The following is a 57,671-nucleotide window of genomic DNA, read 5'->3' as shown; positions in this document are numbered from 1 at the left end:
GGGCTTCACCAGATAATTTGAGAAGGATTCTTTTATATTTCATAGTAGTTTTTGAAAGTTTAGCAAAACTACATAATTTTTTTGTTTTTTATCACAAAAAAAAGCTTCTCTGATATAGAGAAGCTTTTTATATTTAAAATAGAATAAGGTTTATCCTACAGATACTCTTTTGAAATCAGAAATAGCAACATCACCGAAAGAAGAAACGTATTTTGCAACGTTTATTTTCTCATCTTTAATGAAGTTTTGATCTAATAGACATTGTTCTTGGTCTAATGTTGTGTTATCAGAAATGTAACGCTCCATTTTTCCAGGTAAAATTCTGTCCCAGATTTGTTCTGGTTTTCCTTCTGCTTTTAATTCTGCTTTTGCAGCTTCTTCAGCCGTAGCTAAAGCTTCAGGAGTTAATTGTGCCATTGAGATAAATTGAGGTACATTTTTAAGTGTTTTACCTAAACGTCCTAATTCAATATTATCTTTTTCAATAACAGCAATTCTTGCTTCAGTTTCAGAGGCAACGAAAGCTGGATCAAAATCTTTGTAAGATAATGTTGATGCTCCCATTGATGCAACTTGCATTGCAACGTCTTTTACTAAAGTGTCTTCATTGGCAACTTTTGCAGTTAATCCTACTAAAGCAGCAATCTTGTTTATATGTACGTATGTTCCAACGTAAGGTGCTTCTAATTTTTCGAAAGCAGTGATATCAAGTTTTTCACCGATAACTCCTGTTTGTTCAATTAATTTTTCAGCAACTGTCATTCCGTCAAAATCTGCAGCTAAAAATTCTTCTTTAGTGTTACAGTTTAATGCTGTATCAGCTAAATCGCTAGCAAGTTTTAAAAAGTTTTCGTTTTTTCCAACAAAATCAGTTTCACATCCTAATACAATAGCAACACCAGAAGTGTGATCTGCATTGATTTTAGAAACAGCAGCTCCTTCAGAAGAATCTCTGTCAGCTCTTTTGTCTGCTACTTTTTGTCCTTTTTTACGTAAAACTTCAATAGATTTATCAAAATCTCCACCAGCTTCAACTAAAGCTTTCTTGCAGTCCATCATACCTGCACCAGTTGCTTGTCTAAGTTTGTTAACTTGAGCAGCTGTAATTTTTACTGTACTTTCCATGCGTATAAAATTTAAAAAAAGTCGTTCAGATAATTTTCTGTAAAGAAAAGAACTAAACGACTTATTTGTGTTGTGTAAATGTTATCTTTTATTCTATTCTTCTTCTTCAGTAGCTACTTTAGCGGTTGCTTTAGGAGCTGCTTTAGTTTCAGTTTTAGGTTCTGCTTTACTATCTTTTTCTGATTTTCTTTCAGAAAGACCATCTGCTACTGCAGAAGTTACGATAGATAAAACTTTATCTATTGATTTTGAAGCATCATCATTTGCTGGAATTAAATAATCTACCTGTCTAGGGTCAGAATTTGTATCCACCATTGCAAAGATTGGAATGTTTAATTTTTGCGCCTCTTTGATTGCAATGTGTTCACGTTTAATGTCCACTACAAATAAAGCACCAGGTAAACGTGTCATGTCGCTAATAGAACCTAAATTCTTTTCTAACTTAGCTCTTAAACGGTCTACTTGTAAACGCTCTTTCTTAGAAAGAGTCATGAATGTACCATCCTTTTTCATTCTATCAATAGTAGCCATCTTTTTGATTGCTTTTCTGATAGTGATAAAGTTTGTTAACATTCCACCAGGCCATCTTTCAGTGATGTAAGGCATGTTTACAGCGCCTGCTTTTTCAGCAACGATATCTTTAGCTTGCTTTTTTGTAGCTACAAATAATATTTTCTTTCCAGAAGCAGCAATTGTTTTAAGCGCCTGAGACGTTTCTTCAATTTTAGCTGCAGTCTTGTAAAGGTTGATGATATGGATACCGTTACGTTCCATATAGATGTAAGGAGCCATGTTTGGATCCCATTTTCTAGTCAAGTGACCAAAGTGTACACCTGCTTCTAATAATTCTTTTACTTCTACTTTTTCCATTTTGTAATAGTTTACGTTCTGTTGATTAGCAATGATTAAGTGGTGACGCTATGCGTTTGCCTTAACCATTTAGATGCTAAACTAAATCCTAACCCAAAGGTTAGGGACAACAATAACTTAGTTGTTTGTTTAAACTTGGTATTAACGTTTCGAGAATTGGAATTTCTTACGCGCTTTCTTCTGACCGAATTTCTTACGCTCTACCATTCTTGGATCTCTAGTTAATAAACCTTCTGGTTTTAAAACTAATCTGTTTTCTGCATCGATCTCACACATTACACGAGAGATTGCTAAACGGATTGCTTCTGCTTGACCAGTGATACCACCTCCATATACATTTACTGTAATATCAAAGTTGCCATCATTGTTAGTCATAGCTAAAGGTTGGTTTACTTTGTACTGTAAAGTTGCAGTAGGAAAATAAACCGCCATGTCTTTTTTGTTTACTGTAATGTTCCCAGTTCCTTGGGCTACATATACACGAGCAACAGCCGTCTTTCTACGGCCAATTTTGTGAATTACTTCCATTCTACTTGAATTCGTTTAGATTAATTGTTTTTGGTTTTTGAGCTTCATGGGTATGAGCTGCTCCAACAACAACGTTTAAATTACGGAATAAATTTGCACCTAATTTGTTTTTAGGTAACATTCCTTTTACTGATTTTTCCACTAATCTTGCCGGATCTTTTCCGAACAATTCTGTAGCAGTTAAACTTCTTTGACCCCCTGGGTAACCTGTGTGACGGATGTAAGATTTCTCTGTCCACTTGTTTCCTGTTAAGTTGATTTTTTCTGAATTGATAACAATTACGTTATCTCCACAGTCAACATGAGGTGTGAAGTTAGGTTTATGTTTACCTCTTAAAAGTTTTGCAACTTTAGAAGCTAAACGACCTAATGTTTGACCTTCAGCATCAACCAAAACCCACTCTTTATTCACAGTAGCTTTGTTTGCTGAAATCGTTTTGTAGCTTAATGTATCCACACTTATTAAATTTTCTAATTAAACATTCCTCTCTTAAAAAGAGTTTGCAAATTTACGATTAAAATCTTGATAACCAAATAGTGTTGCAACTTATTTTGTTTTATTGATTCTCAACAGGTTAATGTAGTTTGACATTCATTTTTACTTTAAATGCGTTTTTTAACTCGTTTCATATTTTCTATTCGTCTCTTTTATTAGCTTTGCATTTTTAAAATGCAAATATATGATTTCAGTTGATAATTTAGCCGTAGAGTTTAGCGGACACACCTTATTTAGTGACGTATCGTTTACTATTAATGAAAATGATAAAATCGCCCTAATGGGAAAAAACGGTGCGGGTAAATCCACCATGATGAAAATTATTGCAGGGGTGCAAAATGCAAACCGCGGTCATGTACGTTGTCCTAAAGATGCTATTATTGCTTATTTACCGCAACATTTATTAACTGAAGATGATGCTACGGTGTTTGATGAAGCTTCAAAAGCATTTAGTCATGTATATAATATGCGTGATGAAATGGAGGCGCTTAACAAGCAACTAGAAACGCGTACAGATTACGAATCTGATGAGTATATGAAAATCATTGAGCGCGTCTCAGACCTTGGTGAAAAATACTACGCACTTGAAGATGTAAATTATGATGCCGAAGTTGAAAAAGCATTAAAAGGTTTAGGTTTTAAACAAGAAGATTTTGGTAGACTTACAAGTGAGTTTTCAGGAGGGTTTAGAATGCGTATCGAACTAGCTAAAATTTTACTACAAAAACCAGACCTTATATTATTAGATGAACCTACCAATCATATTGATATAGAATCTGTAATTTGGTTAGAAGATTTTTTATTGAATAAAGCCAAAGCTGTAGTCGTAATTTCTCACGATAAAGCATTTATTGATAACATTACCAATAGAACCATTGAGGTGACTATGGGAAAAATATACGATTACAAAGCCAACTATTCTCATTATTTACAATTACGTGAAGATAGAAGAGTGCATCAACTAAAAGCATTTCAGGAACAGCAAAAATTCATTGCAGATAACCAAGTGTTTATTGATCGTTTTAAAGGGACATACTCAAAAACTAATCAGGTGTCTTCTCGTGAACGTATGTTAGAGAAATTGGAGATTATTCAGATTGATGATGTAGATACGTCTGCATTAAAATTACGTTTCCCAAAAACGCAGCGTTCTGGTGATTACCCGGTAACCGTTAAGGAGGTTTCTAAATCTTATGACGATCATGTGGTGTTTAAAAATGCTAACATGTCTATCGCTCGTGGTGAAAAAGTGTGTTTTGTAGGTCGAAATGGGGAAGGGAAATCAACCATGATAAAAGCTATTTTAGGCGCTATTGATGTTGAAGGAACTTGCGAACTTGGACATAATGTACAGGTGGGATATTTTGCGCAAAATCAAGCCGCTTTATTAGACGAAGATTTAACTATTTTTCAAACGGTAGATGATGTTGCTCAAGGTGATATTAGAAAACAGATAAAAAACATCTTAGGGGGGTTTATGTTTAAAGGTGATGCCATTGAGAAAAAAGTAAGCGTACTATCGGGAGGAGAAAAAACCCGTTTAGCTATGGTGAAATTGTTATTAGAACCTGTTAACCTGCTTATTCTTGATGAGCCTACCAATCACTTAGATTTAAAATCTAAAGATGTATTAAAAGAAGCGCTTCTTGATTTTGATGGGACACTTGTTTTAGTATCTCACGATAGAGATTTCTTACAAGGTTTATCTAACAAAGTATTTGAATTTAAAGACCAACGTGTGATTGAACATTTTGAATCTATTGACGACTTTTTAGTTAGAAATAGAATTGAAAGTTTAAAAGCAATGGATTTATAAGTGCTAATTACTAATAAATAGTGATTAGTAAAAAGTAATTAATAAGAAGAAAATACCGCTGTTATGCCCGCGTTAGGGATTGCAGCGGTATCCTTTTTTCAAATCTTATACACGCTAATTACAATCGCTATCACTATGTTATGTGCTATTTTATAGCAGTTGGTATGTACTATAGCTTATTAAAAAAAAGATATAGCGTAAAGCCCGACCCTTGCGGTAACGCCCTAAAAGAATATATTTATAACAACTAAGAGTCAATTTTTGACTAAATTTGCAGCCATATGCAAGAACTACAACTTTCGGATTGGTTACCTACCACAAATAAAGAGGTGAAAATACGCGGATGGGAAGCACTAGATGTGATCTTATTTAGCGGAGATGCCTACGTGGATCACCCTACTTTTGGGCCTGCGGTTATTGGACGTATGCTAGAAAGTTTTGGCTTACGTGTGGCTATTGTGCCACAACCTAATGTGAAGGATAATCTTCAGGATTTTGTAAAAATGGGTAAACCAAAATTGTTTTTTGGGGTTACCGGTGGTTGCATGGATCCAATGATTAGTAACTATAATGCGAATAAAAAGAAACGTGATAAGGATGCGTATACGCCAAATGGTGATATAGGTTTTCGTCCTGATTACGCGACAACTGTATATTCAAAAATATTAAAAGATAAATGGCCAGATACTCCAGTTTTAATTGGTGGTATTGAGGCATCGTTACGCCGTGTAACGCATTACGATTTTTGGAGTGATAAATTATTGCCTTCTATTTTAGAAACCTCAAAAGCAGATATGCTGGTTTACGGAATGGGAGAGCAACCACTAAGAGAAGTGGTACGTTTGCTAGAAAAAGGAGTGCCTTTTAATAGTATTAATACGGTGTTACAAACGGCTGTTTTATTAAATAAAGACGAAAGTATTCCTAAAAATAGTAACTGGCAAGATGTAGAAATTGCATCTCATGAGGTGTGTTTGAAGGATAAGAAAAAATACGCGTCTAACTTTAAGGTGATTGAGCAGGAGAGTAATAAATTGGCGGCGCGACGCATATTCCAGAAAATTGGTGATAAAACATTAATGATTAATCCGCCGTATCCAACCATGACGGAAGCGGAAATTGATGCGTCTTTCGATTTACCTTACACACGTTTACCACATCCAAAATATAATAAACGAGGACCAATTCCGGCGTTTGAAATGATTAAGTTTTCTATCAATATTCACCGTGGGTGTTTTGGTGGATGTAGCTTTTGTACCATTTCGGCACATCAAGGAAAATTTATTGCGTCTCGTAGTCAGGAGTCTATTTTAAAAGAAGTAGATACTGTGGCTAATATGCCCGATTTTAAAGGGTATTTATCTGATATTGGAGGTCCAAGTGCCAACATGTATCAGATGAAAGGGAAAGTACAGTCTATTTGCGACAAATGTGTGGCGCCTAGTTGTATTTCGCCTGTAATTTGTAGTAATTTAGATACGTCTCATAAACCGTTAACCGAATTATATCAAGCAGTTGATAGTCACCCTAAAGTGAAAAAATCTTTTATTGGATCTGGTATTAGACATGATATGTTGGTGCCTGAGTTTAATAAAAATGCCGACCCAAAAGAGTTGGATGCTTACACGGAAGAGGTAATGACGAAACACGTTTCTGGTAGACTAAAAGTAGCGCCAGAACATACTAGTGATCCGGTATTGAAATTGATGCGTAAACCATCGTTTTCGTATTTCCATAAATTTAAAGAGCGTTTTGATAAAATCAATATTGCTAAAGGTTTAAAGTTACAGTTGATTCCTTATTTTATATCTAATCACCCCGCTTGTGAGGTTGAAGATATGGCAAATTTGGCTGCCGAAACTAAAGATATGGGTTTCCAGTTAGAGCAAGTGCAAGGGTTTACTCCAACACCAATGACGGTGGCTACCGTAATTTATTATAGTGGTTATCATCCATACACACTTAAAAAAGTAAACACACCTATTACTAGAAAAGAGAAAGATGAACAGCATCGTTTTTTCTTTTGGTATAAGGATGAAAATAAAGCGTGGATTAAAAAGACCTTGAATAAATTAGGGCGTGAAGATTTATTAAAAGTACTACTTCCTGAAAAGGACGAGAAATGGCGTAAAAATAAACCTACAGGTGACGCTAAAAACACGTTTAATGATGCTGTAGCACCTATTCCTTTTAATCAACGTAGAGATAAAGCAAAGTTTAAGAGTAAGAATAAAAAGAAAAGGAGATAGGGAGGTGTTTCTATAATTCTTACTGCCTTTTCTATCTTCAATAAGCTTCTTTATACTCAATTGTCCCCTCGAGGGGACTTCAGGGGTGTCCGTACCCAATAAAACACAGCACCACAACAATTACAGCCCACCTCAATAAACTTCTTCATACTCAATTGTCCCCTTGAGGGGACCTTAGGGGTGTCCGTACCCAATAAAACACATCACCACAACAATTACACGCCACCTCAATAAACTTCTTCATACTCAATTGTCCCCTCGAGGGGACCTTAGGGGTGTCCGTACCCCAAAATAAACCACAGCACCACAACAATCACATCCCACCTCAATAAGCTTCTTTATACTCAATTGTCCCCTCGAGGGAACCTTAGGGGTGTCCATCCTCCAAAATAAAACACATTACCGCAACAATCACATCCCAACTCAATAAACTTCTTCATACACAATTGTCCCCTTGAGGGAACCTTAGGGGTGTCCGTCCTCCAAAATAACACACAGCACCATAACAATCACACCCCACCTCAATAAACTTCTTCATACTCAATTGTCCCCTCGAGGGGACCTTAGGGGTGTCCGTCCCCCAAAATAAACCACATCACCACAACAATTACACGCCACCTCAATAAACTTCTTCATACTCAATTGTCCCCTCGAGGGGACCTTAGGGGTGTCCGTCCTCCAAAATAACACACAGCACCATAACAATCACACCCCACCTCAATAAACTTCTTCATACTCAATTGTCCCCTCGAGGGGACCTTAGGGGTGTCCGTACCCCAAAATAACACACATCACCATAACAATCACATCCCACCTCAATAAACTTCTTCATACTCAATTGTCCCCTCGAGGGGACCTTAGGGGTGTTCAGTCCCTAAAGAACTACAGCATGTAACTCCTAATTCTACCCAACACAAAATGAGCCTAAATCACTCGTGTAAATTATTTTTCATATCTTAAAGTGTTGAAAATAAGGTGTAAAATATGCGAAACAAGATAATTCCATACAATACTAAATTAAAATTATTAGCACGTCAGTTACGAAAAAACAGTACACTTACTGAGGTTTTACTTTGGCAGAAAATAAAACAACGCGCTTATGGTGTTCAGTTTCATCGTCAGGTTCCTATGCTAAATTACATCACAGATTTTTACTGTCATGAAATAGGTTTAGTCATCGAGATAGATGGATCTAGTCATGACCATAAAATCTTATATGACGCAAAACGACAAGGAGAATTAGAAGCTTATGGTATTACCTTTTTAAGATTCTCTAATGAAGATGTGAAAAATAACATGTTTAGTGTTTTATTGGTTATTGAAGAAAAGGTTGAAGAGTTGGTTAACGCAGCACCCTTATAACCATCTCAAGAGGATATTAGCTAGAGTGTTTTATTTTACTTTTTCAACAATCAAAACACAAATCCCACCTCAATAAGCCTCTTCACACTCAATTGTCCCCTCGAGGGGACTTCAGGGGTGTCCGTCCTCCAAAATAACACACAGCACCATAACAATCACATCCCACCTCAATAAACTTCTTTATACTCAATTGTCCCCTTGAGGGAACCTTAGGGGTGTCCGTCCTCCAAAATAACACACAGCACCATAACAATCACACGCCAACTCAATAAACTTCTTCATACTCAATTGTCCCCTCGAGGGGACTTCAGGGGTGTCCGTCCTCCAAAATAAAACACAGTACCTATACCAATAAACACTATCCTTAAATAATTCATATCTTTAACCTATAAACACCAAACCCACAAAAACCGAGATATTAAAACCATGAAAAAACCACTACAAATAATTAACGGTATTGCATTTGTTTGTGTTATTGTAATGAACTATTTATCAAACACAGGATTATTAAACAATACCACTATTGGAGAAGTATCTAAGCAATATAATACCTTATTTACACCGGCAGGTTATGCCTTTTCCATTTGGGGAATCATCTATCTACTAGTCTTAGGATTCGTTATATATCAAGGACGAAGCTTGTTTGTAACCGTAAGAGACGATGCTTTTGTGCTCAAAACAGGGTGGTGGTTTTTACTGTCGTGTATTGCTAATTGTTTATGGATTGTAACTTGGATTTATGGCTATACCATATGGTCTTCAATCTTTATTTTTATACTACTAGTCTCATTAATACATATAGTGCTTAAAAACAGTATGGAATTGGTAGACGAGCCCATTTCTGTCATTGTCTTTTTATGGTGGCCATTTGTAATTTATAGTGGTTGGGTTACCGTAGCCAGTATAGCAAACGTCTCGGCAGTTTTAGTAAAACACCATTGGGATGGTTTTGGAATCTCTTCAACCATTTGGACCGTTTTACTTATTGTTATCGCCATGGTAATAAACCTAATAATTACCTGGACACGTAACATGCGCGAGTTTGCACTTGTTGGTGCGTGGGCTTTAATTGCTATTTATGCCGCTAATACAGATGTTAATACTACGGTAGCCTATACCGCGGTTATTGCTGCTGCTATTTTAATAATTAGCAGTTTTACACATGCTTTTAAAAACCGAAAAACAAATCCTGGTATTAAGTGTATGGAGTATTTTGAGGGGAGAAGAAGTTAGGGTTTACCCAATAGATAACTTCGCAGCATTTTTCCATAAATAATGTGGCATGGGCTCTAATAGTTTCCAATTGATATTCATTGTTTTTTTTATTAATAAATAGTGTTAAAACCCTGTTTTTAAGTTTTTTATGGTTTATTTTTTTTATATATTTATACTATTAAATAAGGTGATTATGAATTTTGAAGAAATAGAAAAATTAAGACATCCGTATTATCAAATAATGGAATTAAATAAAGAAGAACTTTTAACTAAATTAAATACATGGTCTCGTTTAGAGTTGATTGATTGGCTGTCTTGGAATGATAGAAATGGTATTTATCGAGATGAAGATTCTTTAGGTGAGTTTGATAATATTTTAGGAAAAGAGGAAGCTATTGAGATTATGAGCAGGCAAATTATAGAACAATAATTGAGACTGTTTATTTCAAATATATTTCGTCTCTAATATAACTAGCATTAAGCCAGAAACAATGTTTTGTATACTCTGTTAGTCCTGTTAATTTATCTGCAATTGGTAATGGATAAGTGTCATCACGATTTTGAGCATGTGGTCTAACATGACTTATTCTGTTCTCCGTTTTCTTTGGGAAATATGTTTTTCTTATATCTTTATCAGTTACTTCTTTTACAATTTCTCCATTTGAAATAGTTTTCACCATTTCTATCCAAACCTTTTTTGCTTCAATAATATCAGAATATGGCATATTCCAGAATTTGACTTTTCGTAAAATTAAATTGTCATCCTCAAATTGATAAAAAACAAAGAAAAATTTACTTTCCAAAATATTTTTAAAATCTGAATCTTCCCATTCTGTTTCAATTAATTCTTCATATTTAAATGTTGGAAATGAAATATCTTCTTTAGGTAGATTGTTTTCTTTAAGTCTGATTGTTTTTACTTGTATGTCAGCCTTTTCAAATTCCTCTATTTTTTGACCAAGTTCAAGACCAAGGATTGTATTTGTAAGATTTGCAAAATAACTTTTTGCCTTTTTGTTTAATTCTAGATCTAATTCTTTTTCAATTTGTTCTGAAGATTTAGCATAAAAAGGATGGAATTTTAAAATTACTATTTCCTCAAGTGTCTGTACTTGATCAAGAATTTCAGGTTGTTTTAGTATTTTTCCATAAACAGCAGTTTCTTCTTGAGCAATATTAGCAATAATATGATTTACATAACCTTGTTTTAAAGAATAAGCTCTTTGTTTAGCTTGTTCTTTATTAAATGGCTGGTCTCTGAAAGATTTGGCAGCGGTAGAGCCCTTTGTACACGCCCCAAGGTAAAATGTATCTCCTTCCGAAAGTTCGTGTGCTTTACCATCTTTAATTTTTTGATTTATAAATTCCCAATCGCGTTTAATTATTTTTAAATCTTCATTTGGGTATTGCCAACCATCAACTAATTTTATAATGTAATCTAATAGATTTAAGTCTTTATCATGAAGATAAAACACCAGAAGTAAATGAGCGTTTTTTTTAATAAAAGAACTTGTTTCAAAGTCTTCTTTATAAACTTCCAAATAGTTAATAATATTTAAAACAAGTCTTTCTTTAGAACGGAATTCTCTATTTTTTAAAGTTTTTAAAGGAGTAGATTTTAACTCAAGACCTGCTTCTAAAAAGTCTGGCTGAGCGTCAGAGTTTGGTTCGTATCCAAAATAGAATTTCTCTAATATCTGTCCAAAATTTCCTTTTCCTTTGTAGCCATGTTTTTCAATTTCAGAGCCACAAGCTTCTCTTAAAGTTTGATTTTTTAATTTTTTTGCAAACTCAATAATAGAATCTGATGAATTCACGTCAAACATAAAATTATTATTTAATTTGATTATAAAGTTCTTTTCCAATTTTTTCAATTACTCCAACGACTAAAGCATTTCCCATAAAAAAAGCTCTTTTGGTATCTGTAATGCCTTCTAGTTGTGTGTGATTATCTGGAAACATATTTAATCTTTCTAATTCAACAGGTGTCAATCTTCTTAATCCTCTATCAGATTCAACAACATGTTTAAAACGTGAAGGTGATTTTCCACCTTCTCCTGTAATTATTGTTCTAGAAGCGTTGTCTAGGGAGTCAGGATAAATCATAGCGCCTTCGCCATAATTATATTCAAAACCATCTTGTGTAATTCTTTTTTCTTTTTTAGAGCCTTTTAAGTATTCCCACATTTCTACTTCTGTGGTTATAGTTCGTTTTTCTCCATCTCTATTGGTTATCGTTTTTGGAGTTTTTAATTTTTTGTCTTTTATAAAGAAATCATCTGTTACCTCTCCGTTTTGTAGTAAATCTCTTAATTTGGTTTTTTTGCCTTTATGATCTGGTTGACTTTTTGCTGTATAAACTTTACCGTTAATTAACATTCCTGTATTTAAGAAAGGAGATAGTTTTCCGTCTTTGTTAAAGTTGTCTGTAATCTCGACTAAATCCCCTTTCAGTTCAACCTCTTGTAGAGAGTTTATTTTTAGAATAGGAAAAGCCTTAGCTATAGTTCCTTCTGTAGAAAGCCAATCTGTTTTGTTGGCTTTTTTTAACTTTTTATAAGCATCAGTCGATTTGTGATACCCAATAAAGAAAACTCGTCGTCTTCTTTGTGGCATTCCATATTCAGCAGCATTAATAACTCGCCATTCTACAGCATAACCTAAATCGTTTAAACTTTGTAACATTACAGCAAAATCACGTCCTCTTTGATTTGCAGGAGATTTTAAAAGCCGATCGACATTTTCTAAAAACAAATATTTTGGTTTGTTCTTTTTGTTTTCTAAAATACTGTGTATCGACCACCAAAGCACACCTTTTTTTCCTTTTAATCCTTTAGAGTTATGCAATGTTGTTGCAACAGAATAATCTTGACAAGGAAATCCTCCAACCAATAAATCGTGATCTGGAATTTCTTCCACATCTCTCGTTACTACTTGGTTTATATCTTCATTAGAATGATTTTTATTTCCAAATCTTGCCTCATATACTTCCGATGCATGTTGTTTTTTTGTAGATGGCTCCCATTGATTACTCCAAACAATTTCGAAATCGCTTTTTTCAAGTCCAAGTCGAAAACCTCCAACACCTGCAAATAATTCAGCAACTTTCACTTTCTTATTTCCCATTTTCTTGTGCTTTATAATAGTTAATTTTTTCTTCCGCTACTTTGAGTATTTCGGAAGTAGATTCTGTGTATTTTAATTCTTCTGCAATTTTTTCTGAATACCAATTTATTACTAATTTACTTTCAGATAATTTATAAAATTTTGCAAGTCTTATTATTTGCTCTAAAGTTGGTTTTCTTTCATTTTTTTCAAACTTACTAATCAAAGATTGATCAATATCAACTGCTGCTGCAACCTTCCTTAAAATCAAATCTTTTTCTTCTCGAGCTCCTTTTAAAGTATCTCCTAATGTTTTCATTGGTCAAAAATGTTTTAGACATATTTTGTCCAAAAATATAAAATATATTTTGATAACAAAATAATTAATGAAGAATAAATTAATTTGTATTAAATTATTTCAATAATATTATCTTGTTAATAGTCTTGCTGATTTTCCTAATTCAATTCCCCAATTGAAAGATTTTGCAGCATAATATGCTATTGGCATAATTCCGCCTAGTTGTGATGTTTTTTGTTCAGAAGCTCTTACTACTCTACAATGCCATCTGTCTCCTCTATTAGCTTCTTCGCAGACAATTAATCCGATAAATATATGTGCTAAAACAATAATTGGTATATCTCCTGATCTAGTAGTCAATGGTTGGTAGGAAGAATTGTTGTTATTTGGAAAAAATTCTTCAGCTATAGCAATAGATTTGTCAAATGCACTTTGCAGACTAGGTACAGTAATAGTACTATCATAAGTTACCTCATTAGCTAAACTAGTTACATCAGGTATATTGCCTATAATTGAGAATGAAATTTTTTCAAAAAAGGCAGTTAAATTATAGTTTCTTGGTTTTGCCCACTCAATTAAACAGTCTATTATATCTTGATGTGCAGGTACTCTTTGTGTATCTCCATTTGAATCTGTAAGCGATAAAAGTAAGTCATGTTGATGTATTTTATGTACATCACAAAGGCCTGATGTTCTTCTTATATTAATGATTGTTGAGCAACCATTAAATAAGCAAGTTCTTGATGTTGAATTATAATCAAGTTTGTTAGGATTTTCTTTACTTAAAATCCCTTGGTCAGAAATAGTTATTTCCCAATTTGCAACTCCATGTATTATTGATGTAATCATATCTTATTATAATAATATTAATGCGCCTCCAACCAATTATCACCAATATCCATTTCAACATCCAAAGGAACTTCCATCACAAAAGCATTTTCCATTTCCGTTTTAATTAGTGTTTTCATGTCTTCTAGTTCAGGTTTGTACACATCAAACACCAGTTCATCATGCACTTGTAGGAGCATTTTGGTTTTATAATTTCCAGCTTCCAGTTTGTTGAAAATATTTATCATGGCAATTTTAATAATATCGGCAGCACTACCTTGTATAGGGGCATTTACCGCATTACGTTCGGCACCACTACGTACCATACCATTTGCAGAATTAATATCTTTTAGGTAACGACGTCTGTCTAAAACCGTTTTTACATACCCATGATCACGAGCAAAATCCACTTGGGCACTCATGTATTGTTTCAGTTTTGGGTAGGTTTCATAATACGTATCAATCAATTCTTTGGCTTCACCACGCGATAAATCGGTTTGGCTACTCAATCCAAAAGCAGATACCCCGTAAACAATTCCAAAGTTTACCGTTTTAGCATTACTACGTTGCTCACGTGTCACCTCTTCTAAAGGCACATTAAATACTTTCGCAGCAGTTGAGGCGTGAATATCTTCTCCGTTTTTAAATGCTTCAATCATGGTTTCCTCTTCACTTAAAGCCGCAATAATACGCAGTTCTATTTGAGAATAATCGGCAGCCAATAAAGTATAATCTTCATTACGTGGTATAAAGGCTTTTCGCACTTGGCGACCACGCTCGGTACGAATAGGAATATTCTGTAAATTGGGGTTATTACTACTTAAACGTCCTGTGGCTGCAACAGTTTGCATATAATCGGTGTGCACACGACCGGTACTTTCTTCCACTTGTAGCGGTAAAGCATCCACGTAAGTACTTTTTAATTTTGCAAGTCCACGGTAATCTAAAATATTCTGAATAATCTCATGCTCTTTAGCTAAAGCTGATAAAATATCTTCACCAGTTTTGTACTGTCCGGTTTTAGTCTTTTTAGGTTTATCAACTAAGTTTAGTTTTTCAAAAAGAATAATACCTAATTGTTTTGGTGAGGCAATATTAAATTCTTCACCCGCAGCTTCATAAATTTTAGCCACTAAAGTGTCAATATCATTATTTAAAGCTTCGGCTAACGTATTTAAAAAAGTAACATCTAGGTTAATTCCTTCCAATTCCATGGCTGCAAGCACACGTACCAACGGAATTTCAATATCATCAAACAATTTTTGAGTATTGGCATCGCCTAACTCTTTGGCAAAGTGCTCTTTTAATTGTAGTGTAATATCGGCATCTTCAACAGCGTATTCGGTTTGTTTTTCCAACGGAACATCGCGCATTGTTAGTTGATTTTTACCTTTTTTACCAATTAAATCTACAATAGGAATTGGTGTATAATTAAGATACGTTTCGGCAAGAATATCCATGTTATGGCGCATATCTGGATTAATCAGGTAATGTGCTAACATGGTATCAAATAATTTTCCTTTTACAGAAACATTATATTTTGCTAAAACTTTAATATCGTATTTTAAATTCTGACCGATTTTTTCAATGCTTTCGCTTTCAAAAAACGGACGTAATTGCTCGATGAGGTTTTGGGCTTCGGTTTTAGCTTCCGGAAACGGTAGGTAAAAGCCTTTCCCTGCTTCCCATGAAAATGAAATACCTACCAACTCTGCTGTGATAGGGTTTAAGCCTGTAGTTTCGGTATCAAAACATACCGAAGTTTGACTCATTAAGTTTTTTATAAACAGTTTGGTTCCCATTCCTGCGGCCACACTTTGGTAAAAATGTGAGGTGTTTTCTGCTGTTTTTCTGGTATAAGTATCTGTTGCTGTTGGCGCTTCCGCGGAAGTAGGATCGCCACCAAATAAGCTGAATTGTCCCGCACCTGCCGATTGTTCTTCTTGTGGTGTTGGGATTTTAGCTGTTACCTTTTGTGTGGTTTCTGTAGGAGCTACTTCAGCTTTTACGGCAAACGTTTTCTTGAAATTATCAATTAAACGTCTAAACTCTAATTCTTCAAAAATTTCTGTAACTTTTGGAATGTCTGGTTGATCTAATTCATAATCTTTCGCATTAAATGTTACTGGAACATCCAACATGATAGTCGCTAATTTTTTAGAGAGTAACCCTAATTCTTGATTGGCTTCTATTTTTTCTTTCATTTTACCTTTTAGCTCATGCGTATTTGCAAAAAGGTTTTCCATAGTACCGTAAGCGGCTAAAAATTTCTTAGCTGTTTTTTCTCCAACACCTGGTAATCCTGGGATATTATCACTGGCATCACCCATCATACCTAAAAAGTCTATCACTTGTATAGGATCGGTAACTTCAAATTTCTTCTGAACCTCAGGAATACCCCAAGTTTCATAACCACCACCAAAAACGGGACGGTACATAAAGATGTTTTCGCTTACTAATTGCGCAAAATCCTTATCTGGCGTTACCATAAAAGTTTGGTAACCTTCTTTTTCGGCTTGTTTTGCCAAAGTTCCAATAATATCATCGGCCTCAAAACCGGCTTTCACTACAATAGGAATATGCATGGCTTTTAAAATGGCCATAATATGTGGAATTGCTGTTTTTATACCTTCGGGAGTTTCATCTCTGTTGGCTTTATATTCTGCAAATAGTTCTACACGATCGGCACTTCCGCCTTTGTCAAAACATACCGCCAAATGATCTGGTCTTTCACGTTTAATAACGTCTAAAAGTGAGTTCATAAACCCCATAATTGCTGAGGTATCTTCTCCTTTTGAGTTGATTCTTGGGTTTTTTATAAAGGCATAATAGCCACGGAAAATTAATGCAAAGGCATCAACTAGAAATACACGTTTGTTATCGGACATGATCTTGGTTTTGAAAGAACCTCAAAACTACAAAAAAGATATCACATCAATGTTTTTTATACGGCTGTATTTGTGGCTTAAAAAAGTTGTTTTTTTAGTCTATAACAACTTATCGGTGGTCCGTAGATGTCCCGTAGATAGGCCGTACATAAGCCGTATATAGTTCATGGTAAGTATACCAAACCTTTAAGGGGTCTCGTAAACAGATTATTTAGAGCATATACGATGTGAATAGATGTCCTAAATTTTGAGGGAATATTGAGGTTGAATTGTAAGTACTGAGGGAAATAGATAATAAAAAAAGAAAGATGAAACGGCTGTTAGTTTAGCACATTTTTACAGACTTCACTTTAATTTGAAGACTTTTTCTGTAAGCTTTAATGCTTATTAAGTCGGTACTCTTCTTGTGGTTTAAGTTTAAAACGTCAGTTTTAGCTTGAGAATCTGCTTTCACTTCAATTTTAGTAGACACTTCAATTGTTTTTTCGTTAGCTTTAGTATCTACATTAGCAGTCTGTGTCTGTCCCATTGAAATAAAAGGCAAAGATACTAGAGCGATAAATGTGAATACTTTTTTCATAACTTAAATAAGTGTTTGTGTGTTAATTCTGAAGCAAAGAAAAGGAGGTTTTAAGATTCTGGTAAAAATATTAGTTGAATAACCTCGATATTTGGTTAACTTGAAGCAGAATACAAAATTCATCGGTGAACGACATGTTTTTTTATTAATCGCCTTTAAAATCTTTTATATTATGGATAAATACACTGATAATCAGTTTTTTAAATTGTTTTCAACTCAAAAAGAGCATCAGTATAAAATAGCTAATACCACTTATAAAGAGCGTGTTAAGAAATTAGAGGCTTTGCGTGTAGCAATTACAGTAACGTATAAAGACGCTATTAGACAGGCGTTATATAATGATTTTAAAAAACCTTTTATTGAAACCGACCTTACCGAAATTTACCCTGTGGTGGGCGATATTAAATTTGCTAAAAAACATTTAAAAGACTGGATGAGTCGCCAAAAGGTAGAAACACCTTTAGCTTTAATAGGGGCTTCGTCTTGGTATATGCACGAACCAAAAGGGGTGTGTTTAATTATTTCACCTTGGAATTTTCCGCTTAATCTAACTTTTGGGCCTTTAGTATCTGCTATTGCAGCAGGAAATACAGTCATTATTAAACCTTCGGAAATGACGCCTCATATTGCCAAAGTAATGCTAGAAATTGTGTCTCAATTATTTGAAACCAATGAGGTTGCTTTAGTAGAAGGTGAGGTTCAAGTATCTCAGGCATTATTAAAATTACCTTTTAATCATATCTTTTTTACAGGATCTCCACAGGTAGGAAAAGTAGTAATGAAAGCTGCGGCCGAACATCTTACGTCTGTAACTTTAGAGCTTGGTGGGAAATCACCAACTATTATAGATCATACAGCAAACTTAAAAACTGCGGCTAAAAAAATAGCATGGGGGAAGTTTGTAAATAACGGACAAACCTGTATTGCGCCGGATTATATTCTGATTGACGAAACTGTGAAAACGGAATTTATTCAGGAATTAAAAATACAGTTGAATAGTTTTTATACCGAAAACCCCGAAGCATCTCAAGCGCTTTCTCGTGTAGTTAATGAAAGACATTTTAAGCGGTTAGAAGATTATCTAAAAGCGGCAAAAGCCAATAAAGCAACAATAGAAATAGGAGGTAAGGTCGCGGCAGAAACACATTTTATATCTCCAACGGTTATTTCTGATCTTTCAGAGGATTCGGCGTTGCTTCAAGAGGAAATTTTCGGACCTATTTTACCAATAAAAACTTATAAACATATTGATGAAGCGCTAGCGTATATTAATGAAAAACCAAAACCATTAGCATTATATATTTATAGTCAGCATAAAAAAAATAGAAATTATATTCTTAAAAATACACGAGCAGGTAGTACAGCCATCAATAATAATGTCATACAATATGCAAATCATTATTTACCTTTTGGTGGGTCTAATAATAGCGGTATTGGAAAATCACATGGTGTTTTTGGTTTTAAAGAATTTTCAAACAGTCGTTCTGTAATTCAGCAGCATACTTTTGGAGCTATTGAGTTTTTATTTCCACCGTATACCAATTTCAAACAAAAATTAGTAGATCTCACTATTAAGTGGTTCTAATAAAAAAAATAGATGCTAATATTGTGTGTTATAACAACGTTAGCATCTATTAAAATATATTGAATGAAGCTTTTTTAATAACTCACATTTTGTTTGTCTAATATTTTCTTCGTGATAAAAGCATAAAACAGCAAGTATCCAAAACACAACATAGGGATAATATATGACTGCTGAATTCCAAAAACATCGGCCAATTTACCTTGTAATGGAGGAATAATAGCGCCACCTAAAATCATCATAATTAAAAAAGCAGAGCCTTGAGAAGTATATTTTCCTAATCCTGCAATACTTAAAGTGAAAATACATGGCCACATAATTGAACAAAATAATCCACCTGATAAAAAGGCAAATAATGCCACATTTCCTGAAGCTAATAAACCAATAATCATAGCGGTAATACCGAATAAACTGAATATTTTTAAGGTTTTCACGGGATTATCTTTAGCAATGAAGAAACCTGCAATTTGAACGGCAACGCATATGCCGAAGAATAAAATTTGATCTAATGAGTATTTTCCAAAGTTGACTAATAAAATAACACCAAATGCCAAATAAGGCACAATAATAAGTAGCCATTTTTTTAAACCTTTACTCGGGTTGAAAACAGTTATGGCGCCTACCCAACGACCAACCATTAAACCACCCCAGTATAAAGAGATAAATGGGGCTAATTGTGCATCGTTAAATGTAGCAAGCCCTAAAGCGTTTAAATTAGTCCCGTCTATAGATTGTTTTAAAAGTTCACCAAGATTACTTCCTACAGTAACTTCTACTCCTACATAAGTGAAGATAGCTAACATACCTAAAACTAATTGGGGGTGTTTCATCGCGCCCCAACCTTCTGGTGATTTTGTAGATTTTGAATAAGCGAAAAGTAGTGTGCCAATAACACCTGCTAAAGCGATAAATAATACAATTAAACGTTTATGCTCTAAAGCTTCTGTAGATACCGTGCCACTGGTATAGGTGCTAAAAATATATCCAAAACAAGCAATGATAATAACTGTTAACAGTAATAGTAAGTTTTTAGCTTTTTTAGCGGGTTCAAAACTCGTATCTGATTTTAAAGCGGGTAGTTTTTTTGAAAAATGAAATAACGCTGCGGCAATTAAAAATAAAATACCAACGCCAATGTATAAACCTTGTATAGTGGTAAGTTTAATCTCATTATTTTTAATCATAGATGCTAATTCTTCTCCCGATAATGGTGCAGAACCAAAAATAATAAAGGCCACAACAATGGGACCTATCGTAGTTCCTAAAGAGTTAATTCCTCCTGCTAAATTTAAACGGTGTGATCCAGTTTTGGGATCTCCTAAAGCAATGGTAAAAGGATTGGCAGCGGTTTGTTGTAATGAAAACCCTAAGCCTACTACAAAAAGGGCAATCAATACAAAGTAGAAAATATGTGTATCGCCTTGTTGGGCTCCAAATGTTGCAGGAAACATTATAAAAGCACCAATTGCAGAGAGTAACAGTCCATAAACAATTCCGTTTTTATATCCCCAACTATTTAGCATATCCTTTTTTAAACCACTTGAGAGTACAAACAAAAATAACGCGCCCAAATAATAGGCCCCATAAAAAGCAAAATCAACTAATTGTGATTGAAACTGGTCAATATCAAAATAGGTTTTACAAAACGGAATAAAAACACCGTTAGATGCCGCTATAAAACCCCAGAAAAAAAAGACAGTCACTAATGTGGCTAAAGCAGATTTGTTATTTTGGTTGTTCATGGTTTAAAATCTTTCTATTATTTGAGATGTATTTTGTAATTATAAAATGGCTTTGTTGCGGTTAGTTTTATAATTATAACGGCTAAATATACAAAAAACAGTTACAGATGTATCTATTAAATTTTTAGCTGTCCAACAGTCAGAAACTTTAACAAGATGTTAAAAAACCAATACTGATATTACAAGTATATTTGTAGCTTACTTAATTAAGAATATATGTCTCGTTGGATTCTAAGAATTGTTATCTTTTCTATCATAATTTTTGCCGTTGAATTTTATGCTTTTCAAGCATTAAAAACAGTTTCAAAAAGCAAACTCATACGATGGGTATGGATTGGTGTTTCAGCATTAATTTACATCAATTTAATTTACGTGATGGTCACAACACCTAGAAGTTTAGGGCAAACACAAGGATTTCAATATGCAGTAGGAGTCATGTTAACGGTGTTAATTCCTAAAGCTGTTTTAATTTTAGTATTGTTTGGAGAAGATGTGGTGCGTATGTTTCAAAAGTTAATATCTTTCCTGTTACCAGGAGAAACTAAAGCGTTTTCGGGACGTAGAGCATTTATTTCAAAAATAGCTTTAGGTTTAGCTGCCATTCCTTTTGCATCGTTTATCTACGGAATCATTCAAGGACGTTACAACTATAAAGTTTTAAAATACGAAATAGCGTTTAAAGATTTACCTGATGCTTTTGATGGATTTACGATTACGCAAATTTCAGATATCCACTCCGGAAGTTTTACCAATAAAGAGAAAATTCAATATGGTGTAGATTTAATAAATGAGCAGCAATCAGATGTGTTATTATTCACTGGAGATTTAGTAAATAATAAAGCTGATGAAATGGAAGACTGGATTGATGTCTTTAAAGTTTTAAAAGCGCCTTACGGAAAGTTTTCAGTCTTAGGAAATCATGATTATGGAGATTATGTAGATTGGGATACGCCAGAAGATAAACGTCAAAACTTTCAGGCGGTTAAAGATGTGCATCCTAAAATAGGTTTCGATTTATTACTGAATGAACATAGATACATTGAAAAAGACGGCCAACGTATGGCTTTGGTAGGTGTTGAAAACTGGGGAAAAGGCTTTAATCAGGCTGGAGATTTACAGAAAGCTTCGGAACACATTTCAAAAGAAGATTTTAAAATTTTAATGTCTCATGATCCTTCACACTGGGAAAATAAAGTAAAACAAGATGACTTTAATTATCATTTAACGTTAAGCGGACATACACATGGCTTGCAAATGGGAATTGAAATTCCTGGAATATTTAAATGGAGTCCGTCACAATATATCTATAAACAATGGGCAGGATTATATAATGAATTTGGACGTTACGTAAACGTGAATAGAGGGTTTGGGTATCATGCCTTTCCTGGACGTGTTGGTATTTGGCCAGAAGTGACTGTGATTAAGCTTAAAAAGGTTTAAAGCCATGCCATGAAACTGGTCTCTGTTGTAATTATTATGAATGTTATTAGAAAATGTGTATTTTTATAAGATAAGACACAACTAAAAGAGTAAGCTATGTCAAAATTTGGAGAATTAATAGAAAGAGATATTCCTGTATTGTTAGATTTTTTTACCGAATGGAACGAATCATCCGCCTTTATGGATGTGGTGCTTAAAGATGTCGCAGAAGCTCTTGGCGATAAGGCAAGCGTGATAAAAATTGATGTTGAAAAAAATAAAGAATTAGCAAATGCTTTACGTGTTAAAGGTTTACCTACACTAATAATTTATAAAAATGGCGAAATGAGATGGCGCCATAGTGGTGAGCAAGATGCAAATTCACTCATTACAATAATGCAAGAATTTGTTTAAGCTGGAAGGCTTTTAAATTGATACCCTTTTTTACTAAAATAGTCTAAAACTTTTGGGAGTGTGTACATCATGTTTCTTGAGGCTTTTACACTGTCATGAAATACAATAATACTTCCTGGTTTGGTGTTTTTTATGACGCCTTTTAAGCAATCTTCAGGAGTAATTTTACAATCCCAATCAAAAGATAATATATCCCACATAATAATGCGATATCCTAACTGTTGCAACTGTTGGGCTTGTTTTGTTTTTATTTTTCCGTAAGGTGGTCTAAATAATTTAAGCGCAGTTTTTGGTGCAATTAATGTTTCGGTTTTTAAAACATTTTCTACATAATCGTTTACTGAAGTTTTCCAACCTTTAAGATGGTTGTAGGTGTGATTTCCTATAAGATGTTGCTGTGCAATAATAGTATTGTAAACATCAGGATATTTATCAATATTATGTCCAATACAAAAAAAAGTAGCCTTTGCATGGTATTGTTTAAGGAGGTTTAAAGTCCAATCTGTGATATCAGGAGTTGGTCCATCATCAAAAGTTAAATAGATAATTTTATCGGTAGTCGCAATGTCCCAAACATAGTTTGGGAACATTTTTTTGACGACCAATGGTGTTTTTGTAGGTGTTATTTTCAAAAGTGATTATTGCGCGTTTAAAATACGTTCAATAGTATCTTTAGTCATATCTCTTTCTTCTCTAACAGGGGCTACTTCGGCTTCTTCATCACCTGTAAAGTGATTAAAAAGTTTTAGGTAGTTGTTAAATTTTTCTGTTTCCGCTAAAGCAAAATCTTTATCATTGTAAATAACAAGCACATCAACAAGTGCTCTGTAACGTTCAATATCTGTTACAATTTCATCTATATAACGTGTTTGTGTATCTATTGAAAGTGTGCTGTAATACGTTAAGCTTTCTTGATATTTACTAGCAACAGCTTTGTAAACTGCACGTCCTTTTTCGGCTTTACCAATTTCGTAGTAAGCGCTAATATAAGGTTCTAGTAAGGTGTAGAAACCAAAATCATCAACAGGCATTTTCTCCATCGCTAAATCTGCAATTTCTTCAGCTTTATCAAATTTCTTTTCGTTAATAAATTTCTCTATCAATCGGGCTAGGTTTCCTCTGTAAGTGATTCCGTTTTTACGTGTTTCAACATCATGATAAATATCAGTACCGCTATTTCCCCAGTCCCAAGCCATTACTTTTTGGTACATAAGATCGCTATCAATACGTCCCATATCAAAAGGGTTTGCTTTATTAATGGCAGTTTGTATAGGGACTAATTTGTAGCATAAACCATCTAGTTGAAGATAATCTTTCATCCAGATATAATCGTCATCACCAAAACTTCCACCTGTAAAATAAATAGGGCGTTCCCAATTGTTATTGGCAATAATATCTAACATTAATAGTCTGTTTTTGTACAGTCCACCTGCTTCAATATTAAGATCTACATGAGATACAATTTTATCGGCATCTTCAGGTTTTACAAGTCCGTTGTTAAGTACGACATCTTTATTAACGGGCACTCTAACGTGTCTTGTAGGTACAAAATTGGAATTCAGTAAGTACTTAGGGTAGTAGTTTATTTCTTCTGCAGAAAGTCTGTTTCTAAGTTTCGCTCTTGGATCATCATTTGAAATAAAATTCATTAAATCTTTAATGTCAATAGTATCTTTGGTAATTTCTTTTACCATTAAATAATCGCGAGTTCCATATTTATACTTGTCGTGAGTGAGTTGTGACGGAATTGGGTCACTCTCGTACGATTTACGTTTCATTTGATCGATATACCAATCGGTTTGAAATAAACTAGTATTTACTACACGTACATCAGTACGGATGCCTTCAATCTCTTGAGCATACCAAAGTGGGAACGTATCGTTATCTCCAATGGTGAATAAAATGGCATTTGGGGCGCAAGATTCTAAATATTGAACCGCCATAGCATGTGCTGTTTTTTTGTTTGAACGGTCATGGTCATCCCAGTTATTAGCTGCCAAAATTCCAGGAACTAATACTAAACACGCTAAAGTTATTGCCTGAGGAAGAAATTTGATATTGGCAATTTTTCTAACCGCATCATAAATAGCGTACACTCCAAAACCAATCCAAATAGCAAAAACATAAAAAGAGCCTACTACCGAATAATCACGTTCTCTAGGTTCAAAAGGACGTACATTGGTGTAAAACTGAATAGCAATTCCTGTAAATAGGAAGAATACCAGCATAGTCCAAAAGGTTTTCTTATCAATATTTAATAGGAATAAAAAGCCAATAAGACCTAAAATTAAAGGTAGAAAATAATACGTGTTTCTTGCCTTATTGTTTTCTACATCGCTTGGAAGATTGTCTTGAGACATCCCTAAGTGTATTTTGTCAATAAAGTTAATTCCACTAATCCAGTTACCATGTAAATCGTCATAACGTCCTTGAATATCATCTTGTCTTCCTGTGAAATTCCACATAAAATAACGCCAATACATATAGCCTAATTGATATTCTACCATGTAAGATATATTCTGACCAAGTGTAGGTTTTTCAATATCTAAAAACTGATTTCCGTATTGTTTTAAAAAGTTGTTGTAATCTTCGTAATCTATACGACCTTCAGCAACACGTTTTCTAAAATCATTAACCAAATCACGGACTTGATTTTCCATTTGATATTCAGGTTTAATTTTAAAATCAATTAAGCCGGTAAACATCATATAGTTTTCAGCATGCTCGCTACTCCACATTCTTGGTAGTATCGCTGCTTGCTTGTCGTTAAAGTTTTGTTTAGATTTTTTATAGTCGTTTACAATAACGTATTCGCCTTTTTTAAAGTCTTTTTCGTATTTAGGTTTGTCATCTACAAATGGTTCGTTTTCATCATAACCGGTATATTGTTCGGTAAATAACGGACCGTAAAATAAATGAGTTTCTGGATATTGCTCTAAATTATAATAAGCTAAAAGTTCTCGTGCACTAGATGGGTTGTTTTCATTAATGACCACATTAGCATTTGCTCTAATAGGTAGCATTAACCAAGATGAAAATCCTACGATAATAAACGTGATACAAAGTATTCCGGTGTTGAGGTGTTTGTATTGTTTCTCTCTTGTGTATTTTAATCCCAAAACAATTAAAGCTACCAAAACAATAGCGGCGATAATAGATCCTGAGTTAAAAGGAAGTCCTACGGTGTTTACAAAAAATAATTCCGAAGCACTAAAAGCTCTAAGAATATTAGGAGCTAATAATTTAAAGATGAATAATAAAATGGCTACAGCAACGATGTTAGCGATAATAAAACTTTTAACAGTAACCGTTTTGTAGTTTTTAAAGAAATATATTAATCCAATTGCAGGAATAGTTAATAGTCCCATAAAGTGAACCCCAAACGATAATCCAATTACAAATGCAATAATAATAAGCCATTTGTTACCTCTAGGGGTGTGCATATCTGCTTCCCAACGTAACCCAAGCCAAAACATAATTGACATAATTAAGGTTGCAGCCGCGTAAACTTCGGTTTCAACAGCGTTAAACCAGAAAGAATCTGTAAAAGCAAAAGCTAAACTCCCTACTAAAGCACTTCCTAAAATTGCTATTGATGCATCTTTTGTGATACCATCTTCAGTAATTACTAATTTTTTTAAGAGTAAAGAGATACTCCAAAACATAAATAAAATAGTAAAAGCACTGGCTACAGCGCTCATCATATTAAGCATCATTCCTATTTGTGAAGGCTCTAAAGCAAACATGGAAAAAAAGGCACCTAACATTTGAAATAGTGGTGCTCCAGGTGGGTGACCCACTTGAAGTTTTGATGAGGTTAAGATGTATTCCCCAGCATCCCAAAAACTTACTGTGGGTTCTAGAGTAAGTGTATAAGTAATAAGAGCTACTGCAAAAGCAACCCAACCAAGGATTGTATTCCATTTCTTGAAATTGAAATGTGTCATATTTTTATCTTAAATTAGTGCGAGCGAATTTAATAATAAATAACGTAAAGGCGTATGCTTTTAGCTAAACCTTAAGTTTTTTTAATTTTTTTTTGAAAAATGTTTGCAGAAGAGAAAAAAAGTCATACATTTGCACTCTCAATAATTAAATGGCCCATGGTGTAACTGGCAACACGTCTGTTTTTGGTGCAGAAGAGTCTAGGTTCGAGCCCTAGTGGGCCAACAATTATTAAAAAATCCTTACTTGTTTCAAGTGAGGATTTTTGCGTTTATGACTGTTTGTAAATCTTAAGTCCTTTTTTTTGACTAATAAAAAAGTCTAACTTTATTACTGTTAATTGTTTATAGTGTTATTACTGTTAATCAATTTTAAACGTAATCACCGGTCTTTTAGCATGATTTACAATGTCTTCGCTAATACTTCCGTTAAAAAAGTGAGCAATCCCTTGGCGCCCATGTGTACTAATTCCTATTAAATCGGCATTTATTTCTTTTGAAAAGTTTAAAATACCATTTTCTACAGAACTGTCGTTGTAAATATTTATAGAGTAATTCTCAAAATCATTACCTTTAATAAATTCATCAATACGTGCTTTAGATTCTATAGTTGTTGTAAAATTATTTGCAGTATTCACCATTAATAAGTGAATTTTAGAGTTGAAAGCTTTTGCAAACTTACTAGCTTGTTTGTAGGTGTCTTTATTATCGTTTTTAAAATCTGAAGCAAAAACAAGATCGTTAACATTAAAGCTTTCATGGTGATTTTTAATAACAAGTACAGGGATGTCTGAAGATCTTACTACTTTTTCAGCATTAGAGCCTACAAACATTTCTTTCATTCCGCTAGCGCCATGCGACCCCATAACAATAAAATTTATATCTAATTCATGGCATTTATCTATAATAGCAGAAAAATCACTCTCCGTTTGTACGGCTTCATGAACGGTGAGTCCTTCAAGGTAGTCACTTGCCATAATTTCTTTAAATTTTTTATGAGCAAGTTTCATAAAAAACATAGCTTCTGGTAAGGGTTCTTGTCCGCGGCCTACTACAGCATCAACCTCCTGTAACGGAATTTCTAACATGTGTAACAAATAAATTTCACTATCATGTTTTTTTGCGAGTTGTGCAGCAACCTTTAATGCGTTTTCTGCTTCTTTTGAAAAATCGGTGGGTACGAGTATTTTTTTCATATAATGGCGTGTTAGTTTAAAGTTTCTACAATTTAATAATAAAAATCGACATTGTAACTATTATGTAAATCAATATAAATGTTGTATATTTGCACCGTTGTTTGATAAAAAAGATAATGTGAGGGGACGAGAAGTCCCCTCTTTTTATACTGAAAAATGTTTAGAGATACAGTAAAAGAATTGCTAGAGAACGCCCTGAATGAAAGGGATGACCTGTTTTTAATTGACTTTAAAATAGAGGAGGATAATACGATAAGTATTACTATAGATGGAGATGATGGTGTACTCGTTGAAGATTGCATCTTTATTAGCAGATCTATTGATAATGAATTAGACAGAGAAGAACAAGATTTCTCTTTAGAGGTGGCTTCATGTGGAGCAACTACTCCTTTAACGCACAAAAGACAATATGTGAAAAACATAGGTCGTACGTTAGAAGTGAAAACTAAAGACCATGAAAAAATTGAAGCAATACTAACTGATAGTAACGAGGATGGTATTGTCTTGGAGTGGAAAACAAGAGAGCCAAAAACAGTTGGTAAAGGAAAAGTTACAGTAAAAAAGCAAGCTGAAATCCCTTTTGGTGATATTTTAGAAGCACAAGTGATAATAAAATTTTAATTCGTATATAGTTATGGAAAATATTGCGTTAATTGATTCTTTTTCAGAATTTAAGGACGATAAATTAATAGATCGTGTAACGTTAATGGCGATTTTGGAAGATGTGTTGAGAAATGCATTGAAGAAAAAATACGGTGATGACGATAACTTTGATATTATTATAAATCCAGATAAAGGCGATTTAGAAATTTGGAGAAATAGAATCGTTGTAGCAGATGATGAAGTAGAAGAACCAAATCAAGAAATTGCACTTTCTCAAGCTCAAAAAATTGAACCAGATTTTGAAGTTGGTGAAGATGTAGCTGAAGAAGTGAAATTGATAGATTTAGGTAGACGTTCAATTTTAGCATTAAGACAAAACTTAATCTCTAAAATTCACGAACACGATAATACCAATATTTACAAGAACTTTAAAGATCTTGAAGGTGAAATTTATACAGCCGAAGTACATCACATTCGTCACAGAGCAATTATATTGCTAGATGATGAAGGTAATGAAATTATACTTCCAAAAGATAAACAAATCCCTTCGGATTTCTTTAGAAAAGGAGAAAACGTTAGAGGAATCATTGAAAGTGTTGAGCTTAAAGGAAACAAGCCATCAATTATCATGTCTCGTGTAGCTCCAATATTTTTAGAGAAATTATTTGAACAAGAAATACCAGAAGTTTTTGATGGTTTAATTACTATTAAAAATGTAGTGCGTATCCCAGGAGAAAAAGCAAAAGTAGCTGTAGATTCTTATGATGACAGAATTGATCCTGTAGGTGCATGTGTAGGAATGAAAGGTTCTAGAATACACGGTATAGTAAGAGAATTAGGAAATGAAAATATAGATGTAATTAACTACACAAGTAATTTACAACTATTTATAACGAGAGCGTTAAGCCCTGCGCGTGTAACTTCAATTAAAATAAATGAAGAAACAAAACACGCCGAAGTACTTTTAAAACCAGAAGAAGTAAGTAAAGCTATTGGTAGAGGAGGTCACAACATTCGTTTGGCAGGACAATTAACAGGATACGAGATAGACGTCTTTAGAGAAGGTGCAGAAGAGGATGTAGAATTGTCAGAATTCTCAGACGAAATAGAAGACTGGGTTATAGCAGAATTCAGCAAAGCAGGTTTAGATACCGCTAAAAGTATATTAGAACAAGATGTTCTTGATTTAGTGAAAAGAACCGATTTAGAAGAAGAAACAATTTTAGATGTTTTAAGAATCCTTAAAGAAGAATTTGAAGATTAAGAAAAACATTTTAAATTTATTATTACAAGTAATTTATGGCTCAAACAAGATTAAATAAAGTATTAAGAGAACTAAATATCTCTATAGATCGCGCTGTTGATTTTCTGGAATCAAAGGGAGTGAATGTAGAGAAAAGTCCTAATACGAAAATATCGGAAGACGTTTACGCAATTCTTTCCAATGAATTTCAAACAGATGCAAGTAAAAGAGTTGCCTCTAAAGAAGTTAGTGAAGCAAAGCTAAAAGAAAAAGAAGAATTGCGCGAACAACGTGAGCGTGAGTTAGAAGAAAAGGCTAAAAAAGAAGCGGAACACAAAAAAATAGTAAAAGCTAAGGCTGAACTAAGTGGACCAAAACAAGTTGGTAAAATCGACTTAAACCCTTCTAAGTCTAAAGAGGAACCTAAAAAAGAAACACCTGCTGTTGAGACACCAGTTGTGAAAAAAGAGGAACCTGTTAAGACACCTGAAACTCCTAAACAAGAAGCGCCAAAAGAAGAGGTTAAACCTGTTGTACAAAAGACGCCTAAAGTGGAAGAGAAAAAACAACCCGTTAAAAAAGAAGTGCCTTCTAAGCCAGAACAAGAAGCGCCTAAAAAACCGGTTGTTAAACCAGTTAAAGCTGCAAGACCAATAGATATTGAAGTTGCTAAAGCGAAAGAGTCTAAAGCTAAAGAATCTAAGGAGCCAGAATCTAAAGCTGTAGAACCAAGTGCTGAAACAACTGAAGGTGGAACAGTAAAAACAAAATATCAAAAACTTTCAGGTCCTAAAATTGCTGGTGAAAAGATAGATTTATCGCAGTTTAAAAAACCAAAAAAGAAAACAGATAATAAACCTGGAGCTAACCAAGACGCCAACAAGAAAAAGCGTCGTCGTATTAGCAAAACAGGTACTGATAATAAACCAAACTTCTCTAACAATAGAGGTGGTAATAAACCAGGTGGTTACAAAGGTAACAAGCCAGGTGGAAAACGTACTCCAATTGTTAAAGCAGAACCTAGTGAAGCAGACGTTCAAAAACAAGTAAGAGAAACTCTTGAAAAACTTCAAGGGAAATCTTCTAAAGGAAAAGGAGCTAAATATCGTAGAGAGAAAAGAGACCAACACAGAGAGCAAACTGAAAAAGACTTGCAAGCTGTAGCTGCAGATAGTAAAATCCTAAAAGTAACAGAATTTGTTACTGCTAGTGAAGTTGCTACAATGATGGATGTACCGGTAACTCAAATTATCTCTGCATGTATGTCATTAGGATTAATGGTTACAATGAATCAACGTTTAGATGCCGAAACAATTAGTGTTGTCGCAGATGAATTTGGTTACGAAGTAGAATTTATTACAGCTGATATTGAAGAATCAATTGAAGTTATTGAAGATAAACCAGAAGATCTTATTGAACGTGCACCAATTATTACGGTAATGGGACACGTTGATCACGGTAAGACCTCTCTATTAGATTACATTCGTAAAGAAAACGTAATCGCAGGAGAATCTGGAGGAATTACACAACACATTGGTGCTTATGGAGTACAATTAGATAACGGACAAAAAATTGCCTTTCTAGATACACCAGGTCACGAGGCCTTTACAGCAATGCGTGCTCGTGGTGCTCAAGTAACGGATTTAGCAATTATTGTAGTTGCTGCCGATGACTCGATAATGCCACAAACAAAAGAAGCAATTGCCCATGCACAAGCTGCAGGTGTACCAATTGTATTCGCAATCAATAAAATTGATAAGCCAGGTGCTAATCCTGAAAAAGTAAAAGAAGCTTTAGCACAAATGAACTTACTAGTTGAAGACTGGGGTGGTAAAATACAATCACACGATATTTCAGCTAAATTAGGAACAGGTGTAAAAGAATTATTAGAAAAAGTATTACTTGAAGCTGAAATATTAGAGCTTAAAGCAAATCCTAATAAACAAGCTAACGGAACTGTTGTTGAAGCATTCTTAGATAAAGGTAGAGGATATGTTTCTACAATATTAGTACAAGCCGGAACTTTAAAAGTTGGTGATTATGTACTAGCTGGTAAAAACAGTGGTAAAATTAAAGCAATGCATGATGAACGTGGTAACAGCGTTAAAGAAGCAGGACCTTCAACGCCAGTATCTATCTTAGGATTAGATGGAGCACCACAAGCCGGAGATAAGTTTAATGTCTTTGAAGATGAACGTGAAGCAAAACAAATTGCCGCAAAACGTACACAATTACAACGTGAGCAATCTGTAAGAACACAACGTCATATTACTTTAGATGAAATTGGTCGTCGTATTGCATTAGGTGATTTCCAAGAATTAAATATTATCCTTAAAGGTGATGTTGATGGATCTGTTGAAGCATTAACCGATTCGTTCCAGAAATTATCTACAGAAGAAATTCAAGTTAATATTATACATAAAGGTGTTGGTGCCATTACAGAAAGTGATGTGTTATTAGCAACAGCTTCAGATGCAATTATTGTTGGATTTAATGTAAGACCAGTAGGTAATGCAAGATCAATAGCTGATAAAGAAGAAATTGACATCAGAACTTATTCTATTATCTACGCAGCTATTAATGATCTTAAAGACGCTATGGAAGGTATGTTATCTCCAGAGGTTAAAGAAGAAATTACTGGTACTGCCGAAATTAGAGAGATATTTAAAGTATCTAAAGTTGGAAACATTGCCGGTTGTATGGTAACGAATGGTAAAATCCTTAGAAATGCTGGTATCCGTATCATTAGAGATGGTGTAGTAGTTCATACAGGTACATTAGAAGCCTTAAAACGATTTAAAGATGATGCTAGAGAAGTAGCTAAAGGTTACGACTGTGGTATGCAAATTAAAGGATATAATGATATCGCTATTGATGATGTTATTGAATCTTTCCAAGAAGTAGAAGTAAAGAAGAAATTGAAATAATCAATTTTCATTATATTAAAAAGCGACTCACATGAGTCGCTTTTTTTTGCTTTATACTTTTATTATGTTTTAAAAGTTATGATCTGTATTTTAAGCTTAAATCATCATAACCCAAAAAAATGTTCAATGGTGTACTTCGGAAATCACTTTTCAAAAAGACCTGACTTTTAAATGTTGATGATCTTTTCATAAGTCGACATCATTTTAGTTTTCCATTTGATAAAGATTGATATTCATAAAACAGAAAGTCATTTCAGTTTTCAATTGTTGATAAGCTCAAAAATTTTGATTGAATTGTGTACTTTGGAAATCAGATTTAGAAAGTGACTGAACTTTTTCAATGTTGATTACCTTTTCATAAGTCGAGTTTATTTTTCCATTTGATAAAGACTGATATTCATAAAACAGAAAGTTATTTCAGTTTTCAATTGTTGATAAGCTCAAAAAGTTTTGATTGAATCGTGTACTTCGGAAATCACTTTTCAAAAAGATGTTCTTTTTCAATGTTGATGATCTTTTCATAAGTCGACATCATTTTAGTTTTCCATTTATAAAGATTGATATTCATAAAACAGAAAGTCATTTCAGTTTCAATTGTTGATAAGCTCAAAAATTTTGATTGAATTGTGTACTTCGGAAATCACTTTTTAAAAAGAAGTTCTTTTTCAATGTTGATTAACTTTTCATAAGTCGACTTTATTTTTAGTTTTCCATTTTATAAAGATTGATATTCATAAAACAGAAAGTCATTTCAATTTCCAATTGTTGATAACCTAAAAATTGATTCAATTTTTTTTCTTCGGAAATCAGATTTTGAAAGTGACTGAACTTTTTCAATGTTGATTACCTTTTCATAAGTCGACATCATTTTAGTTTTCCATTTGATAAAGATTGATATTCATAAAACAGAAAGTTATTTAAGTTTCCAATTGTTGATAAGCTCAAAAATTTTGATTGAATCGTGTACTTCGGAAATCACTTTTCAAAAAGATGTCCTTTTTTAATGTTGATTACCTTTCATAAGTCGACATCATTTTAGTTTTCCATTTTATAAAGATTGATATTCATAAAACAGAAAGTTATTTCAGTTTCAATTGTTGATAACCTAAAAATTGATTCAATTGTTTTTCTTCGGAAATCAGATTTTGAAAGTGACTGAACTTTTTCAATGTTGATGATCTTTTCAGAAGTTGACTTCATTTTAGTTTTCCATTTATAAAGATTGATATTCATAAAACAGAAAGTCATTTCAGTTTTCAATTGTTGATTAGCTCAAAAATTTTGATTGAATCGTGTACTTCGGAAATCAGATTTTGAAATTGATTAGTATTTCAATCTTTGAAGTTTTTCAGAAAAGAGTTTTAAAAAAATAACAAATAGAACTTAGCAAATTGTTAGACCAGCAATTTTAAGCTGATTATTAATCTCTTTTTAGCATTTTATAAGATTAAATTATATTTCGGACATTAAATATAAATGAGCCGTTAGATCACGTTTTAGATCTAAATAAGATTGTATATTTATTAAGGTTGCTAAAAATAATATTATGCCATTATAAATGCTATCAAAAATAAAAATCTCACCTTTTACTATTTATCATTCTCTTTGTTTTTAAGAAAATGAATATGTAATTGCATGATTACGTTTGAACTTAAAAAAAAACATAGTATTGTATGTCCGTAATTAGTGTACTATTCATTAATGTTATAATTAAGACATCTATATATAATAAAAAAAAGCGACTCATTTGAGTCGCTTTTTTGATATATTTTAAGTGTAAATTATTTACTTTCTTTCTTCGGTTGAAAAATAAAAGCATCTGCATTAAAGTCTTTTTTAATTTTAATTAAAGCCTTATCTGCTTCCAATCTGCTTCTAAATTTACCAACCCAAACTTTATATTTTGGAGTCTCATAAACTAATTCTGCATCCCATTCATTAAAAGTGTTAACAAAATTAGCCTTTTTTTGTTGTGCACTTGATCGATCACCAGAGTACACCTGAATTTTATATAATTCAACCGTTTTAATATCTTTTTTATACTCCAATAAGGTTTCAATATCACTATCCTGCTCAACAGTTACCTTTGCTTTTTGGGCAACAGCACCATGTAAGCTTCCAAATAGAGCAATTGCAATTACTAATGTTTTAATCCTTTGTTTTAACATATATTATTGTTTTTAAACAACATAGTAAGTATTTTGTTGTTTGTTTGTATTTAAAAATCACATGGCAAATTTAAGTAATTAATTTCTTCTGCTGTGTATCTTAAGATGTTTAAGTGTTTGTCTTTATTTAGAATCTTTATAAATTAAGAATTAACAGTTATCTAACATTTCTAAAATCGACTTTAAGTATTACTTTTGCTTGAGATTTTTATAACTATATTTTTTTCTTTTCAATGAAAAAACTGTGCCAAAGTTTGAAAAATAATTCAACAAAAAATATGAAACAGGTGATATACCGTAAACTAACCTCTAAGATTTTCCAATTAGGGTTTATTCTTTTACTCACGCTTTCAACTTCTGTTCTTAATGCTCAAGAAGGTGATGCGACAAAGGGTAAGTCTTTGTTTAATACAAATTGTGCTGCTTGTCATAAGCTAGACAAAAAGACTACAGGTCCTGCATTGAGAAATGTAGAACAACGATTAGCCGACGATCAAGGTTTAGACCGCGTTTGGTTAACAAGCTGGATACATAACAGTTCTGGCTTAATTAAATCAGGAGATGCTTATGCAAATCAGGTTTTTGGAGAGTACAATAATGTAGCAATGACTGCATTTCCTCAATTATCAGATCAAGATATCAGTGATATCTTAGCGTATACTGCTAAAGAAAAGGAAGTAAAAGTAGAACCAGTTCCTACAGCAGGAGAAGGTAATGCTAATGCTGAAGGCGGAGTATCAAATCAATTGATATTAGGAGCTTTAGCGTTGTTATTTGCTTTGTTGGCCTTCGCTTTAATATTAGTAAGACAGACTTTAAATAAGTTTGCTGATGCTAAAGGTATTGTAGTTGAGGAAGACGAAAAAAGAATGCCAATATGGAAAGCTTTTGTTAAGAACCAGTTCTTAGTATTAGTAACTACTATATTGTTATTGTTAACTAGTGGGTATTTTGTTTATGGTTACTTAATGCAAGTAGGTGTAGATCAAGGGTATCAGCCGGTGCAACCAATACATTTCTCTCACAAAATACACGCCGGAGATAACGGTATCGATTGTAAATACTGTCACTCTTCAGCAAGAGTAAGTAAAACATCAGGTATTCCATCACTTAATGTATGTATGAATTGTCATAAATCTGTTGCTGAATATACTGGTGAAACAACTCCAGAACATAGCAAAGAGTTTTACGATGGAGAAATTCAAAAACTATATGCTGCTGCAGGATGGAGTGATGCAGATCAAAATTATACAGGTGAATCACAACCAGTCAAATGGGTGAGAATTCATAACTTACCAGATTTTGTGTACTTTAATCACTCACAACACGTTTCTGTTGGAGGAATTCAATGTCAAACATGTCACGGACCTATTGAAACAATGGAAGTTGTTCATCAATTTGCTCCATTAACTATGGGATGGTGTATTAACTGTCACAGAGATACAGAAGTGAAAGTAAAAGATAACGGGTATTACACAAAAATACACGAACAATTATCTAAAAAATACGGTGTTGAGAAACTTACAGCTGCTCAAATGGGTGGATTGGAATGTGGAAAATGTCATTACTAAGAAATTAATAATAAAGAGTAACTCAATTATATAATATGTCATCAAACAAGAAATACTGGAAAAGTGTTGAAGAGCTAAACGAAAATAGCTCTATTGTTGAGACGCTAAAACAAAACGAATTTGTTAACGAGATTCCTACCGATGAGTTTTTAGGTGATAAAAACACATTAGAGGATTCGTCAACTACACGTCGTGACTTTTTAAAGTATGTTGGTTTTAGTACAGCTGCAGCATCACTTGCTGCATGTGAAGGACCAGTTGTAAAGTCTATCCCTTACGTAGTGCAACCAGAGGAAATTATTCCTGGTGTTGCTAACTACTATGCAACTACAATTGCTAATGGATTTGATTTTGCAAGTGTTTTAGTTAAAACTCGCGAAGGTCGTCCTATCAAGATTGAAAACAATTCATTAGCTGCTACCAACGGTAGTGCAAATGCAAGAGTTAACGCATCTGTTTTAGGACTGTATGATAGCTTAAGAGTTAAAGGTCCTATGAAAGGTGAATCACCAATTTCATGGGGAACGTTTGATGCTGAAACTAGTCAGAAATTAACCGACCTTAAAGTAGCTGGAAAAGAAATCGTGTTGTTAACCCAAACGTTTGCTAGTCCATCAACAAGTAAGTTAGTTGCAGAATTTAAAGAAAAGTATGGTAATGTGCGTCACGTACAATACGATGCAATTTCTGAATCAGCAGCACTTGACGCTTACCAAGCTAAATACGGAGAAAGAGCTTTAGCTGATTACAATTTTGAAAACGCTGAAACTATAGTTTCTGTAGGCGCAGATATCCTTAGCGATTGGCAAGGAGGAGGATTTGATGCTGGTTACGCTAAAGGGCGTGTACCGCAACACGGAAAAATGTCACGTCACGTACAGTTTGAGGCTAATATGTCTTTAACAGGTGCAAACGCTGATAAACGTGTGCCTTCAACACCTACTGAGCAAAAACAAATACTAGCTAAATTATATAGCTTAGTAGTTGGTGGTTCTGTATCTGTAGCATTACCTGCTCATATTGAGAAAGCTGTACAAGCTACTGCTGCTCAATTAAAAAAGTCGGGTAATAAAGCAGTTGTTGTTACAGGAATTCAAGATGTAAACGCACAAACTGTTGCTTTAGAAATTAATGAAGCACTAAACAGTAAGGCGTTTAATTCATCTACTCCAATTAAAACAAGACAAGGAAACGATAAGGCTGTCGCAAACTTAGTAGCTAATATGAAAGCTGGTAAAGTTGGTGCAGTTATTATGAGTGGAGTTAATCCATTATATACGTTGCCAAATGCTTCAGATTTTGCTGAAGGATTAAAGAAAACAGATTTATCTATTGCTTTCTCAATGAAAGTTGACGAAACATCTTCTGCTTGTGATTATATCGCGGCAGCACCTCACTACTTAGAATCTTGGGGAGATGTTGAAATCAAAAAAGGACATTACGCATTAACACAACCTACAATTCGTCCTTTATTCGATACTAAGCAATTTCAAGATATATTATTAAAGTGGACTGCTAATGATGCATCTTACCACAGCTACATCAAAGAAACTTGGGGAACAACAATCTTAGGAGGAAGTTCTTTTAACCAAGCATTACATGATGGTGTTTATGTAGGAGCTATAGCAACTGAAACAGAAGATACCTCTTCTGAAGATGAAACCACTGAAGCACCTTCAGGAAACGCAGCAAAAGCATTAGCTGCTTCTGCTAAAAAAGGCGCTGATTTAGAATTAACATTATATTCTAAAGTAGGTATGGGAGATGGTCAACAGGCTAACAACCCATGGTTACAAGAATTTCCAGATCCAATTACAAGAACATCTTGGGATAACTACTTAACCGTTTCTAAAGCTGATGCAGCTGCATTAGGTTTAATTAACGAAAATGTTGCCAACGGTGCATTAAATGGTAGTTTCGCTAATGTAACAGTAAATGGAACGACGATAGAAAATGTTCCAGTGATTATTCAACCAGGACAAGCAAAAGGATCTGTAGGATTATCTTTTGGTTATGGAAGAACAACTGGATTAAAAGACGAAATGAAAACCGGTGTTAATGCTTATACATTATACCAAGATTTCAATACCGTTCAAAATATAAGCGTAACTGCTGCAGCTGGTATGCATGAGTTTGCTTGTGTACAATTACAAAACACTTTAATGGGTCGTGGAGATATCATTAGGGAAACAACATTAGAGATCTTTAATACTAAAGAGAAACAAAGTTGGAATCCTATTGCTATGGTTTCTCTAGATCATAAAGAAACTCCAGTTACAGATCCAAGCGTAGATTTATGGGATGAGTTTGATCGTTCAATAGGACATCACTTTAACTTATCTATAGATTTAAACTCTTGTACAGGATGTGGGGCATGTGTAATAGCTTGTCATGCAGAAAATAATGTACCAGTAGTTGGGAAGTCTGAAATTCGTCGTAGTCGTGATATGCACTGGTTGCGTATTGATAGATACTATTCTTCAGAAACATCTTTTGAAGGCGATAACGAGAAGAAAGACAACATGTCTGGATTAAGTAGTTCGTTAAGTGAATTTGGAGAATTGGAACATGCTTCAGAAAGTCCTGAAGTAGCATTCCAACCAGTAATGTGTCAACACTGTAACCATGCACCATGTGAAACTGTTTGTCCTGTAGCGGCAACATCTCACGGACGTCAAGGTCAAAATCAGATGGCATATAACAGATGTGTAGGAACAAGATATTGTGCAAACAACTGTCCTTACAAAGTACGTCGTTTTAACTGGTTCTTATATAACGGAAATGATGAGTTTGATTATCATATGAACGATGATTTAGGTCGTATGGTATTAAACCCTGACGTTGTAGTACGTTCTCGTGGTGTTATGGAAAAATGTTCTATGTGTATTCAAATGACACAGAAAACAATTCTTGATGCTAAACGTGACGGACGTGAAATTAAAGATGGTGAATTCCAAACCGCATGTTCTGCAGCTTGTAGCAGTGGCGCAATGAGTTTTGGTGACATCAATGACAAAGAAAGTAAAGTTGCAAAACTTACTGAAGATAACCGTATGTATCACCTGTTAGAGCACGTTGGAACAAAACCAAACGTGATGTATCAAACAAAAGTGAGAAATACAACAGAAGCATAGTAGAACAATTAAGAAATAATTATAAGGATTATGGCGTCTCATTACGAAGCACCTATTAGAAGACCTTTAGTTACAGGTGAAAAATCATACCACGACATTACCGTGGATATAGCAGCACCTATTGAAGGAAAAGCAAACAAATCTTGGTGGATAGTATTTACTATTGCATTAATAGCCTTTTTATGGGGTATTGGATGTATAGTGTATACAGTAACCACAGGTATTGGTACCTGGGGTTTAAACAAAACCGTAGGTTGGGCATGGGATATTACTAACTTCGTTTGGTGGGTTGGTATTGGTCACGCAGGAACATTAATTTCTGCAGTACTATTACTATTCCGTCAAAAATGGAGAATGGCAATTAACCGTTCTGCAGAAGCAATGACAATCTTCTCGGTTGTTCAGGCAGGTTTATTCCCAATTGTGCACATGGGTCGTCCATGGTTAGCATACTGGGTACTCCCAATTCCAAATCAATTTGGATCATTATGGGTAAACTTTAACTCGCCTTTACTTTGGGATGTATTTGCAATTTCAACGTATTTATCTGTATCACTAGTTTTCTGGTGGACAGGTTTACTACCAGATTTTGCAATGATTAGAGATAGAGCTACAAAGCCTTTCCAAAAGAAAATTTACTCAATTATTAGTTTTGGTTGGTCAGGTAGAGCAAAAGATTGGCAACGTTTTGAAGAAGTATCTTTAGTACTTGCTGGATTAGCAACACCTTTAGTACTTTCTGTACACACCATTGTATCTTTTGATTTTGCAACATCAGTAATACCAGGTTGGCATACCACAATTTTCCCACCTTACTTCGTTGCAGGAGCTATATTTTCAGGATTCGCAATGGTAAATACACTTCTTATTATTATGAGAAAAGTGTGTCACCTAGAAAACTACATCACACTTCAACATATCGAATTAATGAACATTGTAATTATGCTTACAGGTTCTATAGTAGGGGTAGCCTATATAACAGAGTTGTTTATTGCTTGGTATTCTGGAGTAGAATACGAACAATACGCTTTCTTAAATAGAGCAACAGGACCTTACTGGTGGGCATACTGGTGTATGATGAGTTTCAATGTATTCTCTCCTCAGTTTATGTGGTTCAAGAAATTAAGAACAAGTATTATGTTCTCATTCTTTATCTCAATTGTAGTAAATATCGGAATGTGGTTTGAGCGTTTTGTAATTATCGTAACATCGTTACACCGTGATTACTTACCATCATCTTGGACAATGTTCTCACCAACATTTGTAGATATTGGAATTTTCGTTGGAACAATAGGATTCTTCTTTGTATTATTCTTATTATACGCTAGAACTTTCCCTGTAATTGCACAAGCCGAAGTGAAAACGATCATGAAAGCATCAGGTGAACGTTACAAGAAGATTAGAGAAAGAGGAGATAGCTTAATGGGAACTGGCGCTGATGCTAGAACCTCAGAAGTTAAAAGTAATTCAACTAAAACCGAATAGTAGCCCATGGAAACTTCAAAAGTAATTCACGCTATTTATAACGATGATGATATTTTATTGGCAGCTGTAAAGCAAGTCAAAGCAGAAAAATATCATATCGGAGAAATATATACACCTTTCCCAGTACACGGTCTAGACAAAGCCATGGGATTAGCACCAACACGTATCGCTATTGCAGCATTTATATACGGTTGTATAGGATTAACGGTTGCAACATTAATGATGAATTTCATTATGATTGAAGATTGGCCTCAAGATATTGGTGGTAAACCAAGTTTTAGCTATATCGAAAATATGCCATCATTTGTACCTATTATGTTTGAGCTTACTGTATTTTTTGCAGCCCATTTAATGGTAATTACATTTTACTTACGTAGCAGAATGTGGCCATTTAAAGATGCCGAAAACCCTGACCCAAGAACAACAGATGACCATTTCTTAATGGAAATTCCAGTGGATGGTGATGAAGAAGCTTTACAAGCTTTATTAGCAAAAACAGGAGCCGTAGAAATTAACTTAGTAGATAAAGAAGAAGCACATTAATATGAAGAGCTTAATTAAAATAACAGTTATAGCATTAGTATTAGTAGCGTTTGTATCTTGTAAAAAAGATACAAGACCTAACTATCAGTATATGCCAAACATGTACGAATCTGTAGGGTATGAAACGTATTCTGAATCTGATGCCTTTGGTAATGGTGTAGAAGCACAATTACCTGTTGATGGAACAATCTCTAGAGGACATATTCCTTTCGATATTGATGGTTCAGCAGAAGGATATCTTTTAGCAAAAACATCTTTAAATAGTATCTTAGATTCTACTAAAGTGGATTATGCAAGAGGAAAAGAACTTTACGATATTTACTGTGGGATTTGTCACGGTAATAAAGGTAATGGTCAAGGTAACCTAGTAAAACGTGAAAAAATATTAGGTATTCCAAGTTATGACGATGCTGGTAGAGCAATTACTCCAGGTAGTATTTATCACGTAATATATTACGGTAAAAATGCTATGGGATCATATGCTAACCAACTTAATGAAGAAGAGCGTTGGCAAGTTGTATCTTATGTTATGCAACTTAAGGCTGATTTAGAAAAATAAGATTGATAAAGATTATATATTAGATATGTACACATTTTCAAGTAAATTAAAGACATTTTCTATTATCCTAATGGTATTAGGTTTAATGGGTATATGTTACGGTTTTATAACATCACATAAGTCTTTTGAACAAGTTGAAACTATGTTAGCTACTGAAGCAGCTCATCATGGTGGAGGACACGCTGAAGAAGCACACGCAACCGAAGATGCACATCACGTTGTTGATGAACATGCAACAGAAGGTCATGCTGCTGTAGAACACGGACACGTAGACGAACACAAAGAACATGTAGAGCACGTACAACACCAATTAGCAAACCGTCCTTGGTCTGCTTTATATGTTGCAGCTTTCTTTTTCTTTATGATTGCTTTAGGTGTATTAGCATTTTATGCAATTCAATTTGCTGCTCAAGCAGGTTGGTCTCCAGTATTATTTAGAGTTATGGAAGGTATTACAGCATATGTACTTCCTGGTGCTTTAATAGTATTAGCAATTGCTGTTGCTCCTGGAACTATAGGTCACTACAATATTTTCATGTGGATGAATCCAGATGTTATTGATCCAGATCACGCTAGTTATGATAAATTAATTGATGGTAAATCAAGTTGGTTAAATACAGGCTGGTTTGCAGTAAGAGGTTTAATCTTTATTGCTGGTTGGTCTATTTACAGACATTTTGCACGTAAATTTTCAATAGCACAAGACAACGCTGAAAAAGGCGATAACACAAACTTTAAGAAATCTTTCCGTATCGCAGCAGTATTTTTAGTATTCTTTATATATACTGAATCTATGATGTCTTGGGATTGGATTATGAGTGTAGATCCTCACTGGTTCTCTACATTATTTGGATGGTATGTATTTGCTTCTATGTTTGTAAGTGGTATTACTGTTATTGCATTAATAACAATGTACTTAAAATCTAAAGGTCACCTAGAAATGGTAAATGATAGTCACCTTCATGATTTAGCTAAATTTATGTTTGGTATCAGTATTTTCTGGACCTACTTATGGTTCTCTCAATTTATGTTAATCTGGTATTCAAATATCCCAGAAGAAGTAACATACTTTGTAACACGTTTTCAAGATTACCAATTACCTTTCTTAGGAATGGTAGTAATGAATTTTGTATTCCCATTATTGTTATTAATGAACAGCGATTACAAACGTGTGCCATGGTTTATAGTTATGGCAGGTGTTATTATCCTTGCAGGTCATTATGTTGATATATTTAACATGATTATGCCAGCTACAGTAGGAGACAGATGGTTTATTGGAGTTCCTGAAATAGGATCTGTATTATTCTTTGCAGGATTATTTATGTTAGTTGTATTTAAAGCTTTAACAAAAGCACCATTACTAGCAAAAGGAAATCCTTACATGGGAGAAAGTGAACATTTCCATTATTAATAAATTAAATAAAAAAGAGAAACGACAATGACTGCTTTTTTTACAATTATAATAGTATTATTTATCGCTGTTGCCATCTGGCAAATGGTTAAAATATTTGATCTTGCTCAAGTTGGTAACTCAACAAGTCAAGTTGCAACAGATAAAGACAATAAATTACATGGGTATTTAATGATAGGTTTTTTAATCTTCATTTATGCTATCACAATCTATTGTTTTGCAGTATGGGGTGATTTACCATTACTTTCTAATTCTGCATCAGAACACGGACCACAAGTAGACAACTTAATGATTATTTCATTAGTTTTAATATTTGTAGTACAAACCATCACACAATTCTTACTTCACTATTTTGCCTTTAAATATAAAGGTGAAAAAGGAAAGAAAGCTTTATTCTTTGCGGATAACAATAAACTTGAAATGATCTGGACGATCATTCCTGTAATTGTATTAACAGGTTTAATTATGTACGGGTTATTTACTTGGACAGGAATTATGAATGTTAATGAAGATGAAGACCCAATGATTGTTGAACTTTATGCTCAGCAATTTAACTGGACTGCAAGATATGCAGGACAAGACAATACTTTAGGTGGTGCTAACGTAAGATTAATTGATATTGATAAAGCTAACGTTTTAGGTATTGATGAATCTGATGTAAATGCTTTTGATGATGTTATCGTTAAAGAATTACACTTACCTGTTGGACAACCAGTATTATTCAAAATGCGTTCTCAAGATGTACTACACTCAGCTTACATGCCTCACTTTAGAGCGCAAATGAACTGTGTACCAGGTATGATTACTCAATTTGGTTTTACACCAACTGTTACAACTGAAGATATGCGTTTAACACCGGATATGGTTGAAAAAGTTGCCAACATTAATGCTATAAGAATTGAAAACAAAGAAGCTGTTGAAGCAAGTGGACAAGACTTAAGGTATGAATTTGATTATCTATTGTTATGTAATAAGATTTGTGGAAAATCACATTACAACATGCAAATGAAAATCATTGTTGAAACACAAGAAGAGTTTGATGCTTGGATGAAAGAGCAAAAAACTTTTAAATAGAGCCTTTAACTAACTACAATAAGATTAAAACGATATAAGTTTATGTCAGCACACGCAGATACTCAAGCACACGACGACGATCACGGACATCATCACAAACAAACGTTTGTAACAAAATACCTTTTTAGTACAGATCATAAAATGATTTCTAAACAGTATTTAATTACTGGTACTATAATGGGAGTTATTGGAATATTGATGTCAATCATGTTCCGTATGCAAATCGCATGGCCAGAAGAACCAAATGTACTTTTTGAGGCCTTATTAGGAAAATGGGCACCAGGTGGTGTTATGGATGCAGATATTTATTTAGCATTAGTAACTATTCACGGTACCATAATGGTATTCTTTGTACTTACAGCAGGATTAAGTGGTACATTTAGTAACCTTTTAATTCCATTGCAAATTGGAGCTAGAGATATGGCTTCAGGATTCCTTAACATGGTATCATACTGGTTATTCTTTTTATCAAGTGTCATCATGTTATGTTCTTTATTTGTTGAAGCTGGTCCAGCTGCAGCAGGTTGGACAATTTATCCACCACTATCTGCTTTACCAATGGCACAAGGAGGTTCTGGAATGGGAATGACGCTTTGGTTAGTCTCTATGGCTATCTTTATTGCTTCTTCTTTATTAGGATCATTAAACTACATAGTTACTGTATTAAATTTACGTACTAAAGGAATGTCTATGACGAGATTACCTTTAACTATATGGGCATTTTTTGTAACAGCTATTATTGGTGTTGTATCTTTCCCAGTATTACTTTCTGCTTGTTTATTGTTAATTATGGATAGAAGTTTCGGAACATCATTCTTCTTATCAGATATATTTATACAAGGTGAAGTATTACATTACCAAGGTGGGTCTCCAGTATTATTTGAACACTTATTCTGGTTCTTAGGTCACCCAGAGGTATATATTGTAATCTTACCAGCAATGGGAATGGTTTCAGAAATCATGGCTGCCAACTCACGTAAACCAATCTTTGGATACCGTGCAATGATTGTATCTATACTTGCAATTGCATTCTTATCTACAATAGTTTGGGGTCACCATATGTTTATCTCAGGAATGAACCCATTCTTAGGATCAGTATTTACATTTACAACATTATTAATTGCGATCCCATCGGCAGTAAAAGCCTTTAACTGGATCACCACAATATGGAAAGGTAATATCCAAATGAATACAGGTATGTTATTCTCTATTGGATTTGTATCTACATTTATTACAGGTGGTTTAACAGGAATTATCCTTGGAGATTCAGCATTAGATATTAACGTTCACGATACGTACTTCGTAATTGCTCACTTTCACTTAGTAATGGGAATATCTGCACTTTACGGTATGTTTGCTGGTGTATACCACTGGTATCCAAAAATGTTTGGTCGTATGATGAACAAAAACTTAGGATATATCCACTTCTGGATTACAGCAATATGTGCTTACGGAGTATTTTTCCCAATGCACTTTATTGGAATGGCAGGTTTACCAAGACGTTACTATACAAACTCTAACTTCCCATTATTTGATGATTTAGCAGATGTAAATAAAGTAATTACAGTATTCGCTATTATTGGAGCTGTTTTTCAAATCGTATTCTTATATAACTTCTTTGTAAGTATGTTCTACGGTAAGAAAGCAACACAAAATCCATGGAGATCTACAACATTAGAATGGACAACACCTGTTGAACATATCCACGGAAACTGGCCAGGTGAACTTCCAACAGTATACCGTTGGGCTTACGATTACAGCAAACCAGGACACGATGTTGATTTTGTAATGCAAAACGTACCTCTTAAAGAAGGTGAAGAAGAATTACAACACTAAGTTCTACTTAAAAAATAAGAACTCTTTTTTAGAGATTCTATAATAATATTAAAAGCCTTTCTATCTATTAGAAAGGCTTTTTCTTTATCTTTGTTTTATATGAATGCAAACTTAGATCCCACAAACGATAACCATTCTTCTGAAGAATTTGATGTCGAAAAACAGTTAAGACCACTATCATTTGATGATTTTACAGGTCAAGATCAAGTATTAGAGAATCTTCAAATATTTGTACAAGCAGCAAACCAAAGAGAAGAAGCTTTAGATCATACACTATTTCACGGCCCTCCAGGATTAGGTAAAACTACACTTGCACATATTTTGGCAAGTGAACTTAATGTAGGAATTAAAGTCACTTCAGGACCCGTTTTAGACAAACCTGGTGATCTTGCAGGATTACTAACAAACTTAGACGAGCGTGATGTGTTATTTATTGACGAAATTCACCGTTTAAGTCCAATTGTTGAAGAGTATTTATATTCAGCAATGGAAGATTATAAAATTGATATCATGATCGAGTCTGGACCAAATGCCAGAACTGTTCAAATCAATCTAAATCCTTTCACACTTATTGGAGCAACCACACGATCTGGATTACTAACCTCACCAATGCGTGCGCGTTTTGGAATTCAAAGTCGTTTACAATACTATAATACCGAATTATTAACTACCATCGTACAACGGAGTGCAACCATTTTAAATGTGGCCATTTCTATGGAAGCAGCGGTTGAAATTGCTGGTCGTAGCCGTGGAACACCTCGTATTGCAAATGCATTATTACGTCGTGTAAGAGATTTTGCACAGATAAAAGGAAACGGAAGTATTGATATTGCTATTGCAAAATATGCACTTGAAGCACTTCATGTTGATGCTCATGGATTGGATGAAATGGATAATAAAATTCTAACTACTATTATTGAAAAATTTAAAGGTGGTCCCGTTGGAATTACAACATTAGCAACTGCTGTTAGTGAAAGCGCCGAAACTATTGAGGAAGTTTACGAACCCTTTTTAATTCAACAAGGATTTATAATGCGAACGCCTCGTGGTCGTGAAGTTACAGAAGCAGCTTACAAACATTTAGGAAAAGTAAAAGGTCCAACTCAAGGTGGTTTATTTTAATTGCCTTTTTTGTACTTATAATGGATTTAAAAAATAAAGATTATGCCCAATAAAACTGAAATTCCAGAAGTGCCATTATCTAATTTTTTAAAACATTCATTACATATTTTAAAAAACCCATTACCGTTTCATAATGCTAATTTTACTAAAAGAGGCGATACGTTTAAACTTAAAATAGGGTTTTCTACTGAAATATTTTTTTCCAGAAATGCCGCTTTTGCAGAATATGTACTTCAGAAGCATCAAAAAAACTATGTAAAGTCTAAAATTCAAACAGAAGACTTAGTCAAATATGTGGGTACAGGATTATTAACAGCCGAAGGTGAACACTGGAAAACCCAACGTAAATTAATTCAACCAGCATTTTATAAAAAGCAATTAGTACTGCTTTTAGATACTATTAATTTAGCGATAGCTTCCGAATATAAAAAAATCACACCCAACCAAACCATTGATGTGTTTCCTATATTCAATGACTTGGCATTTCAAACGGTTGTAAAATCATTATTTAGTAGTGCTGCAAATGTTACACAAATAAACCGCCTACAATTTATTACCGAAGCCGCACAACGTATGTTGGTAAAAGAGTTGAGACAACCCTATTTAGGGTGGTGGTTTAAAGCGAGTGGTATTTTAGAAAAACACTTGAATCTTACTAGAGAAGCGCGCGAAATTTTAAGAGGAATTGTTGCAGAACGTCGTCAATCTACAGAAAAGTATGACGATTTATTAGACATGCTCTTAGAAGCCAAATATGACGATGGAAGCCATATGGATGAAGAACAATTAATTGACGAAATTTTAATTCTCTTCACCGCAGGACATGAAACCACATCAAGTGCTTTAACGTTTACTTGTCAACTTTTGGCACTACATCCAGAATGGCAAACCGAAATTTATAACGAAATTGAAGCCAATAAAGATAAAGATATTATGAGTATGGTAATGGCCTCAAAAAAATGCCAACAAGTAATTGAAGAATCTATGCGATTATATCCACCGGTATACTTTATTGATCGTGTAAATGTTGAAGAAGACACTTTTGAGAATATGACTTTTCAACCGAAATCAAATATCTTGTTTTCTGTATATGAAATGCATCGTCATGCTAAACTTTGGGAAGATCCAGATGCGTTTAAACCCGAACGTTTTAATGATGGTGGACGACAATTTTCATCACAATATTTCCCGTTTGGCGCAGGACCAAGAAAATGTATAGGGAATAACTTTGCGATGTTCGAAATGATTATGGCCATCACGCAATTGGTGAAAACTTATAAAATTATTCCGAAGTTTGACGAGATTGATATTACACCACTTATCACTTTAAAGCCCAAAAACGCTTTTCTAAAATTCGAAAAACGTTAAAATTGATTGCTAATAAATCAAAATACAGTCAGTTTATAAAAGCCGAAGCCAAACGTTTGGGGTTTTTGTCGTGTGGAATTAGTAAAGCCGAATTTTTAGAAACCGAAGCACCACGATTAGAAAACTGGCTCAATAAGAACATGAATGGCGAAATGCGCTACATGGAAAATCATTTTGATAAGCGTTTGGATCCTACAAAACTGGTGGACGATTCAAAATCTGTGATTTCATTATTACTGAATTATTATCCTGAAGAGACTCAAAATACAGATAGTTTTAAGATTTCAAAATATGCTTATGGCACCGATTATCATTTTGTAATTAAAGACAAATTAAAAACGCTTTTAGAAAGTATTCAAGATGAAATAGGCGAAGTTAGTGGTCGTGCATTTGTAGATTCGGCACCTGTTTTAGATAAAGCTTGGGCTGCAAAATCGGGTTTGGGTTGGATAGGTAAACATTCTAACTTATTAACACAACAAGTGGGATCATTTTATTTTATTGCCGAATTAATTATTGATTTGGATTTAGAATATGATCATGCCACAACCGATCACTGTGGAACTTGTACCAAATGTATTGATGCGTGTCCAACTCAAGCTATTACTGAACCTTATGTGGTTGATGGTAGCAAATGTATTTCTTATTTTACTATTGAACTCAAAGACAATTTACCGCAAGAATTTAAAGGAAAATTTGACGATTGGATGTTTGGTTGTGATGTATGCCAAGATGTTTGTCCTTGGAACCGTTTCTCAAAATCGCATAGTGAACCCTTGTTTAATCCGCATCCTGAATTGTTGGATATGACTAAAAAAGATTGGGAAGAGATTACTCAAGATACCTTTCAAAAAGTGTTTCAAAAATCGGCAGTAAAACGGACTAAGTTTTCAGGTTTAGAACGTAATATTAAGTTTTTGAAGTAAAATATGTCTTAACTAGGTTATGCTAGTATTTGTTTTTTCATCCATAAAAAGAAAAAGAAATTAACTTTTTGCCACATTTATTCCATATTCTGCTGTAAAATACGTCATGTATAGGTCACAGATTAAGTTTTTTAAAAGATTAGAGATTAAGCAACAGTATTACTACATTTGTAAATTCATATTGATACAATTTTTATGAGTAAAAAAGATAGTAAACGTCGCGAAGCATTAGTATATCATGCTAAGCCAACTCCAGGAAAAATACAAGTAGTACCTACAAAAAAATACGCTAGCCAAAGAGATTTAGCATTAGCCTATTCACCAGGTGTAGCCGAACCTTGTTTGGAAATCGCTAAAGATAAAAACAATGCCTATAAATATACAGCCAAAGGTAACCTAGTAGCTGTAATCTCTAACGGAACAGCTGTTTTAGGATTAGGAAACATAGGACCCGAAGCCTCAAAACCAGTAATGGAAGGAAAAGGCTTACTGTTTAAAATATTTGCAGATATTGATGTTTTTGATATTGAAGTAGATACCGAAAATATTGAAGAATTTATTCAAACGGTAAAAATGATTGCACCAACTTTTGGTGGAATTAACCTTGAAGATATTAAAGCACCCGAAGCCTTTGAAATTGAACGTCGCTTAAAAGCCGAATTAGATATTCCGGTAATGCATGACGATCAACACGGAACCGCTATAATTTCTGCAGCAGCATTACTTAATGCCTTAGAAATTGCCGGTAAAAAAATTAGTGAAGCTAAGATTGTAATTAGTGGAGCCGGTGCAGCAGCTATTTCATGTTCTAGATTATACCAAGCTTGTGGTGCAGACCGCAAAAATATGGTGATGGTAGATAGTAAAGGGGTTATTCGTGATGATAGAGACAACCTTACTACAGAAAAAGCAGAATTTGCTACACATCGTAAAATTGATACATTAGCAGAAGCAATGAAAGATGCCGATGTGTTTATTGGGCTTTCAAGAGCCGATGTTGTGCAACCAGAAATGCTAAAAACAATGGCTATAAATCCTATTGTCTTTGCAATGGCAAATCCAGATCCAGAAATTGAATATGATTTGGCAATGGCTGCTAGAGAGGATATTATTATGGCAACTGGGCGTAGCGACCATCCTAATCAAGTAAATAATGTACTTGGTTTTCCTTTTATTTTTAGAGGAGCGCTAGATGTTCGTGCAACTAAAATTAATGAGGAAATGAAAATGGCCGCAGTATTTGCTATAGCTAAATTAGCTAAAGAACCTGTGCCAGAGCAAGTAAATATTGCTTATGATGAAACCAGATTAACCTTTGGTAGAGACTACATTATTCCAAAACCATTTGACCCACGTTTAATTGCCGAAATACCACCAGCAGTTGCAAAAGCAGCTATGGAAAGTGGTGTAGCAAAAGAACCAATTACAGATTGGGAAAAATACAGAGAAGCACTTTTAGAACGTTTAGGGTCTGATAATAAAATTGTAAGATTATTATTAAACAGAGCTAAACTAAACCCAAAACGTGTAGTGTTTGCTGAAGCAGATCAATTAGATGTGTTAAAAGCAGCGCAAATAGCGCACGAAGAAGGTATTGCAATTCCTATTTTATTAGGACGTCGCGATGCTATTGAGCGTTTAAAAGAAGAAATTGAATTTGATGCCGATGTGCAGATTATTGATCCGAAATCGGATGAAGAAGAAGCACGAAAAAATGAATACGCAAATGTATACTGGCAACAAAGTAGACGTAAAGGAATTACCTTATACGAAGCGCAGAAAAAAATGCGTGAGCGTAACTTTTTTGCAGCTATGATGGTTAACGAAGGAGATGCAGATGCATTAGTATCTGGATATTCTAGAAGTTATCCTTCGGTTGTAAAACCTATGTTAGAAATTATTGGTTTAGCACCTGGAGCAACTAGAGCTGCGGCAACCAATGTAATGATGACACAAAGAGGACCAATGTTTTTAAGTGATACCGCTATAAATATCAATCCGTCAGCTAAAGATTTAATTAAGATTGCTCAAATGACTTCCCGCGTTGTAAAAATGTTTGGAATGAAACCAGTAATGGCTATGACTTCTTTTTCAAACTTTGGATCTTCAAAAGATGAGACATCAACTAAAGTTAGAGAAGCTGTTTCTTATTTACATAAACGTTATCCTGATTTAGATATTGATGGAGAATTACAAACAGATTTCGCCTTAAATAGCGAGATGCTACAATCTACATTTCCATTTTCTAAACTAGCAGGAAAGAAAGTAAATACACTTATTTTTCCAAACTTAGAATCGGCTAATATCACTTACAAATTATTGAAAGAACTTAATAAAGCAGAATCTATCGGACCGATTATGATGGGAATGCGCAAACCAGTTCATATTATTCAATTAGGAGCAAGTGTTGATGAGATTGTAAACATGACGGCAATTGCTGTTATTGATTCGCAACAAAAGGAGCGACAAGAGCAAGAGCGTAAAACGCTATAATAAAAGTAATCAGCACTATAATCAAATTATTTATTACATTTGAGATATTAATTAACATAAATTAATGATAACACATATTCAAGGAAAACTTGTAGAGAAAAATCCAACCGACGTTGTTATTGACTGTAACGGTGTTGGTTATATGCTTAATATTTCGTTACATACGTTTTCTCAAATTCCAGATCAAGAATTAATTAAATTATATACTCACCTTCAAGTTAAAGAAGATTCCCATACGTTATTTGGGTTCTCTTCTTTAGCTGAACGTGAAATTTTTAGATTACTAATCTCTGTAAGTGGTATAGGCGCAAGTATTGCACGTACCATGTTATCATCTTTAACACCAAAACAAGTTAGAGAAGGTATTGCGCTTGGTGACGTCGCATTAATTCAATCTATAAAAGGAATTGGCGCAAAAACAGCACAACGTGTTATTATAGAACTCAAGGATAAAGTGTTAAAAATATATGACATCGATGAAGTTTCGGCTGTAAAAAGCAATACAAACAAAGATGAAGCGTTATCAGCTTTAGAAGTTCTTGGATTTAATAAAAAACAAGCAGAACGTGTAGTTGATAAAATTGTAGCTAACGAGCCAGAAGCAACTGTAGAGTCTATTATTAAAGCCGCATTAAAAAATTTATAAGCGATTTGAGTACAACCAACCATACTTTTAAAGAATTAATTAGACCTTATATCCTATTTAGTTTAGCAATACTGTGTAGCACATTTAGTTTTGCACAGGAAGCAATACCTGCTGATACAGATAGTACTAAAACAGGACATGCTTTAGGAAGTCTAAAAATGCCTAATCCTAATAGTGTTGTATCAAAATATACGTACGATGCCCAAATGGACAGGTATATCTTTACCGAAAAAGTTGGTGAGTTTAATCTTAATTATCCTATAATTTTAACTCCTGCAGAATATCAAAAATTAGTGCTTCGCGAACAACTTCAAGCTTATTATAAGAAAAAAGTTGATGCTGCCGAAGGAAGAAAAGAAGGTGCGGAAGACGAACAGAAAAATTTATTACCAGAATTTTATGTAGAATCTGCTTTTTTTGAAAGTATTTTTGGAGGAAATACTATTGAAATTGTTCCTCAAGGATCAGTTGAAATGGATTTAGGAGTCTTATTCACAAAACAAGAAAATCCATCATTTTCACCAAGAAATCAAAGTAATTTTACCTTCGATTTTGATCAACGAATTAGTTTAAGTTTACTAGGTCAAGTAGGAACACGTTTACAAGTAACAGCTAATTATGATACCGAATCTACTTTCGATTTTCAAAATTTAATCAAATTAGAATACACACCAACCGAAGATGATATTGTAAGAAAAATTGAAGTTGGTAACGTAAGTATGCCACTTAATAGTTCTTTAATCACAGGAGCACAAAGTTTATTTGGTGTAAAAACAGAATTACAGTTTGGAAAAACAAGCGTAACAGCTGTGTTTTCTGAACAAAAATCACAATCTCAAACCGTAGTATCACAAGGTGGTGGAACTTTAGAGGAGTTTTCTTTCTTTGCGCAAGATTACGATGAAAATCGTCACTTCTTCTTAGCGCAATATTTTAGAAATAACTATAACAAATCTTTAGAGAAATACCCATATATTAATAATAATATACAAATAACTCGTGCTGAAGTATGGGTAACTAATAGAACCAACCAAACAGAAAATATTCGTAATGTTGTAGCGCTTCAAGATTTAGGAGAGTCAGATATTCTTGGATTAGATGTTATTCCAGGTGGTTTTGTTAACGTAGGAGGGAATGCTTATCCTGATAATGAAAATAATGATTTTAATCCCTTAAATATTGGAGGAGCAGGATCACAGTTAAGTACAATGGTACGAGATATTACAACTGTTGAACAAGGTATTTTGGCAAGTGCAAATGAAGGTTTTGATTTTGGAAAACTTGAAAATGCCAGAAAACTAACAGAAAATTCAGATTATACTTTAAATACACAATTAGGTTATATTTCGTTAAACCAACGTTTGTTGAGTGACGAAATTCTAGCCGTAGCATTTCAATATACCGTAGGAGGTAAAGTATACCAAGTAGGGGAGTTTGCTAATGATGGAGTTTCAGCAACCGATGTTTCTACAGATACAGGAACAGGAAACCAAGTAGTAACTAATAATGCATTAGTATTAAAAATGCTTAAAAGTGCTATCACAAGTGTTGATGAACCGATTTGGGATTTAATGATGAAAAATATCTACGATACGGGTGCTTATCAACTAAGTCAGGAAGATTTTAAATTGAATATATTTTATAGCGAATCATCTGCTCTTAATTATATTACACCTGTTGAGGGAACCACATTTCCGCAATATGATAATAACTCAACCGATCCAACAGACGATACTGAGATATCTGAAACCCCTTTAATTCGCTTATTTCATTTAGATCGTTTAAACTATAATAACGATCCACAACTTGGAGGAGATGGATTTTTTGATTACGTTGAAGGACAAACCATACTTTCTGCCAACGGAAAAATTATTTTTACAAAAGTAGAACCTTTCGGACGTTATTTATTTGATGTTTTAGATGATGATGGTAATGATAATAATAATGAAGCCGATTATGAGGCGGATACTTATACCAACTTAAATCAAGAAAAATACGTTTACGATATTTTATATAAGTCTACCAAAACTGCCGCATTAGAACAGATTGAAAAAAATAAATTCCTTCTTAAAGGAAGTTATAAATCTTCAGGAAGTGATGGGATTTCTTTAGGCGCATTTAATGTACCTCAAGGATCTGTAGTTGTTACTGCTGGAGGACGTACCTTAATTGAAGGCGTTGATTATACCGTAAATTATCAATTAGGACGTGTACAAATTTTAGATGAAGCATTAAAAGCATCTACAACACCAATTAATGTTTCGGTAGAAAATAATGCTGTTTTTGGACAACAAAGCAAACGTTTTACGGGGATAAATGTTGAACATCAATTTAATGAGAACTTTGTATTAGGTGGTATATTTTTAAACCTAAGTGAACGCCCAATAACTCAAAAAGCAAATTATAATTCCGAACCTATAAATAATACCATTTTAGGTTTCAACGGAAACTATTCAACCGAAGTTCCGTTCTTAACACGATTAGCTAATAAACTACCTAATATTGATACCGATGTGCCATCAAACCTTTCTTTAAGAGGAGAATTTGCATATTTAGCACCAGGTTCGGCTAATGGTGCCGATTTTAACGGAGAAGCCACAGCTTATGTTGATGATTTTGAAGGTACACAAGGTGCTATCGATTTACTATCGGCAAGTTCTTGGTATTTGTCAAGTAGACCACGTACTGTTAATAACGCAACTTATGATAATCCTATAAATTTTACAGGTGTTGAAAACGGTTACGACAGAGCATGGTTAAACTGGTATACTGTAGATCCTATTTTTTACAGTACACAACGCCCAAGTGGTGTTACCGATGATGATGTTTCTAATTTATATACAAGACGTGTATTTATAGATGAAATTTTTCCTGAAATAGATATTTCTCAAGGACAAACTACTGTGATTTCTACTTTAGATTTAGCCTATTACCCAGCAGAAAGAGGACCATATAATTTTGATCCTTCAGCAGCAGATGGTACTATTAATAATCCAAGTAATGCTTGGGCAGGTATTACCAGAGCAATTACCTCTACAGATTTTGAACAAGCCAATGTTGAGTATATTGAATTTTGGGTGCAAGATCCTTTTCTAGATGATTTTACAGGAACAAACCCAGGAGGGAAATTAAAAATTAACTTAGGTAATATCTCAGAGGATATTCTTAAAGATGGTAAAAAACAATATGAAAATGGATTGCCAGAAGATGGAGATATTAGTATTCTAACTCCAGAAACTGCTTTTGGTACCGTCGTTCCAACCAATCAATCTTTAATTTATACATTTTCTTCAACAGGTAATCAGCGTACCAACCAAGATGTTGGGTATGATGGTTATGATGATGCCGAAGAAATCTCAAAATTTGGTGCGCAATTTGGATCAGATCCATCAAATGATAATTATACCTATTTCTTAAATACTGATGGAGATATTTTTGAACGTTACAAATATTATAACGGCTTAGAAGGGAATTCACCAGATACATTTACCGAAACCAATAGAGGATCTACAACACAGCCTGACGTAGAAGATATCAATAGAGATAATACTATGAATACTATTGATAGTTATTATGAGTATGAAATTGATATTACACCAGCATCTTTAAATATAAATAACGAGCAGATTAATGACATCAAAACCCGAGATGTTGAGTTGCCAAATGGAGATGTAAGAGAGGTCACTTGGTACCAATTCAGAATTCCTATTTCCGAACCAACGGCAGCCATCGGAGGTATTTCAGATATTAGATCCATACGTTTTGCACGTTTATTTTTAAATGAATTTACTCAAAATACTGTATTGCGTTTTGCAACTTTAGATTTAGTACGAAGCGATTGGAGACGTTATACTTTAGATTTAGATAACGACAATACGAATAACAGTGCCAATGCAGAGTTAACAACCGGAGTAGTAAGTTTACAACAAAACGAAGGAAATTATGTGCTACCTCCAGGTGTTGAACTAGAAGAATTAAATAACAACAATAATATTATCAGTCAGGATGAGCAATCATTAGTTATAAATGTATGTGACTTAGAACCTACTGATTCAAAAGGAGTTTATAAAAATATCAGTATTGATATGCGTCAGTATAAAAAGCTACGTATGTTTATGCATGCTGAAAATGGTGACTCTGGAACTTTAGATGATAACGAAATGGTAGGGTTTATCCGTATGGGTAATGACTTTACAGATAATTATTATCAAATTGAAGTACCACTTAAAGTTTCAACAGGATCTGTTTTAGATACCGATGTTTGGCCAGAAGAAAATGAAATAAACATCTTACTATCATTATTACAAGACATAAAATCTGAAGGTATATTAAATGGAACTTTAGCTAATATAGAACCTACATTTTATGATGTAATTGATAACCAATTAAGTGCTAATCCAGTAACAGAGTTCTCAGATTATACAGAAGGACAACAACGTATTGCTATAAAAGGAAATCCTAATTTTGGAGATATTAGAGTTTTAATGCTTGGATTAAAAAGCATCAATCCTGATAACGAGAATGTTTGTGGAGAATTCTGGTTTAATGAACTGCGTTTAGCCGATATGGATAACGAAGGGGGTTGGGCAGCTGTAGCAAGTGTAGATACTAATATTGCCGATTTTGCTAGTATTAGTGCTACCGGTAGAAAAAGTACTGCAGGGTTTGGTTCTGTTGAACAAGGCCCAAGCGAGCGTAGTATTGAAGATGTACAACAATATGATGTAGTAACTAATGTTAATTTAGGGCAATTATTACCAAAAAAATGGGGAATTCAAGTGCCATTTAATTATTCGCAAAGTGAAGAGTTGGTAACTCCTAAATACGATCAGTTTTATAATGATTTAACTTTAGATTCTCGTCTTTCAGCAGCTGATACTGATGAAGAGCGCGAAACCATTGAAT

General features: G+C 33.9%; 41 protein-coding genes and 1 tRNA gene (2 of these 42 cut by a window edge). 26 read left to right on the top strand and 16 right to left on the bottom strand.

Annotation, left to right across the window (positions count from 1 at the left end):
- From pyrH to rplM, 5 genes are all read right to left on the bottom strand, one after another.
- On the bottom strand, positions 1 to 43 hold the start of the coding sequence (pyrH, locus tag ACU4C5_RS03955; RefSeq protein ID WP_446845759.1) for a UMP kinase. Its footprint begins 665 nt before the window's first position; 43 of the gene's 708 nt are visible here — the first part of the coding sequence; the start codon lies at positions 41 to 43; its stop codon lies off the left edge, out of view.
- Between the two features lie 107 nt (positions 44 to 150).
- Positions 151 to 1,125, bottom strand: a complete 975-nt coding sequence (gene tsf / locus ACU4C5_RS03950) for a translation elongation factor Ts (RefSeq protein ID WP_446845758.1) — start codon at positions 1,123 to 1,125, stop codon at positions 151 to 153.
- A 93-nt stretch (positions 1,126 to 1,218) separates the two neighbouring features.
- Entirely contained in the window at positions 1,219 to 1,995 is a 777-nt protein-coding gene (gene rpsB, locus ACU4C5_RS03945; RefSeq protein WP_446845757.1) for a 30S ribosomal protein S2, read from the bottom strand.
- A gap of 141 nt (positions 1,996 to 2,136) precedes the next feature.
- Positions 2,137 to 2,523 (bottom strand): 30S ribosomal protein S9, encoded by a 387-nt coding sequence (gene rpsI, locus ACU4C5_RS03940; protein WP_446845756.1) that lies wholly within the window; start codon positions 2,521 to 2,523, stop codon positions 2,137 to 2,139.
- 1 nt (position 2,524) lies between these two features.
- A complete protein-coding gene (gene rplM / locus ACU4C5_RS03935) occupies positions 2,525 to 2,980 on the bottom strand; it encodes a 50S ribosomal protein L13 (protein WP_446845755.1) in 456 nt (151 codons plus the stop codon).
- A gap of 223 nt (positions 2,981 to 3,203) precedes the next feature.
- On the opposite strand from rplM, the gene ACU4C5_RS03930 reads away from it, so the two are divergent.
- The 5 genes from ACU4C5_RS03930 to ACU4C5_RS03910 all read left to right on the top strand — a co-directional run bounded on the left by ACU4C5_RS03930 (position 3,204) and on the right by ACU4C5_RS03910 (position 10,091).
- A complete protein-coding gene (locus ACU4C5_RS03930; protein WP_446845754.1) occupies positions 3,204 to 4,835 on the top strand; it encodes an ABC-F family ATP-binding cassette domain-containing protein in 1,632 nt (543 codons plus the stop codon).
- A 281-nt stretch (positions 4,836 to 5,116) separates the two neighbouring features.
- Positions 5,117 to 7,084 (top strand): YgiQ family radical SAM protein, encoded by a 1,968-nt coding sequence (locus ACU4C5_RS03925; protein ID WP_446845753.1) that lies wholly within the window; start codon positions 5,117 to 5,119, stop codon positions 7,082 to 7,084.
- 984 nt (positions 7,085 to 8,068) lie between these two features.
- Positions 8,069 to 8,446 carry an endonuclease domain-containing protein gene (locus ACU4C5_RS03920; RefSeq protein WP_446845752.1) on the top strand — a complete coding sequence of 126 codons (378 nt, stop codon included), beginning with the start codon at positions 8,069 to 8,071 and terminating at the stop codon, positions 8,444 to 8,446.
- A gap of 426 nt (positions 8,447 to 8,872) precedes the next feature.
- A complete protein-coding gene (locus ACU4C5_RS03915) occupies positions 8,873 to 9,679 on the top strand; it encodes a TspO-related membrane protein (protein ID WP_446845751.1) in 807 nt (268 codons plus the stop codon).
- A 175-nt stretch (positions 9,680 to 9,854) separates the two neighbouring features.
- Complete coding sequence (locus ACU4C5_RS03910) at positions 9,855 to 10,091, top strand: hypothetical protein (RefSeq protein WP_446845749.1); 237 nt, start codon at positions 9,855 to 9,857, stop codon at positions 10,089 to 10,091.
- A 10-nt stretch (positions 10,092 to 10,101) separates the two neighbouring features.
- On the opposite strand, the gene ACU4C5_RS03905 is transcribed toward ACU4C5_RS03910, so the two are convergent.
- From ACU4C5_RS03905 to ACU4C5_RS03880, 6 genes are all read right to left on the bottom strand, one after another.
- The gene (locus ACU4C5_RS03905; protein ID WP_446845748.1) at positions 10,102 to 11,487 is read right to left on the bottom strand and encodes a Sau3AI family type II restriction endonuclease; all 1,386 of its coding nucleotides are present in this window, start codon (positions 11,485 to 11,487) and stop codon (positions 10,102 to 10,104) included.
- A 7-nt stretch (positions 11,488 to 11,494) separates the two neighbouring features.
- Complete coding sequence (gene dcm / locus ACU4C5_RS03900) at positions 11,495 to 12,787, bottom strand: DNA (cytosine-5-)-methyltransferase (protein ID WP_446845747.1); 1,293 nt, start codon at positions 12,785 to 12,787, stop codon at positions 11,495 to 11,497.
- Positions 12,777 to 13,085 carry a helix-turn-helix domain-containing protein gene (locus tag ACU4C5_RS03895; RefSeq protein ID WP_446845746.1) on the bottom strand — a complete coding sequence of 103 codons (309 nt, stop codon included), beginning with the start codon at positions 13,083 to 13,085 and terminating at the stop codon, positions 12,777 to 12,779. The genes dcm and ACU4C5_RS03895 overlap by 11 nt, the downstream gene beginning before the upstream one ends.
- A gap of 108 nt (positions 13,086 to 13,193) precedes the next feature.
- A complete protein-coding gene (locus tag ACU4C5_RS03890) occupies positions 13,194 to 13,913 on the bottom strand; it encodes a hypothetical protein (protein ID WP_446845745.1) in 720 nt (239 codons plus the stop codon).
- A gap of 17 nt (positions 13,914 to 13,930) precedes the next feature.
- Positions 13,931 to 16,780 (bottom strand): DNA polymerase I, encoded by a 2,850-nt coding sequence (gene polA, locus ACU4C5_RS03885; protein WP_446845744.1) that lies wholly within the window; start codon positions 16,778 to 16,780, stop codon positions 13,931 to 13,933.
- Positions 16,781 to 17,105: 325 nt separating this feature from the next.
- Positions 17,106 to 17,360: a hypothetical protein gene (locus ACU4C5_RS03880; protein ID WP_446845743.1), complete on the bottom strand. Its 255-nt coding sequence runs from the start codon at positions 17,358 to 17,360 to the stop codon at positions 17,106 to 17,108.
- Positions 17,361 to 17,532: 172 nt separating this feature from the next.
- Here ACU4C5_RS03880 and ACU4C5_RS03875 point away from each other — a divergent pair, with 172 nt between their 5' ends.
- Positions 17,533 to 18,945 carry an aldehyde dehydrogenase family protein gene (locus tag ACU4C5_RS03875; RefSeq protein ID WP_446845742.1) on the top strand — a complete coding sequence of 471 codons (1,413 nt, stop codon included), beginning with the start codon at positions 17,533 to 17,535 and terminating at the stop codon, positions 18,943 to 18,945.
- 74 nt (positions 18,946 to 19,019) lie between these two features.
- Here the strand turns inward: ACU4C5_RS03875 and ACU4C5_RS03870 are convergent, their stop codons facing one another.
- On the bottom strand, positions 19,020 to 20,684 hold the full coding sequence (locus ACU4C5_RS03870; RefSeq protein WP_446845741.1) for an MFS transporter: 1,665 nt from the start codon (positions 20,682 to 20,684) through the stop codon (positions 19,020 to 19,022).
- A 216-nt stretch (positions 20,685 to 20,900) separates the two neighbouring features.
- Between ACU4C5_RS03870 and ACU4C5_RS03865 the strand changes: the two genes are divergently transcribed.
- Positions 20,901 to 22,124: a metallophosphoesterase gene (locus ACU4C5_RS03865; RefSeq protein WP_446845740.1), complete on the top strand. Its 1,224-nt coding sequence runs from the start codon at positions 20,901 to 20,903 to the stop codon at positions 22,122 to 22,124.
- Between the two features lie 96 nt (positions 22,125 to 22,220).
- Positions 22,221 to 22,517, top strand: a complete 297-nt coding sequence (locus ACU4C5_RS03860; protein WP_446845739.1) for a thioredoxin family protein — start codon at positions 22,221 to 22,223, stop codon at positions 22,515 to 22,517.
- Here ACU4C5_RS03860 and ACU4C5_RS03855 read toward each other — a convergent pair.
- Complete coding sequence (locus ACU4C5_RS03855) at positions 22,514 to 23,107, bottom strand: polysaccharide deacetylase family protein (RefSeq protein ID WP_446845738.1); 594 nt, start codon at positions 23,105 to 23,107, stop codon at positions 22,514 to 22,516. The two genes, ACU4C5_RS03860 and ACU4C5_RS03855, sit on opposite strands and share 4 nt — an antisense overlap.
- 48 nt (positions 23,108 to 23,155) lie before the next feature.
- On the bottom strand, positions 23,156 to 26,464 hold the full coding sequence (locus ACU4C5_RS03850) for a glycosyltransferase family 117 protein (protein WP_446845737.1): 3,309 nt from the start codon (positions 26,462 to 26,464) through the stop codon (positions 23,156 to 23,158).
- Positions 26,465 to 26,614: 150 nt separating this feature from the next.
- Here ACU4C5_RS03850 and ACU4C5_RS03845 point away from each other — a divergent pair.
- A tRNA-Gln gene (locus ACU4C5_RS03845) sits at positions 26,615 to 26,687 on the top strand.
- A gap of 136 nt (positions 26,688 to 26,823) precedes the next feature.
- Here ACU4C5_RS03845 and ACU4C5_RS03840 read toward each other — a convergent pair.
- Positions 26,824 to 27,657, bottom strand: a complete 834-nt coding sequence (locus ACU4C5_RS03840; protein WP_446845736.1) for a universal stress protein — start codon at positions 27,655 to 27,657, stop codon at positions 26,824 to 26,826.
- Positions 27,658 to 27,813: 156 nt separating this feature from the next.
- On the opposite strand from ACU4C5_RS03840, the gene rimP reads away from it, so the two are divergent.
- Genes rimP through infB form a run of 3 tightly spaced genes read left to right on the top strand, consistent with a single transcriptional unit; the run spans position 27,814 to position 32,430 of the window.
- A complete protein-coding gene (rimP, locus tag ACU4C5_RS03835; protein ID WP_446845735.1) occupies positions 27,814 to 28,278 on the top strand; it encodes a ribosome assembly cofactor RimP in 465 nt (154 codons plus the stop codon).
- A gap of 13 nt (positions 28,279 to 28,291) precedes the next feature.
- Positions 28,292 to 29,524, top strand: a complete 1,233-nt coding sequence (gene nusA, locus ACU4C5_RS03830; RefSeq protein ID WP_446845734.1) for a transcription termination factor NusA — start codon at positions 28,292 to 28,294, stop codon at positions 29,522 to 29,524.
- A 35-nt stretch (positions 29,525 to 29,559) separates the two neighbouring features.
- Positions 29,560 to 32,430, top strand: a complete 2,871-nt coding sequence (gene infB, locus ACU4C5_RS03825; protein ID WP_446845733.1) for a translation initiation factor IF-2 — start codon at positions 29,560 to 29,562, stop codon at positions 32,428 to 32,430.
- A 1,781-nt stretch (positions 32,431 to 34,211) separates the two neighbouring features.
- Here infB and ACU4C5_RS03820 read toward each other — a convergent pair.
- On the bottom strand, positions 34,212 to 34,598 hold the full coding sequence (locus ACU4C5_RS03820) for an SPOR domain-containing protein (RefSeq protein ID WP_446845732.1): 387 nt from the start codon (positions 34,596 to 34,598) through the stop codon (positions 34,212 to 34,214).
- Between the two features lie 278 nt (positions 34,599 to 34,876).
- Here ACU4C5_RS03820 and ACU4C5_RS03815 point away from each other — a divergent pair, with 278 nt between their 5' ends.
- The 14 genes from ACU4C5_RS03815 to sov form a co-directional block, all read left to right on the top strand.
- The gene (locus tag ACU4C5_RS03815) at positions 34,877 to 36,169 is read left to right on the top strand and encodes a cytochrome c3 family protein (protein ID WP_446845731.1); all 1,293 of its coding nucleotides are present in this window, start codon (positions 34,877 to 34,879) and stop codon (positions 36,167 to 36,169) included.
- A gap of 35 nt (positions 36,170 to 36,204) precedes the next feature.
- Positions 36,205 to 39,303 carry a TAT-variant-translocated molybdopterin oxidoreductase gene (locus ACU4C5_RS03810; RefSeq protein ID WP_446845730.1) on the top strand — a complete coding sequence of 1,033 codons (3,099 nt, stop codon included), beginning with the start codon at positions 36,205 to 36,207 and terminating at the stop codon, positions 39,301 to 39,303.
- Positions 39,304 to 39,333: 30 nt separating this feature from the next.
- Positions 39,334 to 40,788, top strand: a complete 1,455-nt coding sequence (gene nrfD / locus ACU4C5_RS03805; RefSeq protein WP_446845728.1) for an NrfD/PsrC family molybdoenzyme membrane anchor subunit — start codon at positions 39,334 to 39,336, stop codon at positions 40,786 to 40,788.
- Between the two features lie 6 nt (positions 40,789 to 40,794).
- Complete coding sequence (locus ACU4C5_RS03800) at positions 40,795 to 41,331, top strand: DUF3341 domain-containing protein (RefSeq protein WP_446845727.1); 537 nt, start codon at positions 40,795 to 40,797, stop codon at positions 41,329 to 41,331.
- 1 nt (position 41,332) lies between these two features.
- The gene (locus ACU4C5_RS03795; protein WP_446845726.1) at positions 41,333 to 41,890 is read left to right on the top strand and encodes a c-type cytochrome; all 558 of its coding nucleotides are present in this window, start codon (positions 41,333 to 41,335) and stop codon (positions 41,888 to 41,890) included.
- Positions 41,891 to 41,915: 25 nt separating this feature from the next.
- Positions 41,916 to 43,301 carry a quinol:cytochrome C oxidoreductase gene (locus ACU4C5_RS03790; RefSeq protein WP_446845725.1) on the top strand — a complete coding sequence of 462 codons (1,386 nt, stop codon included), beginning with the start codon at positions 41,916 to 41,918 and terminating at the stop codon, positions 43,299 to 43,301.
- Positions 43,302 to 43,328: 27 nt separating this feature from the next.
- The gene (locus ACU4C5_RS03785; protein ID WP_446845724.1) at positions 43,329 to 44,375 is read left to right on the top strand and encodes a cytochrome c oxidase subunit II; all 1,047 of its coding nucleotides are present in this window, start codon (positions 43,329 to 43,331) and stop codon (positions 44,373 to 44,375) included.
- 42 nt (positions 44,376 to 44,417) lie between these two features.
- Positions 44,418 to 46,211, top strand: coding sequence for a cytochrome c oxidase subunit I (locus ACU4C5_RS03780; protein WP_446845723.1), 1,794 nt, complete (start codon positions 44,418 to 44,420; stop codon positions 46,209 to 46,211).
- Positions 46,212 to 46,310: 99 nt separating this feature from the next.
- The gene (ruvB, locus tag ACU4C5_RS03775; RefSeq protein ID WP_446845722.1) at positions 46,311 to 47,333 is read left to right on the top strand and encodes a Holliday junction branch migration DNA helicase RuvB; all 1,023 of its coding nucleotides are present in this window, start codon (positions 46,311 to 46,313) and stop codon (positions 47,331 to 47,333) included.
- Between the two features lie 42 nt (positions 47,334 to 47,375).
- Complete coding sequence (locus tag ACU4C5_RS03770) at positions 47,376 to 48,701, top strand: cytochrome P450 (RefSeq protein WP_446845721.1); 1,326 nt, start codon at positions 47,376 to 47,378, stop codon at positions 48,699 to 48,701.
- A gap of 2 nt (positions 48,702 to 48,703) precedes the next feature.
- On the top strand, positions 48,704 to 49,627 hold the full coding sequence (gene queG / locus ACU4C5_RS03765; protein WP_446845720.1) for a tRNA epoxyqueuosine(34) reductase QueG: 924 nt from the start codon (positions 48,704 to 48,706) through the stop codon (positions 49,625 to 49,627).
- Between the two features lie 195 nt (positions 49,628 to 49,822).
- A complete protein-coding gene (locus tag ACU4C5_RS03760) occupies positions 49,823 to 52,120 on the top strand; it encodes an NADP-dependent malic enzyme (RefSeq protein WP_446845719.1) in 2,298 nt (765 codons plus the stop codon).
- A gap of 64 nt (positions 52,121 to 52,184) precedes the next feature.
- Complete coding sequence (gene ruvA / locus ACU4C5_RS03755) at positions 52,185 to 52,766, top strand: Holliday junction branch migration protein RuvA (protein WP_446845718.1); 582 nt, start codon at positions 52,185 to 52,187, stop codon at positions 52,764 to 52,766.
- Between the two features lie 5 nt (positions 52,767 to 52,771).
- On the top strand, positions 52,772 to 57,671 hold the 5' portion of the coding sequence (gene sov / locus ACU4C5_RS03750) for a T9SS outer membrane translocon Sov/SprA (protein ID WP_446845717.1). The gene runs 2,366 nt beyond the window's last position; 4,900 of the gene's 7,266 nt are visible here — the first part of the coding sequence; it begins with the start codon at positions 52,772 to 52,774; the stop codon falls past the right edge of the window.

The sequence above is a fragment of the Lacinutrix undariae genome (assembly GCF_052934785.1).
This window is presented reverse-complemented; position numbering and strand designations above follow the sequence as displayed.

Excerpts from the sequence above, each read along its gene's own strand:
- rimP (WP_446845735.1), top strand. The coding sequence starts at position 27,814 with ATGTTTAGAGATACAGTAAAAGAATTGCTAGAGAACGCCCTGAATGAA.
- ACU4C5_RS03895 (WP_446845746.1), bottom strand. The coding sequence starts at position 13,085 with ATGAAAACATTAGGAGATACTTTAAAAGGAGCTCGAGAAGAAAAAGAT.
- ACU4C5_RS03855 (WP_446845738.1), bottom strand. The coding sequence starts at position 23,107 with ATGTTCCCAAACTATGTTTGGGACATTGCGACTACCGATAAAATTATC.
- ACU4C5_RS03795 (WP_446845726.1), top strand. The coding sequence starts at position 41,333 with ATGAAGAGCTTAATTAAAATAACAGTTATAGCATTAGTATTAGTAGCG.
- ACU4C5_RS03880 (WP_446845743.1), bottom strand. The coding sequence starts at position 17,360 with ATGAAAAAAGTATTCACATTTATCGCTCTAGTATCTTTGCCTTTTATT.
- ACU4C5_RS03810 (WP_446845730.1), top strand. The coding sequence starts at position 36,205 with ATGTCATCAAACAAGAAATACTGGAAAAGTGTTGAAGAGCTAAACGAA.
- rpsI (WP_446845756.1), bottom strand. The coding sequence starts at position 2,523 with ATGGAAGTAATTCACAAAATTGGCCGTAGAAAGACGGCTGTTGCTCGT.
- ACU4C5_RS03910 (WP_446845749.1), top strand. The coding sequence starts at position 9,855 with ATGAATTTTGAAGAAATAGAAAAATTAAGACATCCGTATTATCAAATA.
- ruvB (WP_446845722.1), top strand. The coding sequence starts at position 46,311 with ATGAATGCAAACTTAGATCCCACAAACGATAACCATTCTTCTGAAGAA.
- ACU4C5_RS03850 (WP_446845737.1), bottom strand. The coding sequence starts at position 26,464 with ATGACACATTTCAATTTCAAGAAATGGAATACAATCCTTGGTTGGGTT.
- ACU4C5_RS03770 (WP_446845721.1), top strand. The coding sequence starts at position 47,376 with ATGCCCAATAAAACTGAAATTCCAGAAGTGCCATTATCTAATTTTTTA.
- nusA (WP_446845734.1), top strand. The coding sequence starts at position 28,292 with ATGGAAAATATTGCGTTAATTGATTCTTTTTCAGAATTTAAGGACGAT.
- infB (WP_446845733.1), top strand. The coding sequence starts at position 29,560 with ATGGCTCAAACAAGATTAAATAAAGTATTAAGAGAACTAAATATCTCT.
- ACU4C5_RS03925 (WP_446845753.1), top strand. The coding sequence starts at position 5,117 with ATGCAAGAACTACAACTTTCGGATTGGTTACCTACCACAAATAAAGAG.
- ACU4C5_RS03800 (WP_446845727.1), top strand. The coding sequence starts at position 40,795 with ATGGAAACTTCAAAAGTAATTCACGCTATTTATAACGATGATGATATT.
- tsf (WP_446845758.1), bottom strand. The coding sequence starts at position 1,125 with ATGGAAAGTACAGTAAAAATTACAGCTGCTCAAGTTAACAAACTTAGA.
- ACU4C5_RS03865 (WP_446845740.1), top strand. The coding sequence starts at position 20,901 with ATGTCTCGTTGGATTCTAAGAATTGTTATCTTTTCTATCATAATTTTT.
- ACU4C5_RS03870 (WP_446845741.1), bottom strand. The coding sequence starts at position 20,684 with ATGAACAACCAAAATAACAAATCTGCTTTAGCCACATTAGTGACTGTC.
- ACU4C5_RS03905 (WP_446845748.1), bottom strand. The coding sequence starts at position 11,487 with ATGTTTGACGTGAATTCATCAGATTCTATTATTGAGTTTGCAAAAAAA.
- ACU4C5_RS03860 (WP_446845739.1), top strand. The coding sequence starts at position 22,221 with ATGTCAAAATTTGGAGAATTAATAGAAAGAGATATTCCTGTATTGTTA.
- ACU4C5_RS03920 (WP_446845752.1), top strand. The coding sequence starts at position 8,069 with ATGCGAAACAAGATAATTCCATACAATACTAAATTAAAATTATTAGCA.
- ACU4C5_RS03790 (WP_446845725.1), top strand. The coding sequence starts at position 41,916 with ATGTACACATTTTCAAGTAAATTAAAGACATTTTCTATTATCCTAATG.
- nrfD (WP_446845728.1), top strand. The coding sequence starts at position 39,334 with ATGGCGTCTCATTACGAAGCACCTATTAGAAGACCTTTAGTTACAGGT.
- ACU4C5_RS03780 (WP_446845723.1), top strand. The coding sequence starts at position 44,418 with ATGTCAGCACACGCAGATACTCAAGCACACGACGACGATCACGGACAT.
- ACU4C5_RS03930 (WP_446845754.1), top strand. The coding sequence starts at position 3,204 with ATGATTTCAGTTGATAATTTAGCCGTAGAGTTTAGCGGACACACCTTA.
- ACU4C5_RS03875 (WP_446845742.1), top strand. The coding sequence starts at position 17,533 with ATGGATAAATACACTGATAATCAGTTTTTTAAATTGTTTTCAACTCAA.
- ACU4C5_RS03760 (WP_446845719.1), top strand. The coding sequence starts at position 49,823 with ATGAGTAAAAAAGATAGTAAACGTCGCGAAGCATTAGTATATCATGCT.
- ruvA (WP_446845718.1), top strand. The coding sequence starts at position 52,185 with ATGATAACACATATTCAAGGAAAACTTGTAGAGAAAAATCCAACCGAC.
- rpsB (WP_446845757.1), bottom strand. The coding sequence starts at position 1,995 with ATGGAAAAAGTAGAAGTAAAAGAATTATTAGAAGCAGGTGTACACTTT.
- ACU4C5_RS03785 (WP_446845724.1), top strand. The coding sequence starts at position 43,329 with ATGACTGCTTTTTTTACAATTATAATAGTATTATTTATCGCTGTTGCC.
- dcm (WP_446845747.1), bottom strand. The coding sequence starts at position 12,787 with ATGGGAAATAAGAAAGTGAAAGTTGCTGAATTATTTGCAGGTGTTGGA.
- ACU4C5_RS03890 (WP_446845745.1), bottom strand. The coding sequence starts at position 13,913 with ATGATTACATCAATAATACATGGAGTTGCAAATTGGGAAATAACTATT.
- ACU4C5_RS03815 (WP_446845731.1), top strand. The coding sequence starts at position 34,877 with ATGAAACAGGTGATATACCGTAAACTAACCTCTAAGATTTTCCAATTA.
- polA (WP_446845744.1), bottom strand. The coding sequence starts at position 16,780 with ATGTCCGATAACAAACGTGTATTTCTAGTTGATGCCTTTGCATTAATT.
- ACU4C5_RS03915 (WP_446845751.1), top strand. The coding sequence starts at position 8,873 with ATGAAAAAACCACTACAAATAATTAACGGTATTGCATTTGTTTGTGTT.
- ACU4C5_RS03820 (WP_446845732.1), bottom strand. The coding sequence starts at position 34,598 with ATGTTAAAACAAAGGATTAAAACATTAGTAATTGCAATTGCTCTATTT.
- ACU4C5_RS03840 (WP_446845736.1), bottom strand. The coding sequence starts at position 27,657 with ATGAAAAAAATACTCGTACCCACCGATTTTTCAAAAGAAGCAGAAAAC.